This is a genomic window from Rothia endophytica, from assembly GCF_928381505.1.
Taxonomy (GTDB): domain Bacteria; phylum Actinomycetota; class Actinomycetes; order Actinomycetales; family Micrococcaceae; genus Rothia; species Rothia endophytica_A.
Genome location: NZ_CAKMSJ010000006.1, coordinates 57,672 through 115,342, shown reverse-complemented (window position 1 = coordinate 115,342; position 57,671 = coordinate 57,672). Strand labels below are relative to the sequence as shown.

At 55.2% G+C, this 57,671-nt stretch carries 56 protein-coding genes and 1 pseudogene (1 of these 57 only partly in view); 47 read left to right on the top strand and 10 right to left on the bottom strand.

The annotated features are described in order from the left end of the window. Positions 1 to 147: 147 nt before the first annotated feature. Positions 148 to 618, bottom strand: a complete 471-nt coding sequence (locus L6990_RS08585) for a DUF3817 domain-containing protein (protein ID WP_237203706.1) — start codon at positions 616 to 618, stop codon at positions 148 to 150. A 220-nt stretch (positions 619 to 838) separates the two neighbouring features. On the opposite strand from L6990_RS08585, the gene L6990_RS08580 reads away from it, so the two are divergent. After that, entirely contained in the window at positions 839 to 1,552 is a 714-nt protein-coding gene (locus tag L6990_RS08580) for a DsbA family oxidoreductase (protein ID WP_237203705.1), read from the top strand. A gap of 142 nt (positions 1,553 to 1,694) precedes the next feature. Here L6990_RS08580 and L6990_RS08575 read toward each other — a convergent pair whose 3' ends face one another. Further along, on the bottom strand, positions 1,695 to 2,897 hold the full coding sequence (locus tag L6990_RS08575; RefSeq protein ID WP_237203704.1) for an MFS transporter: 1,203 nt from the start codon (positions 2,895 to 2,897) through the stop codon (positions 1,695 to 1,697). 227 nt (positions 2,898 to 3,124) lie between these two features. Here L6990_RS08575 and L6990_RS08570 point away from each other — a divergent pair, with 227 nt between their 5' ends. From L6990_RS08570 to nrdF, 8 genes are all read left to right on the top strand, one after another. Continuing rightward, a complete protein-coding gene (locus tag L6990_RS08570) occupies positions 3,125 to 4,216 on the top strand; it encodes a 2,3-butanediol dehydrogenase (protein ID WP_237203703.1) in 1,092 nt (363 codons plus the stop codon). Between the two features lie 147 nt (positions 4,217 to 4,363). Beyond that, the gene (locus tag L6990_RS08565; RefSeq protein WP_237203702.1) at positions 4,364 to 4,789 is read left to right on the top strand and encodes a hypothetical protein; all 426 of its coding nucleotides are present in this window, start codon (positions 4,364 to 4,366) and stop codon (positions 4,787 to 4,789) included. 143 nt (positions 4,790 to 4,932) lie between these two features. Beyond that, positions 4,933 to 6,018, top strand: coding sequence for an App1 family protein (locus tag L6990_RS08560; protein ID WP_237203701.1), 1,086 nt, complete (start codon positions 4,933 to 4,935; stop codon positions 6,016 to 6,018). Between the two features lie 578 nt (positions 6,019 to 6,596). Continuing rightward, positions 6,597 to 6,830, top strand: a complete 234-nt coding sequence (gene nrdH / locus L6990_RS08555; protein WP_237203700.1) for a glutaredoxin-like protein NrdH — start codon at positions 6,597 to 6,599, stop codon at positions 6,828 to 6,830. A 115-nt stretch (positions 6,831 to 6,945) separates the two neighbouring features. Then, positions 6,946 to 7,407: a class Ib ribonucleoside-diphosphate reductase assembly flavoprotein NrdI gene (gene nrdI / locus L6990_RS08550; RefSeq protein ID WP_237203699.1), complete on the top strand. Its 462-nt coding sequence runs from the start codon at positions 6,946 to 6,948 to the stop codon at positions 7,405 to 7,407. Beyond that, entirely contained in the window at positions 7,371 to 9,551 is a 2,181-nt protein-coding gene (nrdE, locus tag L6990_RS08545; protein WP_440480495.1) for a class 1b ribonucleoside-diphosphate reductase subunit alpha, read from the top strand. Before nrdI ends, nrdE begins: the two co-directional genes overlap by 37 nt. Before the next feature lie 188 nt (positions 9,552 to 9,739). Then, the gene (locus L6990_RS08540) at positions 9,740 to 10,186 is read left to right on the top strand and encodes a MarR family winged helix-turn-helix transcriptional regulator (protein WP_237203698.1); all 447 of its coding nucleotides are present in this window, start codon (positions 9,740 to 9,742) and stop codon (positions 10,184 to 10,186) included. Between the two features lie 155 nt (positions 10,187 to 10,341). Continuing rightward, positions 10,342 to 11,316: a class 1b ribonucleoside-diphosphate reductase subunit beta gene (gene nrdF / locus L6990_RS08535; protein ID WP_237203697.1), complete on the top strand. Its 975-nt coding sequence runs from the start codon at positions 10,342 to 10,344 to the stop codon at positions 11,314 to 11,316. Between the two features lie 238 nt (positions 11,317 to 11,554). Here nrdF and L6990_RS08530 read toward each other — a convergent pair whose 3' ends face one another. Further along, on the bottom strand, positions 11,555 to 12,652 hold the full coding sequence (locus L6990_RS08530) for a type I restriction endonuclease (RefSeq protein ID WP_237203696.1): 1,098 nt from the start codon (positions 12,650 to 12,652) through the stop codon (positions 11,555 to 11,557). A 248-nt stretch (positions 12,653 to 12,900) separates the two neighbouring features. Here L6990_RS08530 and L6990_RS08525 point away from each other — a divergent pair, with 248 nt between their 5' ends. Together L6990_RS08525 and L6990_RS08520 are read left to right on the top strand one after the other, a co-directional pair. Next, a complete protein-coding gene (locus L6990_RS08525) occupies positions 12,901 to 13,182 on the top strand; it encodes a hypothetical protein (protein WP_237203695.1) in 282 nt (93 codons plus the stop codon). A gap of 9 nt (positions 13,183 to 13,191) precedes the next feature. Next, the gene (locus L6990_RS08520; protein ID WP_237203694.1) at positions 13,192 to 14,604 is read left to right on the top strand and encodes a DUF4041 domain-containing protein; all 1,413 of its coding nucleotides are present in this window, start codon (positions 13,192 to 13,194) and stop codon (positions 14,602 to 14,604) included. 75 nt (positions 14,605 to 14,679) lie between these two features. On the opposite strand, the gene L6990_RS08515 is transcribed toward L6990_RS08520, so the two are convergent. Then, entirely contained in the window at positions 14,680 to 15,177 is a 498-nt protein-coding gene (locus tag L6990_RS08515) for an AAA family ATPase (protein ID WP_237203693.1), read from the bottom strand. 90 nt (positions 15,178 to 15,267) lie between these two features. Here L6990_RS08515 and L6990_RS08510 point away from each other — a divergent pair, with 90 nt between their 5' ends. Genes L6990_RS08510 through L6990_RS08500 form a run of 3 tightly spaced genes read left to right on the top strand, consistent with a single transcriptional unit; the run spans position 15,268 to position 17,796 of the window. Further along, a complete protein-coding gene (locus tag L6990_RS08510; RefSeq protein ID WP_237203692.1) occupies positions 15,268 to 16,110 on the top strand; it encodes a GNAT family N-acetyltransferase in 843 nt (280 codons plus the stop codon). A 7-nt stretch (positions 16,111 to 16,117) separates the two neighbouring features. Next, complete coding sequence (locus L6990_RS08505; RefSeq protein ID WP_440480494.1) at positions 16,118 to 16,804, top strand: lipoate--protein ligase family protein; 687 nt, start codon at positions 16,118 to 16,120, stop codon at positions 16,802 to 16,804. Continuing rightward, on the top strand, positions 16,804 to 17,796 hold the full coding sequence (locus L6990_RS08500) for an SOS response-associated peptidase (RefSeq protein ID WP_237203691.1): 993 nt from the start codon (positions 16,804 to 16,806) through the stop codon (positions 17,794 to 17,796). The genes L6990_RS08505 and L6990_RS08500 overlap by 1 nt, the downstream gene beginning before the upstream one ends. 71 nt (positions 17,797 to 17,867) lie before the next feature. On the opposite strand, the gene L6990_RS08495 is transcribed toward L6990_RS08500, so the two are convergent. Further along, entirely contained in the window at positions 17,868 to 18,374 is a 507-nt protein-coding gene (locus tag L6990_RS08495) for a GNAT family N-acetyltransferase (RefSeq protein WP_237203690.1), read from the bottom strand. 190 nt (positions 18,375 to 18,564) lie between these two features. On the opposite strand from L6990_RS08495, the gene L6990_RS08490 reads away from it, so the two are divergent. The 8 genes and pseudogenes from L6990_RS08490 to L6990_RS08460 all read left to right on the top strand — a co-directional run bounded on the left by L6990_RS08490 (position 18,565) and on the right by L6990_RS08460 (position 26,372). Next, entirely contained in the window at positions 18,565 to 19,398 is an 834-nt protein-coding gene (locus tag L6990_RS08490; protein WP_237203689.1) for a fumarylacetoacetate hydrolase family protein, read from the top strand. 92 nt (positions 19,399 to 19,490) lie between these two features. Next, a complete protein-coding gene (locus L6990_RS08485; RefSeq protein ID WP_237203726.1) occupies positions 19,491 to 20,375 on the top strand; it encodes a DNA-methyltransferase in 885 nt (294 codons plus the stop codon). Between the two features lie 97 nt (positions 20,376 to 20,472). Then, a complete protein-coding gene (locus L6990_RS08480) occupies positions 20,473 to 20,871 on the top strand; it encodes a GntR family transcriptional regulator (RefSeq protein WP_237203688.1) in 399 nt (132 codons plus the stop codon). Next, a complete protein-coding gene (locus L6990_RS08475; protein ID WP_237203687.1) occupies positions 20,864 to 22,078 on the top strand; it encodes a DUF1648 domain-containing protein in 1,215 nt (404 codons plus the stop codon). The genes L6990_RS08480 and L6990_RS08475 overlap by 8 nt, the downstream gene beginning before the upstream one ends. Before the next feature lie 164 nt (positions 22,079 to 22,242). Next, positions 22,243 to 24,252, top strand: a complete 2,010-nt coding sequence (gene thrS, locus L6990_RS08470; protein WP_237203686.1) for a threonine--tRNA ligase — start codon at positions 22,243 to 22,245, stop codon at positions 24,250 to 24,252. 87 nt (positions 24,253 to 24,339) lie between these two features. Continuing rightward, positions 24,340 to 25,581: a hypothetical protein gene (locus L6990_RS08465; protein ID WP_237203685.1), complete on the top strand. Its 1,242-nt coding sequence runs from the start codon at positions 24,340 to 24,342 to the stop codon at positions 25,579 to 25,581. A 170-nt stretch (positions 25,582 to 25,751) separates the two neighbouring features. Further along, positions 25,752 to 25,949: pseudogene (locus tag L6990_RS12015) on the top strand (helix-turn-helix domain-containing protein); the annotation flags it as partial. A gap of 30 nt (positions 25,950 to 25,979) precedes the next feature. Next, positions 25,980 to 26,372, top strand: a complete 393-nt coding sequence (locus L6990_RS08460; protein ID WP_237203684.1) for a transposase family protein — start codon at positions 25,980 to 25,982, stop codon at positions 26,370 to 26,372. Positions 26,373 to 26,514: 142 nt separating this feature from the next. Here L6990_RS08460 and L6990_RS08455 read toward each other — a convergent pair whose 3' ends face one another. Together L6990_RS08455 and L6990_RS08450 are read right to left on the bottom strand one after the other, a co-directional pair. Then, entirely contained in the window at positions 26,515 to 27,543 is a 1,029-nt protein-coding gene (locus L6990_RS08455) for an NAD(P)H-dependent flavin oxidoreductase (protein ID WP_237203683.1), read from the bottom strand. An 18-nt stretch (positions 27,544 to 27,561) separates the two neighbouring features. Continuing rightward, entirely contained in the window at positions 27,562 to 28,053 is a 492-nt protein-coding gene (locus L6990_RS08450; RefSeq protein ID WP_237203682.1) for an FBP domain-containing protein, read from the bottom strand. Between the two features lie 145 nt (positions 28,054 to 28,198). Between L6990_RS08450 and L6990_RS08445 the strand changes: the two genes are divergently transcribed. From L6990_RS08445 to L6990_RS08425, 5 genes are all read left to right on the top strand, one after another. After that, entirely contained in the window at positions 28,199 to 29,284 is a 1,086-nt protein-coding gene (locus L6990_RS08445; protein ID WP_237203681.1) for an NADH:flavin oxidoreductase/NADH oxidase, read from the top strand. 112 nt (positions 29,285 to 29,396) lie between these two features. Then, on the top strand, positions 29,397 to 29,921 hold the full coding sequence (locus L6990_RS08440; RefSeq protein ID WP_237203680.1) for a hypothetical protein: 525 nt from the start codon (positions 29,397 to 29,399) through the stop codon (positions 29,919 to 29,921). Further along, positions 29,918 to 30,547 (top strand): RES family NAD+ phosphorylase, encoded by a 630-nt coding sequence (locus L6990_RS08435; RefSeq protein ID WP_237203679.1) that lies wholly within the window; start codon positions 29,918 to 29,920, stop codon positions 30,545 to 30,547. The genes L6990_RS08440 and L6990_RS08435 overlap by 4 nt, the downstream gene beginning before the upstream one ends. Positions 30,548 to 30,549: 2 nt before the next feature. After that, positions 30,550 to 31,125 carry an HIT family protein gene (locus L6990_RS08430; RefSeq protein ID WP_237203678.1) on the top strand — a complete coding sequence of 192 codons (576 nt, stop codon included), beginning with the start codon at positions 30,550 to 30,552 and terminating at the stop codon, positions 31,123 to 31,125. Positions 31,126 to 31,127: 2 nt separating this feature from the next. Next, entirely contained in the window at positions 31,128 to 31,583 is a 456-nt protein-coding gene (locus tag L6990_RS08425) for a 23S rRNA (pseudouridine(1915)-N(3))-methyltransferase RlmH (protein WP_237203677.1), read from the top strand. A 6-nt stretch (positions 31,584 to 31,589) separates the two neighbouring features. Here the strand turns inward: L6990_RS08425 and L6990_RS08420 are convergent, their stop codons facing one another. Next, positions 31,590 to 32,573, bottom strand: coding sequence for a hypothetical protein (locus L6990_RS08420; protein WP_237203676.1), 984 nt, complete (start codon positions 32,571 to 32,573; stop codon positions 31,590 to 31,592). A 69-nt stretch (positions 32,574 to 32,642) separates the two neighbouring features. Here L6990_RS08420 and L6990_RS08415 point away from each other — a divergent pair, with 69 nt between their 5' ends. From L6990_RS08415 to L6990_RS08370, 10 genes are all read left to right on the top strand, one after another. After that, on the top strand, positions 32,643 to 33,941 hold the full coding sequence (locus L6990_RS08415; RefSeq protein ID WP_237203675.1) for a Mur ligase family protein: 1,299 nt from the start codon (positions 32,643 to 32,645) through the stop codon (positions 33,939 to 33,941). Further along, positions 33,938 to 34,717: a type 1 glutamine amidotransferase gene (locus L6990_RS08410; protein ID WP_440480493.1), complete on the top strand. Its 780-nt coding sequence runs from the start codon at positions 33,938 to 33,940 to the stop codon at positions 34,715 to 34,717. Before L6990_RS08415 ends, L6990_RS08410 begins: the two co-directional genes overlap by 4 nt. An 84-nt stretch (positions 34,718 to 34,801) precedes the next feature. After that, entirely contained in the window at positions 34,802 to 35,560 is a 759-nt protein-coding gene (locus L6990_RS08405) for a YebC/PmpR family DNA-binding transcriptional regulator (protein WP_237203674.1), read from the top strand. Positions 35,561 to 35,590: 30 nt separating this feature from the next. After that, positions 35,591 to 36,250, top strand: a complete 660-nt coding sequence (ruvC, locus tag L6990_RS08400) for a crossover junction endodeoxyribonuclease RuvC (protein ID WP_237203673.1) — start codon at positions 35,591 to 35,593, stop codon at positions 36,248 to 36,250. Positions 36,251 to 36,286: 36 nt separating this feature from the next. Continuing rightward, positions 36,287 to 36,907, top strand: coding sequence for a Holliday junction branch migration protein RuvA (gene ruvA, locus L6990_RS08395; RefSeq protein WP_237203672.1), 621 nt, complete (start codon positions 36,287 to 36,289; stop codon positions 36,905 to 36,907). Positions 36,908 to 36,939: 32 nt separating this feature from the next. Then, positions 36,940 to 37,977 carry a Holliday junction branch migration DNA helicase RuvB gene (gene ruvB, locus L6990_RS08390; protein ID WP_237203671.1) on the top strand — a complete coding sequence of 346 codons (1,038 nt, stop codon included), beginning with the start codon at positions 36,940 to 36,942 and terminating at the stop codon, positions 37,975 to 37,977. A 294-nt stretch (positions 37,978 to 38,271) separates the two neighbouring features. Further along, positions 38,272 to 38,604 (top strand): preprotein translocase subunit YajC, encoded by a 333-nt coding sequence (locus L6990_RS08385; RefSeq protein ID WP_237203670.1) that lies wholly within the window; start codon positions 38,272 to 38,274, stop codon positions 38,602 to 38,604. An 80-nt stretch (positions 38,605 to 38,684) separates the two neighbouring features. Next, positions 38,685 to 40,388, top strand: coding sequence for a protein translocase subunit SecD (gene secD / locus L6990_RS08380; RefSeq protein ID WP_237203669.1), 1,704 nt, complete (start codon positions 38,685 to 38,687; stop codon positions 40,386 to 40,388). Then, complete coding sequence (secF, locus tag L6990_RS08375) at positions 40,378 to 41,454, top strand: protein translocase subunit SecF (RefSeq protein ID WP_237203668.1); 1,077 nt, start codon at positions 40,378 to 40,380, stop codon at positions 41,452 to 41,454. The genes secD and secF overlap by 11 nt, the downstream gene beginning before the upstream one ends. A 192-nt stretch (positions 41,455 to 41,646) precedes the next feature. Continuing rightward, positions 41,647 to 44,025: a RelA/SpoT family protein gene (locus L6990_RS08370; protein WP_237203667.1), complete on the top strand. Its 2,379-nt coding sequence runs from the start codon at positions 41,647 to 41,649 to the stop codon at positions 44,023 to 44,025. Between the two features lie 47 nt (positions 44,026 to 44,072). On the opposite strand, the gene L6990_RS08365 is transcribed toward L6990_RS08370, so the two are convergent. Both L6990_RS08365 and L6990_RS08360 read right to left on the bottom strand, forming a co-directional pair. Further along, complete coding sequence (locus tag L6990_RS08365; RefSeq protein WP_237203666.1) at positions 44,073 to 44,843, bottom strand: hypothetical protein; 771 nt, start codon at positions 44,841 to 44,843, stop codon at positions 44,073 to 44,075. Positions 44,844 to 45,034: 191 nt separating this feature from the next. Then, a complete protein-coding gene (locus L6990_RS08360) occupies positions 45,035 to 46,324 on the bottom strand; it encodes a DUF349 domain-containing protein (protein ID WP_237203665.1) in 1,290 nt (429 codons plus the stop codon). 332 nt (positions 46,325 to 46,656) lie between these two features. On the opposite strand from L6990_RS08360, the gene hisS reads away from it, so the two are divergent. The 10 genes from hisS to mltG all read left to right on the top strand — a co-directional run. After that, positions 46,657 to 48,018 (top strand): histidine--tRNA ligase, encoded by a 1,362-nt coding sequence (hisS, locus tag L6990_RS08355; RefSeq protein WP_237203664.1) that lies wholly within the window; start codon positions 46,657 to 46,659, stop codon positions 48,016 to 48,018. Positions 48,019 to 48,115: 97 nt separating this feature from the next. Continuing rightward, positions 48,116 to 49,900, top strand: a complete 1,785-nt coding sequence (gene aspS, locus L6990_RS08350) for an aspartate--tRNA ligase (protein WP_237203663.1) — start codon at positions 48,116 to 48,118, stop codon at positions 49,898 to 49,900. Between the two features lie 152 nt (positions 49,901 to 50,052). After that, positions 50,053 to 50,487: a D-aminoacyl-tRNA deacylase gene (gene dtd / locus L6990_RS08345; protein ID WP_237203662.1), complete on the top strand. Its 435-nt coding sequence runs from the start codon at positions 50,053 to 50,055 to the stop codon at positions 50,485 to 50,487. Positions 50,488 to 50,523: 36 nt separating this feature from the next. Continuing rightward, on the top strand, positions 50,524 to 51,930 hold the full coding sequence (locus tag L6990_RS08340) for a replication-associated recombination protein A (protein ID WP_440480492.1): 1,407 nt from the start codon (positions 50,524 to 50,526) through the stop codon (positions 51,928 to 51,930). Positions 51,931 to 52,202: 272 nt separating this feature from the next. Next, positions 52,203 to 52,835 carry a 30S ribosomal protein S4 gene (gene rpsD, locus L6990_RS08335; protein WP_237203661.1) on the top strand — a complete coding sequence of 211 codons (633 nt, stop codon included), beginning with the start codon at positions 52,203 to 52,205 and terminating at the stop codon, positions 52,833 to 52,835. A gap of 223 nt (positions 52,836 to 53,058) precedes the next feature. Continuing rightward, on the top strand, positions 53,059 to 53,439 hold the full coding sequence (locus L6990_RS08330; protein WP_237203660.1) for a DUF948 domain-containing protein: 381 nt from the start codon (positions 53,059 to 53,061) through the stop codon (positions 53,437 to 53,439). 2 nt (positions 53,440 to 53,441) lie between these two features. Next, positions 53,442 to 53,918, top strand: a complete 477-nt coding sequence (locus L6990_RS08325; protein ID WP_237203659.1) for a hypothetical protein — start codon at positions 53,442 to 53,444, stop codon at positions 53,916 to 53,918. 45 nt (positions 53,919 to 53,963) lie between these two features. After that, a complete protein-coding gene (alaS, locus tag L6990_RS08320; protein ID WP_237203658.1) occupies positions 53,964 to 56,651 on the top strand; it encodes an alanine--tRNA ligase in 2,688 nt (895 codons plus the stop codon). A gap of 28 nt (positions 56,652 to 56,679) precedes the next feature. Continuing rightward, complete coding sequence (gene ruvX / locus L6990_RS08315; RefSeq protein ID WP_237203657.1) at positions 56,680 to 57,198, top strand: Holliday junction resolvase RuvX; 519 nt, start codon at positions 56,680 to 56,682, stop codon at positions 57,196 to 57,198. Beyond that, on the top strand, positions 57,191 to 57,671 hold the 5' end (the start) of the coding sequence (gene mltG, locus L6990_RS08310) for an endolytic transglycosylase MltG (protein WP_237203656.1). The gene runs 746 nt beyond the window's last position; 481 of the gene's 1,227 nt are visible here — the first part of the coding sequence; the start codon lies at positions 57,191 to 57,193; its stop codon lies beyond the right edge, outside the window. Before ruvX ends, mltG begins: the two co-directional genes overlap by 8 nt.

Genomic DNA, 57,671 nt, shown 5'->3' with positions numbered 1-57,671 from the left:
AACAATCCTAGGGTTGGGGCTGCCGCAGCGGAAATATGCTGACCAGCTACTGAGAATACAGCTGGTGGTGCTTGCTCCCCGATAGCAATAACCCGGCACCACATTGGGCGCCGGGTTCTAACCATTGAGAGGAATGAGACACAGGGACTAGTTCTTGGGGATGGGCGGGCCCAACCACAGCAGAGTAAGGTAAAGAGCCACCACAAAAGCAAGCAACAAAATAATTGCCAGTAGGGGGTGACGAAGCACCCAAGCCTGAACCTTTTCTACCAGGGTGCGCGGTGACTGACCGCCGGGGGCAAGGCGCCACCCGCCGTCCAAAAGGCCGCGCTTCTTAAGAAAAATTTCATAGGGCACGGTTGCAAAAGGCACAATGGCTAGCAGTACGCCCATGATGCCTAGAGCAGGCTTCCACTTCTGATTAACCCAGACGAAGACCGTGACGGTGGCGTAACTCAGAAAAATGAAGCCGTGCAGACCGCCGGCAAGAGAAACGAAATCAGCAAGACCAATCGCCCTGCTGACAATAGCGGCGATCAGACCAGCCCAGGTAACCATCTCGGCAGCTGCGAAGAAACCAAAGAGCTGGTGCGGGGTGGGTGACGATGAAGGGGACATAGTTCCGTCCGGGGTAGAAAACCGTTGCACCACCACTGTACCGGCTCACCCTCAACACATACCAACCCCATCAGCGCTTACTTTGGTGCTCTGAGCCTGGAGCAGGGCACCACCATAGTTCTTACCCGGAAGGATACAGCGTGGTGTTCCTGCTGGAATAAAGTAGGGCCCTGACTAGTTATTCACCCTAGAAAATTTACCTAGAAAGAAAAGTGTTTCCATGAAGATTGAAATCTGGTCCGACATTGTTTGCCCCTTCTGCCTCATTGGCAAACGCCACCTCGAACTTGCCCTGGAGCAGTTTGAACACCGCGATGCTGTTGAGATTATCTGGCGTTCTTTTGAGCTAGACCCAACAGCGCCGGCAAGGGTCGAGGGGACGCTGGCTGAGGCTGTTGCCCGCAAATACGGTATTAGCCTGGAGCAGTCAGAAGCATCCCAACGAGACATCGCCGCCCGAGCCCAAGCCGTCGGACTAACCTTCAACTGGCAAAAAGCCCAGTACGGAAACACCTTTGACGCCCACCGCATGATCCATCTTGCGGCTGCGCACGGAAAAGCCGGTGAAGCCCAACAAGCCTTCAAGACCGCCTACTTTACCGACGGCAAATCGGTAGCTGACCCCGCCGTCATCCGCGAGATTGCCCTGGGTCTAGGTCTGCCTGCACCTGAGGTAGAAGAAGTGCTCACCACCGAACTCTACGCAGATGCCGTGCGCGCTGACGAAAACCAAGCCCGTAACTACGGCATCAGCGGTGTGCCCTTCTTCCTCATTGAAGGCAAGTGGGCCATCAACGGTGCCCAACCCGTTGACTTTATTCTCGGTGGCCTGCGCCAGGTCTGGGAGCAGCTACACCCTGCAGAACCCAAACCCATGCTGCTCACCGTCCCCGGAGCAGAAGGCGGAGCAAGCTGTGGCCCCGACGGCTGCTAACCTCCTCCCGCTAACACCCCCACCTGCACCCAACCGCCTCTCAACATAGACCACTGAACACCAAAGAACGGCTCACCCGCAGGCTCACTACAGCACACAGCCCCTGCTAACTGGCAGGGGCTATATGCTATGACAACCAAACTTAGCCTTTCACCATCGCCCGGCGGCTCACCACAAAACCCACCAAACCAAGCAACCACACCAACGGAACAGCCAACCAAGCCTGCCCAAAAGACACCAAAGAAAACTCCCCAGAACGCTCCAACCACACACCCATCAACTGCGCAGCCACCATACCCGCAGTAAAACCACCCATATTCGCCAACCCAGTACCAGCCGCCAAAACACCCGGCGATAAGCGCTCGCGCACGGTGTCAAAACCATAGTTGGATGCTGGGACGAACATACCCAGCAGAGCAACAGCTACCAGCAGCAGCCAGAAGGCTCCGCCTGCCTGGAAGAAGACCAAGAAGCTCAGCACGATCAAACCAGACATGGTAATTGCCGCGTACTCACGTTTGGCACCGAACCCGGGGGAGATGGCTCCCAGAAGCGGGCCAGAGAAAATATTGACCGCGGTGCAGAGCACCAGTGCCATACCTGCGGTCTGAGCCGATAGACCCAGCCCCAACGTCATCATGGGTACACCCCAAATAAGGGTGAAAACGATCAACGGCACCAAGCCCATCCAGTGCACGAAGAAAGCTTGCCAACAGACCGGTGACTTCAGCACCGACCCTAGACGCGCTGAAAAGGAGCCTAAGGGGATGGGCGTGGTGAGGGGCTGACGCGGTGAGTCCCGCAGCGCTACCCAGGCGACTAAACCGACGAGAATACCCACTGAGCCCAGCGATACGAAGGCCACCGTCCATCCCTGCACCTTAAGGAGTGAAAGAAAGGGAATAGCTGACAAAAATTGGCCCAGTTGCCCAATAGCTGCTGATGTTTGGGCAATAAGTGGAGCCCTTTTGAGGGAGAACCACTCGGGGATTAGCCTCATGAGGGAAAGAAAAGCGGTGGCATCGCCCACCCCAATAAGGGCTCTGGCGCCCAGAGCTACAGAGTAGGAGGTGGTGATGCCCAGAAGAATTTGCCCGCATGCCATGATGACGGCACCTATTGACATGAGCCGGCGGGGGCCGAAGCGGTCAATGAGAAGGCCCATCACAATCTGTGACAGCGCATAGACACCCACCTGCAAGGACGTGAAGACGGCAAGTTGCGAGGCACCTACATCAAAGCGTTCCAGCGCGAAAACGCCTGAGACACCAAAGGACGTTCGCCCGGTGATTGCCACCAGGTAAACGGAAACCGCCACCAACCACACTACAAACGCTCGACTCACCGGATCACAACCTTTCAACCCTTCCGATTATATGACCCGCCTAATCCGTAAATACTCATCACCCGCTTCTACCGTCGATATAGGTGCAAGAGCGGTTCGCAGTTAGAGAAAGGACGGGAAATAAACAGGGCGCGGTAGTACAGCTCACACTAAGAAGAAATAAACTTATATCAGCGGGTGAACAGCAATCGTGCACCCGCACCAAGAACTATCTAAGGTTAAAAATTATGAAGGCAGCACGTTTCTACGACCGTAACGACATCCGCATCGAAGAAATAGAAGAACCTACACCCGCCGAAGGAGAAGTGCTCATCAGCGTCGCTTGGTGTGGAATCTGCGGCACCGACCTTCACGAATATCTCGAAGGCCCCATCTTCTGCCCCACTCACACCACCCCACACCCCATCTCCGGAGAAACCGCTCCAGTTACTCTGGGGCACGAATTCTCGGGTGTCGTTGCAGCACTGGGTTCAGGCGTGACTGACCTCGAGGTTGGAGACCACGTAGTAGTCGAACCCTACATCATCGATGAGAGCGTTGATACCGGCCCCACCTCAAAGGATTACCACCTCTCAGAAAATATGAACTTCATCGGCCTCGCCGGGCACGGTGGCGGGCTTGCCGAAAAAATTGCTGTCAAACGTCGTTGGGTTCATAAGATCTCTAAAGACCTCCCGCTCGATGAAGCAGCCCTTATCGAACCTCTTTCTGTTGGCTACCACGCCGTGGAACGCGCTGGCGGAGTCAATGAAGGCGACGTTGCTCTTGTCGGTGGAGCCGGCCCTATCGGACTACTCACTGCTGCCGTCCTCAAGGCTCAGGGCGCAACAGTTATCATCAGTGAAATCTCAAGCCTGCGCCGCCAAAAAGCACTCGACTCAGGGGTAGCCGATTACGCGCTCTCACCGACTGAAGTAGTTGTCCCCGAAGAAGTTAAAAAGCTTACCGACGGCAAAGGTGCTGATCTCGCCTTTGAATGCACCTCCGTCAATGTCGTTCTTGATACCCTCTTCGATGCCATCAAGCCTCAGGGTGTCATTGTTGTGGTCTCTATCTGGGGCAAACCTGCCAGCTTGGACATGCAGAAACTTGTCCTCAAAGAAGTAGACCTACGCGGCACTATCGCCTACGTTAACAATCATCCTGAAACCATCAAGCTTGTGGAATCAGGCAAAATCAACCTCAAACCGTTTATCACCGGAAAAATTTTGGTCGACCATCTCGTGGACGAAGGGTTTGACACCCTCATCAACCGCAACGAGACGGCTGTCAAGATCCTGGTTACTACCGACCCCGAGCTTCTCGCTGGTCACCAGTAACTAAAAGGGGAGTCTTACTCTAAGCGCCACCGACCTTAGACGTCGGTGGCGCTTGTTTGCTCTATAGCTACAGTTTTACGCACAAACTGTCACAAACACCGGCGTAGCATTACCCCCAGAACCTGGGAGCACGCTATATTTTTATGTATGGCAAAGAAAAAAGTTACCCTCGCAACCGCCCTCGCGGCGTCCGCTCTTCTAGCAGGCTGCGCTCAGACCGTTGTTCCCGGCATGGGCATCGAAGAAATTAGCGACTGGGGTGGCCGTGACGACATCACCTTTGAGGTAATGGCATCGCTGGAGGGCAATGAAGCACCCGCCAAGGTCACTGTTTACCAGGATCAAATATCTTTTGACGGCAACACTGCTGAATTTACCGGCGAAGCTTTCTACAAGCTCACCGCAGATGACCTGACTGACCTCTCCGACTCTCAGATTCGTATCTCCGTTGAAGCAGAAGACCCCAACGCTGAGGTAGCCTGCGGTCTTAAGGGCACCGGTCTCACCCACCCACTGCACTCCACTGAAGCTGAAGGCACCGGCAGCGCATCCTGCGTGCTGAACGTCGACTAGCGAGCAAGCTCCACACCAAGACGCACCCCAGGGGTGGGCATCACCGGTAGATGCCCACCCCTTGTCTTAACTCAACCTCTATCTTGCGCCGCCACTGTTCTACCGTGGCGTGTTAGGGCGTAGAGTATGAAAAAATAAGGATTATGAGCACTTCAGGCGCACACGAATTCATGAACATAGCCCGAGAGGCAGCAGGCGAAGCTGTTAATATGGGTTTCCGTATCGGTAATAGAATCCACGCTCACCGTGAGCGCAGAGCGGAGCGGAACCAGCTTGAGCCGGTCATTGTGCCCAGCGTGGGCTACGGTAGCGATGGCTGGGTACGCGTGCTGGGGCGGGTGCTCTACAAAACCGATCTCTTTGAAGAATTTTTTGACTCCGTTGAAAAAGGCGATCCTGCCGTTGAGCCGGTGCGAGGCTGGCGCTCCTTCACTTCTGTGGCAATTTCATATGCAAAGATTACCGTTGAAATTGAAGGGGTTACCCACGAAGTTCAGGCGGACCGCGGCGGGGTCGTGGACGTCCGTCTCGAGCAGCAGCTCGAACCCGGTATGCACAATGTCACCATGCGTACTGATGGCGGACACCCAGCCCAAACCAGCGTTTATATTGTTCCAAAAGACCAGCAAATTGGAATTATCTGCGATGTCGATGATACCGTCATGAACACCGCACTTCCCCGGCCATTACTGGCAGCATGGAACTCCTTTGTGCTCAACGAGCATGCACGCAGCGCTACGCCCGGCATGGCAGTCATGATGGATCGCCTGCACTGCACCTACCCCTCAGCCCCCTTCATGTACCTTTCGACGGGTGCGTGGAATGTTGCGCCCACTCTGCGCCGTTTCCTGCACCGCAATGGCTACCCCAAGGGAACCTTCTTGCTCACTGACTGGGGCCCCACACCAGACCGCTGGTTTCGATCTGGCCAGCAACACAAGGTCAGCACCCTCAAGCGACTGGCGGCTGAATTTCCCCACATCACATGGATCCTTATTGGTGATGACGGTCAGCATGACCCCGAAATTTATAATGGGTTCGCGGTGCGCTACCCTCACAATGTTAAAGCGATTTTGATTCGCAACCTCACTTTTGGTGAATCGGTGCTTTCCTCTGGTCGTGTCTGGGGTGACAAACGCGCCCAGGAAATCACCAAGGGAGCGCTCTGGCTTGAAGGCAACGACGGCACTGCCCTCTACGAGCAGCTCAAAGAGCGCGGTCTAGTTTAGAGTCACACACCTCAGTCCTATCTCAGGACGCCGGCCCCAGAAGCAGCCCACAGCGGCTACCGCCCGGGCCGGCGTCCTTATCTATGCCTCGTTCTTGCCCACCAAAAAACTCGGCTTGTCAAGTGCCAGAGGCGCCAGGGACCCCGACACTCCGAGGCGAAAAAACTGCCCAAAATTTAAGGGGAGAGAGCGCTGATCTCAAGCCTAAAGTTCACGTTGAATCCTTGGCATCGGTTTAAACCGCGGAATCTTGCGGGTTAAAAAATCTATTCCCATCGGGGCATAAAACACCTGCTTTTAAGCTCACACCAACCAGCTTTCAGTCTCTCCCAAAAGAGCTTGATGTGGATAACTCTCAGAAACCGCGAGAACAAGCGGAACCAAGCTGTGGATAGTCGCATGTCTATAAAAAATTGGTAAGAGACCACACTATATTGGGGGTTGCGCTAGGAGGTGGCACTAGATGTAGTATTAAATCTCGGTTCGGGGCACAAGAGCTTTAGCCTTCAAAACCCCAACCAACAAACACGCCACTTCCCATATCCCCGCCTTAGGGATACCCCAAGGAGAGCCCCATCATGACCGTAACGGTGTACACCAAGCCCGCCTGCGTCCAGTGCAACATGACCTACCGTGCACTCGATAAGCTCGGCGTTAACTACAACACCGTGGACATCACCGAGGACGCCGATGCGCTGGCTCGCATCAAGGGTCTGGGATACCTGCAGGCACCGGTGGTTATCGCTGGTGATGACCACTGGTCCGGTTTCCAGCCCGATAAAATCAACGCTCTAGCAGCCGCCGCAGCCTAACGCTTTACGATAGCCCGGGCGAGAATTCCAGAGTGAATTGCCCGGGCTTCAGCGTGCGCTGGTGAACCGCCGGTATATCAACAGAGCAGAACACCCCTTGCGGAGATGATGAGCTATGGAGACTAAACCCCCAGAAGAAATGATGGCGACAGGTCAACCGACCATCGTTTACTTCTCGTCGGTCTCAGAAAATACTCATAAGTTCGTGCAAAAAACTGGCGTAGCGAATGTGCGAATCCCCCTTAAAACTGCGGAAGAGCCACCGATCATGCACGCACCCTATGTGCTCTGCGTGCCTAGTTACGGGCGTCCTGGGGGAGCCGGATCAATACCGCCACAGGCAGTTAAATTTCTCAACCAGCCCCAAAACCGTGAGCACCTGGTCGGTGTTATCGGTGCAGGCAATACAAACTTTGGTGCCCTCTACTGCATAGCAGCGGAGAAGGTTGCCACTAAATGTGGAGTTCCCCTGCTCTTTAAATTTGAGCTCATGGGAACCCAAGAAGACGTACAAAAAGTTCAAGAAGGATTGGAAGAATTTTGGAATCAAAACTCCCTGTACCCGGCCTCAGCGTAGAACCCGGTCACGAAGACCCCAGCACCCCCGAGAAATACCGCGGCATGGGCTACCATGAGCTCAATGCACTACTGAACCTCTATGATGAGAACGGCCAGATCCAGTTCGAGGCTGACCGCCAGGCAGCCCGCCAGTACTTCCTGCAACACGTCAATAACAACACCGTGTTCTTCCATGACCTGGAAGAGAAGATCGACTACCTGGTTAAGCACCAGTACTACGAGCCCGAGCTCTTTGAGGGCTACTCCTTCGACTTCATCAAGGCGCTCTCCAAGCGTGCCTACGCTCAGAAGTTCCGTTTCCCCACCTTCCTGGGCGCCTTCAAGTTCTACACCTCCTACGCGCTGAAAACCTTCGACGGCCAGCGCTACCTGGAACGTTTTGAAGACCGCGTGGTCATGACTGCGCTGTTGCTGGCAGAAGGCAATGAGCAGCTGGCAGAAAGCATTGTGGACGAGCTCATCTCGGGCCGTTTCCAGCCTGCTACTCCCACCTTCCTCAACGCAGGTAAGAAGCAGCGCGGCGAGCTGGTCTCCTGCTTCCTGCTCCGCATCGAAGACAACATGGAGTCCATCGGACGCTCCATCAACTCAGCTCTGCAGCTCTCTAAGCGCGGTGGCGGTGTGGCATTCGCCCTCACCAACCTGCGTGAAGCTGGCGCACCCATCAAGAAGATTGAGAACCAGTCCTCCGGCGTCATCCCCGTGATGAAGTTGCTTGAAGACTCCTTCTCCTACGCTAACCAGCTGGGCGCACGTCAGGGCGCCGGTGCAGTCTACCTGCACGCTCACCACCCCGACATCTACTCCTTCCTGGACACCAAGCGCGAGAACGCGGACGAAAAGATTCGCATCAAGACCCTCTCACTGGGCGTCGTCATCCCCGACATCACCTTTGAGCTGGCCAAGAAGAATGAGGACATGTACCTCTTCTCGCCCTACGACGTCGAGCGCATCTACGGCGTACCCTTCTCAGATATCAACGTCACCGAGAAGTACTACGAGATGGTCGATGATGCCCGCATCAAGAAGACGAAGATTAACGCTCGCGAGTTCTTCCAGACCCTGGCTGAAATTCAGTTTGAGTCTGGCTACCCCTACGTCATGTTCGAAGACACCGTGAACAAGGCAAACCCGATCGAGGGCAAGATTATTATGTCTAACCTCTGCTCGGAAATCCTTCAGGTCTCAGAGCCTTCCGTTTACAACGCTGACCTTAGCTACGCAACCGTAGGTAAAGATATCTCCTGTAACCTGGGTTCACTGAACATCGCCCTGGCGATGGACGGCGGCGACCTGGCCCAGACCGTTGGCACCTCTATTCGTGCACTCACCTCTGTCTCTGACCAGTCAGACATCACCTCCGTGCCCTCCATTGAGCGCGGTAACTCCATGAGCCACGCTGTGGGTCTGGGGCAGATGAACCTGCACGGCTACCTGGCTCGTGAGCACGTCTACTACGGTTCAGAAGAAGCACTGGACTTCACTAACATGTACTTCTACACGGTGACCTACCACGCCATCCGCGCGTCCATGGAAATCGCTAAGGAACGCAAGGAAACCTTTGTGGGCTTTGAGAAGTCAAAGTACGCGTCGGGGGAGTACTTCGAGAAGTACATCAACGGCACCTGGGATTTCGAAACCGAACGCGCCCGCGAACTCTTTGCAGGTCACTTTGTGCCCGGTGCTGAGGATTGGAAGCAGCTGGCAGCTGAGGTTGCTGAGCACGGTATGTATAACCAGAACCTGCAGGCTGTACCGCCCACCGGTTCTATCTCTTACATCAACGGCTCCACCTCATCGATTCACCCCATTGCATCGAAGATCGAGATCCGTAAGGAAGGCAAGCTGGGCCGTGTCTACTACCCGGCACCCTTCATGACTAACGAGAACCTGGACTACTATCAGGACTCCTACGAAATTGGTTACGAGAAGATTATTGATACCTATGCTGTAGCAACTCAGCACGTGGATCAGGGTCTGTCACTGACTCTCTTCTTCAAGGACACTGCGACCACCCGCGACGTCAACCGCGCCCAGATTTACGCTTGGCGTAAGGGCATCAAGACCATCTACTACTCACGTATTCGTCAGATGGCTCTTGAAGGCACCGAGATTGAGGGCTGCGTCAGCTGCATGCTCTAAAGCTCTGAGTTGCTAGCAAACCGCCGTTCCCCTGTGTGGGAGCGGCGGTTTGTTTTTGCCTTGCAGAGTGCTTAAATGAGGTTTATAGTCAATATAACTAATAAGTTAAACTGATTATTTTGGGGTGGCGCCTTTTGGAAAATTTTTTGGCTAAGCACGCGCGCAGCCTCCACCATTCGGTGTTCAGGATGCATCGACGCCTGAGGAATGAGTCTGCCAGTTCCTCACCCTTTACCTTCTCTGAAGAAACGGTGCTGGCTCAGTTGCTGACACAGCCTCGGCAGACGGGGGCGGAGCTGGCGCGTTTTCAGCAGATTACTCCGCAGTCCATGAACGTAATCGTCAAATCGTTACTGGCACGGGGCTATCTATCATCGGGCAAGAACCTGCTTGATAAACGCCGCAAGGAGCTCTATCTGACCGACCAGGGCACGCGAATTATCGCCTCCATTCAGGCTGAGCGTGAAGAGTGGCTGATGGGCAGAGTTACAGAGGCACTGACTGAAGAAGAAATTCAGGTGCTGGTCAAAGCATTGCCGGTGCTCCGAACCATGGTGGACCGCGCGTCACGCTTGGGTTCAGACGAGCATGAAAGTGAAGTTCCGGGTGAACCTGAGGAGGAGGCCGGCGAATAGCTCGCGGTAGGGAAGCAGGGGAGGAGGTGGTGACGTCCTCGACTGTGATTTTTACCCAGACCGGGCCAATAGCTTTAAGTAGTCTGTGATGGAAGAATAGTAGACGATGCGCATTTTTGCGCGAAAGAATTTTGAACGAGGAGTTTCCCACCGTTATGAGTGAAAAGGTCAAGCTGGTTCACCACGTTGAGGCAATCAACTGGAACCGTATTGAGGACGAAAAAGATCTTGAGGTTTGGGACCGTCTGACCTCTAACTTCTGGCTACCTGAGAAGGTGCCGCTGTCTAATGATGTGCAGTCCTGGAAGACACTGACCGATGAAGAGAAGCAGCTAACCATGCGCGTTTTCACCGGCCTGACCCTGCTTGATACCATTCAGGGCACTGTGGGCGCTGTGTCTCTGCTACCCGATGCTGTGACAGCTCACGAAGAAGCGGTGTACACCAACATTGCCTTCATGGAGTCGGTGCACGCTAAGAGCTACTCTTCTATCTTCTCCACTCTTTGCAGCACCAAGGAAATCGATGAGGTTTTCCGCTGGTCCACCGAGAATGAGCACCTTCAGAAGAAGGCCAACATCGTGATGGATTACTACCAGGGCGATGATCCGCTGAAGAAGAAGGTTGCCTCAACCCTGCTGGAGTCCTTCCTCTTCTACTCGGGCTTCTACCTGCCCATGTACTGGTCATCGCACGCCAAGCTGACCAACACTGCTGACTTGATCCGTCTTATCATTCGCGATGAGGCTGTGCACGGCTACTACATTGGTTACAAGTTCCAGCGCGCCCTGGAAAAGGAAAGCCCGGAGCGTCAGGCGGAGCTCAAAGAATATACCTTTGACCTGCTCTACGAACTGTACGAGAACGAAGTGGCTTACACCGCTTCACTTTACGATGGTGTTGGGCTGACTGAGGACGTCAAGAAGTTCTTGCATTACAACGCTAACAAGGCACTGATGAACCTGGGCTACGAGGCGATGTTCCCTGCCAGCGTCACCAATGTGTCCCCGGCAATTCTCTCAGCGCTTTCACCGAACGCGGATGAGAACCACGACTTCTTCTCAGGCTCTGGCTCTTCCTACGTGATTGGCAAGGCCGTGAACACCGAGGACGAGGACTGGGACTTCTAAACCATTCCTGACTTTGACCCCCGCCGTTTCATTCTCAGAACAGCAACTTAGCGTAGCTGTTGAGAGGGAAACTGCGGGGGTTTACTGTTGTGGTGCTTTATGCCTCCACCACTTGGATACGGACTTAACTGTCTAGGACGGCTTTGTCATGCTCATAGTGGCAGATAGGGATTGGTCGTAGCACTTCAATCTAAAATCCCGCCCCTGCATCTTGTGCTTGGGGCAAGATTGTTGTTGGTTAGGCCTCTAAGGAACGAACTGTAGCTCGGATTATATCTGCGAAAGCGTAGATGTCCTCTAAGTCATTAATGGGATGCCTAGTTTCCTTTTTATCAGCATCGAAGGTCCCGACATACCACTGAGACTTTGCATTGAAGTGTAAGCGTGCAATGGATTTACGGTTGTTGTCATCAAGGAGAATGGCAAAATATGACTTTGCATCTCGATGAGCAATACGCTGCGGCTTAACCTCGGAGCATGCGATAGCTTTCACAATCTGATAACCGGCGAGTTCTTCCTCAGTTGTCACGACACCGTTGTCGTCCTGTTGATTATTGTCTTCAGTGTCAACTGCAGCTGGGGCCGATTCAATGGTTATTGCTTCAGGGATAGAGAGATCTGAATCGCCCAGGGCTGTCTTTAGACGGTCATTGACCTGTTCCTTGAGAAATTGCTTTAGTGCTTTGTCAACCAGGTCACGGAAGAGGACAATATTATCCGCTGTTGCGCGCTTATCTGATACCGAAGTCATAAGCATTTTGACGAAATCTGCAGGAAGCTCTTTAAAGATAGAGACTACTTCGCGCTTCAAAGCCCCCACATATTTGAGTTCTTCAGCCGAAGAGATGATTGAGTCGAGGTCGAAGGTGTCCTTGGTTATTTTCTTGAGCTCAGGCAGGATCGTTTCATCAATATCCAGTAGGTCGAGGACGAGGAATGGACGCTTATCCATAATGTTGGGGGAGTCCAGGTCCGTGAAGAAATGGAATACTTGACCATTGGTGAGGATGGCGATGCGGGAATTGGTAACAGAGAAGTATCGGAAGAGCTGCGAGGCATGCTTTACATTGAGGTCGCTGCCAATTTTCTTACACTCGATGAGGATGCGCACTTCACCATCTTGCATGATGGCGTAATCCACTTTCTCACCTTTTTTGGTGCCATGGTCAGCGGTAAATTCGGGCATGACCTCAAGTGGGTTGAAGACATCATAGCCAAGTACCTGGGAGATAAATGGCATAATAAAAGCATTTTTGGTAGCTTCTTCGGTTTGAATGATGTCCTGCTGGCTTCGCATCTTTTTCGCAAGAGCGTTGATTCCGGCCTCAAATTCCATTGTGTGTCCTTATCCTTGTGGGCTGTATTGGTGTCTACTTTAAAAGATACAGTGACGCAAACCTCACGGGTGGAACTTCTCGCAGATTATGGAGTGTTTCTTGAGGCCGGTGATGAGAAGGTAATAAATCTTACCTTTCTGTACACATGAGGTTGGTCTTTCACTGAATCCAGAGAGATACTTATATTAGTCTTATGATTAATTTACTGTCCCCAATCTAGTGGACTGTTCGATATGGATGAGGTTTTATGAAATACGAACCAGAACTTTTTGAACCAGACCCTTCAAGGAGCCAACCTACCAACGTGAGTTCATACCTAGCTCATGCTGAAACCGTAGCTCTGAAAGCTAACAAAGTTCCCTCGGCAGGGTGGCTTATCGCTGCATGGGTTTTAGGGATTATCGGTGTCCTTGCATTTTTCCAAGGCGGTTTTCTGTACCTGCCAGTAGCTTGGTTTTGTTATTGGCATTACGACCATGGCAATGCAGTCTATAAAAAAGCTATCTCCCCTCTTACCTATACCCCCTAGGACACAAGCATGACTTCTAGCTACTATGAATCAGATCAAGTTTCACCGGCAATGGTCGCATCGCACTTCGCTTCACAGCACCGCGGCAAAAACAAGATTATCCTGGCGATGTCAGAAGAGATTATTAGTCTCAACCAAGAACTTGAGCGGCTGAGAGGGCACAACCAGCATCTCCAGATATTCATGGACTCACATGGAGGAGCTGAAGTCTGGGAACTAGACCAAGCGGCAGAACGCATTAAGAGGAAGAATGAAGCCGAAGGTGAGCGTATACGAACTGAAGCAAATCTGGAGGCTCATAAACTGAGGAGTTCTGCAGAAACAGCTGCAGCTGATGCGAGAGCTCAGGAGCTCGCAACAATACAACGGCTAAATGATTTACAGGCTGCATTCCCCGATGAAGAGAATAAATATGTAAAGCTCACCCTAGGACTTGAAGATTTCGCGCACCCGGCAAGTAGCTATGCACAACTCCAGACAGACCTCCGTCAACTGCGTCAGGAGATGAAAACCATGGCAGCCAGCGGAAGCGCAGTTGAAAGTAACGAGTATGAAGAATTTCCAGCTACTGCAGGGAAAATTAAACAACTTAGAAACAACATGGCCAGGTTGGCGTTGAGGTGCTTCAATGCTGAGGCTGAAAACATCATCAAAAACGTCACTGCTAAAAATGTCCAGTCCAGCGCAGATAAAATTGGCAAAGCAGCCAGTTCAATAGGTAAGTTGACGAAACCCCTTGATATTTCTATTAGTTATGAATACCAGGGCCTAAAAGGTAGAGAACTAGAAATTGCTGGTCAGGTTGAGCAGGCTCGTCAGATTGAAAGAGAAGAACAACGTGCCCGACGTGAGGCAATGCGGGAGCAAGCCCAGGCTGAAGCTGAGCTAGAAGCTAAGAAGCGAGCTTTGCTAAAGGAGCGTAAGCACTTCGAGAATGTACTTGTTCGCATCCAAGCGACCGGAGATACTGACCGTGCTGCAGAGATTCAGGCTGAGCTTGACCAGATTGATGCTGGTATTGCTGATGTGGACTATCGTAAGGCAAATACTCGAGCAGGATACGTCTACGTAATATCTAATATTGGGTCATTCGGTGAACGGATGGTCAAGATTGGTATGACACGCAGACTAGACCCGATGGACCGTGTACGAGAGCTTGGGGATGCTTCGGTGCCCTTTGGTTTCGATGTTCATGCTCTGTTCTTTACCGAGGATGCGTTAGATGTCGAACGGCAGTTACACGATGCTTTCGCTCAGCAGCGAGTGAACCGTGTAAACTTGCGTCGAGAATTTTTCTACGCTACTCCAGCTGAGGTTCATACCGCGCTCGATAGTATCGCCGGTGATGTACTTGAATTCAATGAAGAGGCAGAAGCTAACCAGTACTATGCCAGCTTGCAGATAGCTAAAGAAGTGGCTTAGAGAGAAACCTACACAGCCCGGTGTTCAGAGCGGGACGCCGGGCTAACTGCGTAAATTGACCGAGGGGGCGGGGGTTTATTGTTGTGGTGCTTTATGCCTCCACCACTTATAAATCTTGGTCTTATGCGGGTAACGCTTCTGCACGTCCCGCAGGGCAGCTAGCTTCTTGGGGCTGGTTCCTTTCCAGAGAATCCACTTCACGAACTCCACGTCGATTTTTTCGGGACAACCTTCAGTCATATCGGGGCGGGTAGCGCCGCGAAAACGCAACCACCGGCGTCCAACCCGCCACAACCGCACCAAACGCGGAGCCAACAAAATAAAAATCTGGTCTGCCTCCTCCAGGCGCCGCTCAAACTCCACGTTAGAGTACCCGCCCTCAATCACCCAGGCATCATGCGAGTCCATGAAGTCCCGTACAAGAGCGCGTTCATCCTGAAGAGTTCGCTCGCCCCACCCCGGCAGCCAATGAACCTTATCCAGGTGCAGAAGCGGCATCTGGTGCCTATCAGCCAAGGTACGTGCCCAGGTTGATTTTCCTGCACCGCTCAAACCAAGAACCACAATCTTCATGCTCTCAGTTTAACCGCGGCACAAAATCTGACCCCGGGCAAGCAGGCAGAGTACCCTAGATAGGTATACCTGCACCCCAGAAAGTGAGCTATGCCCACACCAATCGTCAGCTATGAGGACGCCCTGGCTCTGCTTAACCGGCAGCTGTCGGTGGATATGTGCCTGCCACCAGCGTCATTTGACCTTGCCTTCCAGCACGGCTCCACGCTACTCACCAGTCAGCGTCTACCTCTTGAAGAGATGGACGCTGACCGCCGCCGCTATCGTGACCACTGGGAGCTCCGCCTCATTAACTACCGCGGGCTGGCCGCTGTCTCAGCAGCCCACGCGCGCGTCCTGGATGCCGCCCAAGCACTGCTGGCTGGGGACAACGGCAACTGGGTGGGCGACTACTCCGAGCTGCGCAAGCTCAACGACTACCTCACCCCCTTTGCCCTGCAGGTCTCGGGTACATCGCTTTTTTACACCCCCAGTCGCAGTTTCTGGCAGAACCAACCGGCGGCGTGTGCGCAGGATGTCGCACTGCCGCAGATAGAGGGGTATGAGCTGCGCTGGTTAGAACCGCAGGAGCTTGAAGCTTTCCGTGACGATGAGCGTTTCAGCAATGCCCTGGGTTTCAAAGAACTACGCCCAGATGTGCAGGTGCTAGCCGCACTTGCCGACGGTGAAACCGTAGCCCTTGCCGGAGCTAGCGAGGACTCCAATCTCATGCGGCAGATCGGCATCGATGTGCTACCCGGGCACCGCGGCGCAGGGTTAGCCAGCACCCTGGTTAGGACGTTAGCAGAGGCAATTATTGCTGAGGGCTTTCTACCTTTCTACGGCAGCAGCCCCTCGCACATTATTTCGCAGCGAGTAGCGCTCAACGCCGGTCTGCAGCCCACCTGGTGGGAGTTTGTCTCTACCAGTCTCAACGATATTTCTGTGGACTAGGTGTACCGTGCAGCTTGAACGATTCGGCAGTGATCATACCGCCACCATGACCGAGATGATCGATAGTGCCATGCAGACGGTGCGCGCTGTCGGCAGGGGCGAGCAACCCTCAACCCTGCGGCTCTACCGCTCGGCACCCACGGTTGCTTTTGGCCGCCGGGACGAGCTCAACCCGCAATTCCCCGCCGCGCGCCAGGCCTGTCTCGACCAGGGTTTCGAACCCCTGGTGCGCACCGTTGGCGGCCATGCTGCTGCCTACCACCGAGGGTGCCTGGTGGTAGATCATTTTCAGTACGCCCTGGATGCCGTCAGCGGTAACCACGAGCGTTACGGCATTTTTGGCAACATGTTTGCAGAAGCCCTGGAAAGCCTCGGTATTCAAGCCGGTGTGGGGGAGCTACCCGGCGAATACTGCCCCGGCGAATACTCGGTTTGGGGCCAGATTCCCGGCGGCCACCGGGTAAAAATTATTGGTACCGCGCAGCGCGTGGTTTCGGGTGCCTGGTGGTTTTCCAGCGGCATCGTCGTGGAGAACCCTGAGCCGCTACGCGCAGTGACCGAAGATGTCTATCGTGCCCTTGGCCTGCCCTTAGACCCTGCAACGGTAGGGGCTCTGACCGATATTGAACCGCTCATGACCGTTGACGATATTGAAGACGCTGTTATCGAGGCCTATGAAAGTGAGGGTTTCTAATGTGCGGCCGTTACGCTCTTGAACTAGCTTTAGAGCATACCCAGTACCTAGCAGGGGTCCAGCTCACAGAACCAATAGCCAATTACAACGTGGCACCCACCCATACGGTGCCCATTCTGGTGGATAGGCTGTTTGGGGACGAAACCCTGGAAGTTATGCCAGGTAGCACCGCATCGTTTGCTCCGCACGCTAGCCCGGACGCCGCGCCGTCCGCACCGGCGCAGGGCAGGTTTGTACGTGAGATGCACGCAGCCCGCTGGGGCCTGTTGCCGGGCTGGGCTAAAGACCCCTCTTTTGCATCTCGTGCCTTCAACGCGCGCAGTGAGACGATCTTTACCAAACCCACCTTCCGCGAAGCGGCGGTGGCGGGGCACTGCGCTATACCGGTTAGCGGTTACTACGAGTGGAAAACCGAGACAACAGCTGCCGGCAAAACAGCTAAGACTCCCTATTTTGTGCACCGAACGGACGGCCGGCCCATCTATTTCGCTGGGCTCTACGAGTGGTGGAAGATACCCGAAGAGTTTGCTGGCCCGGGTGCGGCTTTTGAAGGGCGGGGCGGCCAATGGCTGCTGAGTTGCTCCATCATCACCATGGACTCACCGGGAAACGGTGAGTTTGATAGCGGTATTCTGGCTGATTTGGGCGGTGAAGCGCCCTATGCCAATCAGGTTGAAGAGCAGTTGGGGCAGCTCCACAACCGTCTGCCAATTCCCCTGGGTGTAGCAGATGATCGAGAAGTAAATGAAAGCGACAGTCTCACCCTCTGGCTACGGTCGGGCAGAGCTGCTGGCAGCCGTAAACCAGCCGATACCGCGTCCAAACTAAGTCAACGGAAAAGTGCAGAAGCTGCACTGGCAAGCCTCCGTGAGCAGGCATTTGCTCAGACTGCCAGCTGGGCGATGCACCCGGTCAATAAGGACGTCGGGAACGTGAGTAACAACGCACCCTACCTGGTTGAACCCGCTGAAGACCTGCTGACAGGGCTTTAAAGACACAGGAGGCAGAGAAAAAGGGGCTAACCGCAAATGGCGGTTAGCCCCTTAGCGTCTTGTCTTAGACCTTAGAGGATGTCCTCGTCCTCAGGGTACCAACGGTTGAAATCGAGGGTGAGGTAGAGGGCTAGCGCTGCAGAGTTATCGTCCTGGATGCGTACAGTGACCTGCTCGTAGCCGTCCTCGAACATCTGGTCGATAGACCTGCGAATCAGCTGCTCAGCAAGGCCCTCACGGCGGCGGGATGCTGCGGTGAAAAGCTCATAGATGGTCGGTAAATCTTTGGGGTCTGTCACGATGCGGTGCTTGAGGCAGAGGGACGCGGCAATAATGCGGTCGTGTTCGTCAACCACTACGGGGGATGCATCGGTGTAGAACTCACCGTGTTCACCGCGCAAAATCTTTTCCATCTCGGTGGCTGCTTCAGCCTGGGAGGTGAACCGGTCGTCTTCGTAGGAGGCGAAGTAGAGGCGGGCTAGAGCCTCAGCGTCTTCAACCTGCGCAGGGCGAGTGCTGACGGTGATGGGCTTCGTTGCTTTGGATGTCTGGGAAACGAGGGTGATCAAGCCGCTCATCGCGAGCCTCCTTAGTATCTGAAATAAATTACACTGTGAGGTACAGAGTACTCTGTTTGCTAATAGTTAGCTAAGGTATTTGCTATAAATTCATCTGCTTTTCTTTGTATTTCTGATCAATTAAAGAGCGTTTGACCTGCAGATTCGTTGGTGATACTAAAAGAACTATAGCTTTTAAAGGAGTAGAAATATGAAGTTCGCTCAGATACTTTTACGAGGAAAACCTGTTGCTGTTATCGAGCAGGGGTCACGCTGGTATCAGCTGGATAAACCCTTGGCTGACTATCTGGCGACCAGCGAGGTTCAGTCCATTTCTGCTGAGCAGCTGGGTGCTAAACCGTTAGATTTGAGTGAGGACGACTTCATTCGCCCCCTGAGCAAGGTCTCCCGGGTGCTGTGTGTGGGTCTTAACTTCACCGACCACGCCAAAGAAGTCGGTGCTGAAGCTCCTTCCCATCCCACTATTTTCACCAAGTTCGGCAATGCGCTCATTGGTCCTGGTGAGCAAATTCAGATGCCCGCTGAGAGCAATAAAATTGACTGGGAAGTTGAACTCTGCGCCGTGATTGGAAAGGAGGGGCGCCGCATCCCGGTTGAAGAAGCTGAGGAATACCTACTGGGCTACACCGTCCTCAATGACGTATCGGCGCGGGACTGGCAGGGGCGCACCAGCGAGTGGTTCCAGGGTAAGAACTGGGATTCAATGACCCCCTTCGGCCCGGTCATCGTCAGCCCCGACGAGTTGGATATTGCCGGCGGGTTGGCAATGACCTGCACCGTGGACGGTGAGGTGCGGCAGCAAGGTAGCACCGCCAACTTCATTTTTAGCCCGGCTGAAGTGATTTCATATATTTCAACCTTTATGACCTTGCAGCCCGGGGATCTTATTGCGCTAGGCACACCGGCAGGGGTTGGCCTTTCCCTGCGTCCGCGTAAGTGGCTGGCACCGGGGCAAACCGTGGTGACAGAGATTGAGGGCATTGGCCGCCTCACCAACGTCTGTTCCAGCGAGGGCGTGGCTTAACCCTCACTGGTGGGGAGCAACGCACCGGGGGAGCGTGGGGTATTCTGGACGATGTGTCGAAACGTTCTATTTGGTCAGCAAGTGGCGCCAGCATGGTGGTCCACGGAGATAACCTTGCCGTGCTTAAAAACCTGCCCGATGAGTCGTTTCAGCTCATTTACATTGACCCGCCCTTTAACACCGGTAAGGTGCAGCGCCGTCAAAGCATCAAGACCGTGCGCACCGACGGTGGCTCACGGGTGGGCTACAAGGGGCACACCTACGAGACCATTAAGGGCGATGTTTACGGCTACAACGACTCCTTTGAGGATTATTGGGAGTTCTTAGAGCCTCGCCTGATTCAGGCGTGGCGCCTGCTTAAGCCCAGCGGCACCCTCTATCTTCACCTTGATTACCGCGAAGTGCACTATGCCAAAGTGGTGCTGGACGCCCTCTTTGGCCGTGAATGCTTCCTCAATGAACTCATTTGGGCTTACGATTATGGCGCTAAGTCGAAGAAGAAGTGGCCGGCTAAGCACGACAACATCCTGGTCTACGTCAAAGACCCCCATAACTACTACTTCAACTCTGAGGCGGTAGACCGCGAGCCCTACATGGCACCCGGTCTGGTCACCGAAGAGAAGGCACTGGCTGGCAAACTACCCACGGACGTCTGGTGGCATACCATCGTTTCGCCCAGCGGCAAAGAGAAAACCGGTTACGCCACCCAGAAACCCCTTGGTATTCTGCGCCGTATCCTCCAGGCATCTAGTGCTGAAGGGGATTGGGTGCTGGACTTCTTTGGTGGCTCCGGCACCACCGGCCACGCCGCTGCCCAGCTTGACCGCAAGTTCCTGCTCATCGATCAGAACCCCGAGGCTATCAAGGTCATGCGCAAACGCCTGCGCGGTATTGACGGTCTGGACGTTGATTTCAAGAAGTCCCGCGCCAAGGCACCGGCTGCACCTTCGGCGGAGGTCGTACCCAAAGCCTCGTAAGGGCCAGATGCACGCGCCGCGGCGTCCTCATTCTTGACACCCCTTGTAAAATCCCTCTTAATCTGTATTGTTAAAAGTAATACAGATAGGAGGGGTTATGAAGATAACTCTTAAAGACAGTTCACCGCTGCCGGTCTACCAGCAGATTCACGACGCTGTGGTGCGCGGCATTGCCACCGGCCAGCTAGCGCCCGGCAGCAAGCTACTTTCCGTGCGGGCAATTGCCAAAGAGCTGGGCATCAACCCTGCAACCGTGGTCAAAGCCTATGATCTCCTCAAAGAAGAGGGCTTGATTGAAAGTAAGCAGCGGGGGCAAACCACGGTTGCCTATACTCCTGAGTCATTTGAGCCAGCCCCTGCGTCCGCATGGGACGAAGCCCTGATGCAGGTGCTGGCTTTAGGAAAAGCGCAGGGCAGAAGCAATCAAGAGATAGTTGACGCGGTTCAAGGTCAGCTCATCTGGCTAGAAACTCAGCGGGAGGCGAGCCGTGTCTGAATCGCTCTTCCTTTCGCTCTTTGTTTTACTCATCGGCGGCTTCATGCTGGTCATGCTACTGATGACTCCGGTGCTGTCTTCGGTGAACCGACGCTATGGAGAATCCATACCGCTGAGCTATGCCCATGCACCCCAACTCAAAGACGCTGACCGCACGTTCACCACTAACCTGCTGGCTGTGTCCCTACCACTCATTGCCCTGGCTACCTACCTGGCGAGTGTTAACGAAACGACGGGCCTGGTTCTTCTAGGCGTTTTGCCCTTTGTTCAATTAGGTGCAGGAGCTTGGGCAATTACCCGTGCCCGCCGTGTCGTCCGGAAGCTGAAAACGAGTGAAAACTGGTACTCAGGCATCGAGACTGGGCGAACCTTTGACATTCAAGCGCAGCGCGCACAACCACTGACCCTGCCCAGGGGCTGGTTTCTGGCTTCTGCACTGATTGTTCTTCTGTGGGCAGTGGTACTTGCAATTAAGTACCCAGCTTTGCCTGACCCTTACCCCGTTCATTTCAACGCGGTGGGTGAGGCAGACGGCTGGGGAGAGAAGTCTGTTGGCGCAGTCTTCATGCCGTGGTTGGTTGGCCTGGGAACGCTGGTCTTGATGTGGGGCTGTGCTGTCTTCATGAGTAAGCAGCTCACAGCAAGCAATGGTGGGGGAACAGCTCTGATGTCGGTATCCAAGAAACTACCCCTAGATTCTGAGGTGTTCACATCTGCTCTCGGTATTAGCGCCGCAGATTACCTGAAGATGCGGAACATAGTGGTGACACAAAAATCACTCCACCTGCTGTGCATCTTCACCTTTCTAATGACCGCGCTGTTAGCCTTTATGGATCTTGGTAGCCTTGTCGCTCTTCCCGGGTGGCTCCGCGCTTCCCAACTTTGGATTTTCATGGCGGTTATTCTCAGCTTCTGCCTGCTCATGACACTATCAGCAGCTCGTGCGGGCAAAAGCTTGGACGCCGCCGTCCTGCAGATTGCTCAGGTAGGTGCCGTTGACCCGGCAGAACTAGAACTTCCTGACGAGAGCAACCACATTAAATTCGGCATTTTCTACTACAACCCTGATAACCCCAACATGATGGTTCCTAAACATATAGGTGTTGGGGTATCGCCTAACTGGGCCCACCCGGGTAGCTGGGTTTTCGGTGGGGTAGTGGTGCTGTCAGTGCTGGCGGCTATCGTGCTGCCGCTCGTAGCTTCCTGATGGGCAGTTTGCTCGCTGAACGTGTGAAAGTTGCCTCCCGGCGTCCTATCGCCAGCTTCAGCCCCAGCGGGTAAACTTATGCTTAGCCTGCGCCCCTGTATCGCGCAGGTGTAAGCCCGGCCCACCCATCGTAGGGGTGAGCACCAAACTTTAGGAGACACTCTTTGTCTACCCTCAACATTACCGTTGCTGGCGAAAACGTCACCGTAGAAGCTGGCAGCAAAGCCGCTGACCTGTTCGCTGAGAAGAGCGATATCGTTGTTGCTCGCATCAACGGCACCCTGGTCGATCTCTCCACCGAACTGGCAGCAGGCGACACCGTAGAGCCCGTGAGCGTTCACGACCAAGAAGGTCTTGAAGTGTTGCGCCACTCGGTTGCACACGTCATGGCACAGGCGGTGCAGGAATACCGCAAGGACGCCAAGCTGGGCATCGGCCCCTACATCACCGACGGCTTCTACTTTGACTTTGATGTTGAGGAGCCCTTCACCCCTGAGGACCTCAAGAAGATTGAGAAGTCCATGGTGAAGATTATTAAAAGCGGCCAGACCTTCCAGCGCCGCGTAGTCACCCACGAGCAGGCCTGCGCTGAAATGGCAAACGAGCCCTACAAGCTGGAACTGCTAGAACTCGCTCAGGGCCCCGGCTCAGGTGCGGATGCCGCTGAAGGTGCATCCGTTGAGGTGGGCGCTGGCGAAATCACCATTTACGACAACGTCAATCGCAAGGGCGAGACCGTCTGGAAGGATCTCTGCCGCGGCCCGCACGTGCCCTCCACCAAGATTCTTGCCAACGGCTACGCACTGATGCGCACCGGTGGCGCTTACTGGCGCGGTTCAGAAAAGAACCCCATGCTGCAGCGTATCTACGGCACCGCCTGGCCTTCCAAGGAAGAGCTGGTTGCTTACAAGGACCGCATCGCTGAGGCTGAGCGTCGTGACCACCGCCGTCTAGGCGAAGAGCTGGATCTCTTCAGCTTCCCCAAGACTATCGGCCCCGGGCTGCCTGTCTTCCACCCCAAGGGCGGCATCATCCTGCGCGAGATGGAAAACTACGTGCGCGAACGCCACATCGCTGAGGGCTTCCAGTACGTCAAGACCCCGCATATCTCGAAGGAAGATCTCTTCTACACCTCCGGGCACCTGCCGTACTACTCAGACGGCATGTTCCCCCCGATGGAGGACGAGGGCCAGGCTTACCGCCTCAAGGCAATGAACTGCCCCATGCACAACGAGATTTTCCGTTCACGCGGCCGTTCTTACCGCGAGCTGCCCCTGCGTCTCTTTGAGTTCGGCACCGTCTACCGCGATGAAAAGTCCGGGGTGCTGCAGGGCCTGACCCGCGTGCGCATGATTACCCAGGACGACTCCCACAGCTACGTCACTAAGGAGCAGGCACCGGACGAGGTGCGTCACCTGCTGAAGTTCATGCTGAGCCTGCTTGAGGACTTCGGTATGACCGACTTCTACCTGGAGCTCTCCACCCGCGACACCGAGGGTGATAAGAAGGATAAGTTCATTGGCACCGACGAGCAGTGGGAAGAAGCAACCGCTGTTCTGGAGAAGGTCGCTGCTGAGACCGGCATTGAGCTTGTTGCTGACCCAGGTGGAGCTGCCTTCTACGGCCCCAAGATTTCTGTTCAGGCTAAGGACGCCATTGGTCGCACCTGGCAGATGTCTACCGTTCAGTATGACTTCAACCAGCCTGCCCGCTTTGGTCTGGAATACCAGGCAGCTGATGGTTCACGCCAGCAGCCTGTGATGATTCACTGCGCCAAGTTCGGTGCTCTGGAGCGCTTCTTTGGTGTGCTGACCGAGCACTACGCAGGTATGTTCCCGGCATGGTTGGCTCCGGTTCAGGTAGTGGGTGTTCCCGTTGCTGAGGCCTTCAACGACTACATGGGCGAGGTTGCCGCTAAGCTGGCTGCCCAGGGTGTGCGCGTTGAGCTGGATTACGGCACCGACCGCTTCCCCAAGAAGATCCGCACCGCGTCCAAGGAGAAGGTGCCCTTCATCTTGATTGCCGGTGGCGAGGACGCCGAGAACGGTGCTGTTAGCTTCCGCTTCCGCGACGGCTCCCAGGAAAACGGCGTGCCCGTGGACGAGGCCGTGACGCGTATTGTGGAGCACATCAAGTCACGCAATAATGAGGATCCGAAAAATATAGCTGGTTAAATTATTTTTATAAACCCTGAGGCTGTTTAAATCAGCCTCAGGGTTTTTTAAATTGAAATATAAATTTCAATTAATATTTGAGGGATTATGAATTTAGGCGAACATTTTACTACTTACTGGTTGCAAGATGGCGAATCAATACGGGCAATCTTCGTTGCTTTCTTATCAGCATTGGGGACTTTCTTTGTAGCTTGGTACGCAACTAAAGGCGTAAAGGAGACTATAAAGAATCAAAATCAGGCAACCCCTCCTGAGATGCTGAAGCTTGAGAAAATACTTGAAATTTCAGCGAAATATAAAGAAGTGACTGGTGAAATGGACTCAGAGCTGGCTAAAGAAATAGATTTAGCAAAAAGGCGCACAGTACTTGAATCAAAAATAAAAAATTTTACATCAAATTACCAAATTCAAAAACTTCTGGAAAGAGTTAAAATTGAATCCCAAAGCAACAAGGAATTAAGATTCCCGGAGCCAATGATTTTTGCCAGTAAATTCTCTTGGTTTATAACCTTCATCTTCGGGGGAATGATTTTACTACTGATTTTATTGATATTTGTTCAAGCTGTTGAGTTGTTTTATGCGATAAATCACTGGATGATCCATAAAGAATACGACATATCAGGTCAAATTTTCAGTGGTATCGCTGTCCTGGCTCTATCAATCATTTGTATTTTCATGATTTTCCAATTTATGAGTTTTACTTTGGGTCGAAAGTCTTTAATCGAGGTTGAATATGACTTGATCCTTAGAAATATTATTCAACACAATTCCGAATATTTTTTTGGTGAGGCAAATAAAGACAAGATTATAAAGGAGAATGTCGTTGAAGCTCGTAATCGCTTACGTTTTGAAGCGAGTAAAAAATTTAAGGAATGGTCCAACAAGAATCCATATCTTGACTCTTGGTTTTACGGCATGGAGGATGAGCGTATTCGTTCTATAGCTACTGAATTTAATTCCTATAAATCTCTACCCAAGGGATATATGATTTGTTACCGCAAACGCTACATCGCAAAGTTTCTGCTCAAAGGTGAGGGGTGGGTATTGGTAAAATCATCTGAGTTTAAGGATTCCGAACTTGCATTGAAAGATAATCTTAATAAACTTGCATTGAAAGATAATTTTAATAAAAAGGAGAACTTTACCGCATTATTGAGTCGATTGAAATACCGTTTTGGAAATCCTGCCTCTATTGATAGTGAATTTATTGTATTTAATCTCAACAAACTTCCAGGGACTAGTATGAATCTTAAGTTGGACAGTAGGGGTCTATTGTCGAGGGATCAATGGTCTAATGTGAAAGAAAAAAGTTGTCAAATGGGTATATAGAGGCTTATTCAAAAGTAGGCACACACCCCACACCCACCAACTAGACAACGGCCCCACCATAGCGGCAACCTTGAGGATAAATAACCACAAATATTCTCAAACCGCACCAGGAAGAACGGTTGCACCACTAGCGTACAACCGGCCTTACCGCCACGCAATTTGCCGCTCTACTGACAGCCCTGACCAACCAACTCATCTGGGGTAAACCAGGAGGAAGACCACCAGCCCTCACTCCAGCTCATGCACTCAAAACCACTCTGCTCTACCACCGACACAATCTCACCGAAGAGCTACTTGCTGAAATCTTCACCATCTCGCAACCTACCATCTCACGGACCATCAACACTATCGAAAAGGCGCTTGCAAAGGTCCTCAAACCTCTAGAACAGCCTTTGAAAATGAGCCTGGATGTACCAGATTCTTTGGTTGTCGATGGAACTCTTGTACCCACCTGGAACTGGCGTTCACTAGGAAAAACAAATTTTTCGGGCAAACATAAACGAACCGGTTTCAACCACCATGTCATCTGCACCCTCAATGGCAGGCTCCTAGTCATCACTGACCCGCTACCCGGGGCAAGGCATGATGCTCATGCTTTCAGAGCTCACGGGCTAGATCAGCTACTGGATTCCTCGACTCTGGCCGATAAGGGCTATATTGGCCTGGGGCTAGCAACCCCGACCAGGCGTAAGCCTGGTGTGAAAGTGCCTCAGGGTGTCAAGGATAATAATCGCATTATCAATAGATTACGGGCTGTGGTGGAGCGGGTGATTGCTCAGATGAAAAGCTGACGGGTTCTGCATACTGGGTTCAGGCGGCCGTTGAGCTCGTATGGGCAGGTGTTTTCGGTGGTGCGGGGGTTGCTGTTTTTGGTGGCTGGTGGGACCTTATGAATAACCCTCATAGTCTCCCAGTAGGAATTGGGTCTATCGACTAATCCTTGAATAAGCTTGAAATGATTTCTACCGGTGGTCTGGTCTGTGCCTGGCTGAACCCTGTGCCTGCCCAAGCATTGACGTGCTGCCAGGCTCCAGCGTCCTTGGCTTTAGCGCGTAGGGGAGCCGTGAAGTAATGCACGTGTGGGTAGACCGCCGGAGCGAGCGCATCAAACTCAGCCACAAAATCATTGACAATGGCTCGGGCGGGACGTCCCGTAAAAGCCCGAGTGAGACAGGTTTCTGTGACACCTGATTGCAGGGCATCTCGATGCGCCTGGCTGGTGCCAGCTTCATTGCTGAGAAGCAATAGGGTGCCTATCTGAACTGTCTCAACGCCTAGAGTGAGAAGCGACCACACATCCTTACTGCCACCAATGCCGCCACCAGCTACCAGAGGTAAGTCAGTGACAGCCTGAACAGTAGGAACAAGCTGCGACAAGGGTAGCTGGTTGACCTCGTCCTGCACCCTAAACGTTGATTGATGACCGCCGGCGTCCGGCCCCTGAACACATAGAAAATCAACACCAGCCTGGGCGGCGAGAGTGGCGTCCTGAGGATTGGTGACAGTTACCCCCACATAGGTGCCAACCGCCTGCAGTCGCTCGACATCCTCGGCACTAGGGCAACCGAAGGTAAAGGTCACCACGGGTACGGGGTTGGCAAGCAGCCAGTCCAGCAAAGAGTAAAAATGGTCGGGTAGAACTAGCTCATCATTGAGAAGGTCCAGGCCGTACTCCTTGCCTAAAGGTGCAAGTGTCTGACGGTAGTCTTGCAGAAGCGCTTCGGCATTAACAGGATTGTCATTGGGGTCAGCCGGGCAAAATAGGTTTACCCCAAAAGGCCGTTCAGTAAGCTCCCGAGTTTGCTGCACCTGTTCTGACAGCTGGTCAGCATTGAGATAGCCGGCTGCCAGCATGCCCAACCCACCGGCATTAGACACCGCAGCAGCAAGCTGGGGCGTGCTCGGCCCGCCCGCCATAGGGGCGCCCACCAGAGGGATTTCAAGGTCAGCAAAATTAAACATCCTAGTGAACCTCCAGGATCAGCTTTCGTTCTTCAAGCGCTCAATAAAACCCAGGGCATTATTCTTGGTGCGCAACAGTCTATCCTCAACGCTGAGCGTCTCATCCATCTGGCGGATGCCCACCGGCTTTTTCTTACCCAGCACATAGTCGGTGCAGGCCAGGTTGGCACAAAGATAGGTGCCGATGGTGTTACCGCGCCTGCCGGACTCACCGGGGCGGGCGGCTGTGTAGAGCGAAATACCCGAGCCGGCGTGCAGCGTCAGACAAAACTGACACATCTGGGCAGCCTTGCTCTGCGCCTTGGATTTCTGCAATAGAACGCCCTGAACTACACCGTCCTGCTCCACGACCAGGCAGCCCTTCAACGGGCTTTTAGAGTCTAGCCACGATAGGAAAACCTGGTTCTCCCATGCGACTTCATTGAGGTTGGGCAGGTTCAGGCGTTTAGCTTCGCCCTTCGAACAGTTAACAAAGCTAGAGCGAATGGTCGGCTCAGAAAGTTCTTGCATACCTGCAATTCTACTAACCCTCTCATCGAGCAAAGAACCCTAGAAAGCCGCTTCTCTAACTCGGGCTAAGGGCTCATACGGAATAAGAGGCCAGGTGGACGCTGTTACGAGGGGGAGAAGCAACCCTAACCCTGGAAGCAATATTATGACATCCCCCATCTTTGAGCCCTTTACCGTTCGCTCTATGACCACCCGCAACCGTCTCTGGGTTCCACCCATGTGCCAGTACTCGGTCGACGAAAGAAACGGTATTCCCACCAACTACCATGAACATCACTACAACGCCCTGTCACGCGGTGGCGCCGGTGCGGTTATCGTCGAGATGACTAGCGTCCTGCCCGAAGGTCGTATTAGCCCCCTCTGCCTGGGGCTCTGGTCGGATGAACACACCGCAGCTCATGCCCGCATCGTTCAGGCTATCCATGACGGCGGCGCGAAAGCTGGTGTGCAGATTGCCCACGCTGGTCGAAAGGCATCAAGCGTTGCTGAGCGCGTCTCCCGCGACGGTGGTTCCCTCAGCATTGAAGAGGGCGGCTGGGAAACCTTCGCCCCCTCAGCTATCGCCTACCCCGGCCTCAAAGAAACCACCGCGCTCACTGAAGAACGCATTGGCGAAATCGTTGACGCTTTCGGAGCTGCCGCCCAGCGCGCGGTAAAGGCTGGCTACGACTTCCTCGAAATCCACGGCGCCCACGGCTACCTCATCACCCAGTTCCTCTCACCGCTATCCAACCAGCGCACCGACGAGTACGGAGGTTCGCTCGAAAACCGCGCCCGCCTCGTCCGCCGGGTTGCCCGCACCATGCGCGCCAAGATGCCCGCAGACATGCCCCTGCTGGTGCGCCTCTCCGCCACCGAGTTCGTGGAGGGCGGCATCACCGTTGAAGAAACTGCCCAGGTAGCTGCCTGGCTGAAAGAAGACGGTGTGGATATGGCTGATATTTCGACCAGCGGCAACTACCCCGCACCCATCAAGGTCTACGCGGGGTACCAGACCCCGATGGCGGCACAGGTCAAGCGTGAAGCTGACATTCCCGTTGCGGCCGTCGGCATGATTAACTCACCCCGCCTTGCTGAATACATAGTGGGATCAGAGCAGGCGGATGTGGTGCTGGTCGGCCGCGAAGCTCTACGCAATAACTCCTTTGCTCTGAGCTGGGCTAAGGAACTCAAGGTGGATGTGGATTACGTGCCCTCCCAATACCTGCGCGCTTGGAACACCCGCCGCTAGTTTCTTGCGCTCGGCCTTGCGCCGCGGCATCCTTGCGGAACAACCAAATGGTTGACGCAGTTGACGCCGGGGTTTAGGATGGGAGAAACAGGGCGTAGCTAAGGAGGCTCCCATGTCGCAGTCCCTTACCCAGCAGGACGCCGGCACTCAGGCGGTGATTGACCAGCTGATTGCTGAGTTCACCAGAGACCTGAAGAGTTTGCCACCAGAATTCCTTGCTTCTATTGACGATCTCGAAGACGTTAAAAGCCGTATGCGGTCAGTTCTTGCCCGCGCCAGCGTGCGCGGCTACGGCGATCTCATCGGCCCGGTCTACGACCTTGAAAACACCATGAAACTGCTCAAGGTCACCACCCGCGCGGCCATCAGTAAGCAGGTCAAACAGCACAAACTACTGCGGTTAACTATAGAGAACGGCGAATCAATTTTCCCCGCCTTTCAGTTTGCTGGACGGGCCGTGTGCGAAGACGTTCAGCAGGTGCTCCTTGCCTTTGGCGCTGCTGACCCCTTCGCCGTGGCGCAGTGGTTCAATACACCGCTCGATGGCACCACCCCGCTTGACCTCCTTGACCGGGGCCAGCTTGCCCGTGTGCTGGCAGAAGCGCGCTCTCTTGCCCCCGGGTGGCAGACTGCATGAGCCGTCAAAGAATGGTGCAACACGGCCCTACTCCGGGTGCCCACCTGGCCCTAGCGCCGGTTGCCGAATACGAGCAGGGGCACGAATTTTTTAGAGCCCACAGCCAGCAATTTGGCCCCTGGTTCTATTCATCATCAATGCAAGGCAGGTTTGATTTGCCAGCACCCAAAGGCACCTGCTATTTAGCCAGCAACCCGGGCGCCGCCGCCCGTGAGGTGCTGGGGGACAGGCTCAGCCAGGGCCAGCGCATCCCCATCAGTCTCACCGAGGGCCGGGTTATTTCCCGCATGCCGCTACCCGCCCCCGTGAGGTCAGCCAACGTTTCCCACGATGACGCCTTCACCCTGGGCATCACCGGCGAACTCACCAGCATGCCTCACTACGACGTACCCCAAGCCTGGGCCAGCGCCTTCTGCGCAGCGGGTTTCGACGCCCTGACCTACCGGCCGCGCTTCTCGCCCGGCGACTCTCTAGCCCTGGCCCTCTTTGGCGAGGCAGCGGAACATCAAGACCCCAGCGGCTTTGAATGCACACTCGCCCAGGCAGCCACAGACCTGGGGCTAGAACTCTTTGCCACGGACTCACGTGGCCTCTACACCTTCGCCACCTTTACCGAGAGCGACTAACCATGCAGCTACCTGACTACACCAGCGATGACTTCGAACTGCCGGGTGTACCCGATGCCTTCCAGCGCCTCTGGACGCCCCACCGCCGCGCCTACGTCAGAGGCGGCCAGCAGGATTACAGCGAGAACTCCTGCCCCTTCTGCGTAGCACCCCAGCGCCAGGACGCTGACTCGCTGATTGTCCACCGTGGTGAGTATGCTTTTGTGATTCTTAACCTCTACCCGTATAACCCCGGGCATCTGCTGATCTGCCCCTACCGGCACATCCCTAACTATGACGACGCCTCAGCGGATGAAGCCGCAGAAATCGCTGCACTCACCCAGCGGGCTATGAAGATTCTGCGCAAGGTTAGCCGTGCTGCTGGTTTCAACATCGGCATGAACCAGGGCAAAATTGGTGGCGCCGGAGTAGCAGATCACTTGCATCAGCACATCGTGCCCCGCTGGGGTGGTGACACCAACTTCCTGCCTATCATCGCGGGCACTAAAACCGTCACCCAAACTTTAGGGGACATTAGAACTCTCATTGCTGAAGCCTGGGATGTAACTGCAGAAAGCACAGAAAGTAGCGACGACTAGCTATGACCATCAAAATCATTGCTGTGGGTAAGAAGCACGAAAAATGGGTCACCCAGGGTATTGACCGCTACGAAAGCAGGCTCCGCAAGCCGTGGGACGTCAGCTGGGTCTACCTGCCCCACTCTTCACTGGCTGAGGAGCAGGCACGAGCCGAGGAATCCAAGCGGATTCTCGACAAGGTATCTTCCGATGACTACCTAATTCTGCTGGACGAGCGCGGCAAAAACCTAACCTCACCAGAACTGTCAGCCCTGCTGAACTCGAACCTGGGCTTCAAGCAGGTAGTGCTGGTGATTGGCGGCGCCTATGGCGTGGACGAGAGCGTCCGCTCACGAGCCAACACCGTGTGGAGCTTATCTAAGCTGGTCTTCCCTCACCAGCTGGTGCGCCTGATTCTGACCGAGCAGATTTACCGGGCAGGCGAAATTGCCAACAACCGCCCCTACCACCACGTTTAGCAGGCGCTAGAAGAGCGAGGTCTGAAAGGACGCCGGGGGAGTCAGCCCGTCAAAGAGGGTGCAGGCACGGTTGGCTAGATCAGCGGTGTTCACTAAAAAGCTAGCTTCTGGGTCACCGCAGTGAGCCGTGAGAAACTTCCCCGCCCCGCCGGTGACATAAAAGCCGTGCGAGCCAGTAGCTAGAGACTCGTACCTGGCCAGTGGCAGGCGGTCATCAGCACGTAAGGACGCGTAGGCGCGGGACATGGCGGCAGAAGGCTGCCACCTATCTTGCAGAAGTTCAAAACCGTCTAGGTCTGCGTCCTCTAGGGTCCAGGTGGCAGCTTCAACCGCCATATAGTGCTCAGATTTCAGCTGTTCAGCGGGTAGGGGGTCTACCCAGGCGCGGTACTTGGTGGATGCCCGCTTGAGCTGGGTAAGGTTGCCTTCCCGCGATACCAGGTCTTCTAACACCCTGACGATGCGCCCATCGTCCGCGCGGGCAACAAAGGTGGCGAACGCTACGGCCTGTTCGTCAAGACGCCGCGGGTTGGAGTGTGCCGAAGCGGTACCGACTTTAGAAGTTCCATCCGGAAAAGTTGCAATGTAAAGGTAATGTTCAAGGCTGACGTAGGCGAGCGCTGCCTCCGTCATGCGTGCGCCCATGTGAACTCGGTGGATTGGGGCGAATTCATCGCGCGCTAGGCAGCGATCGCATTGCTTACCCTTAGCTATAGGTTGAGAGGTGGGGCAGGGAAGGTGCCTAAACCCCGCGGAATCGGTGCGCGCAAGGGCAAAGCCGCTACAGTATCGGCCGCCGCGGGCAGAGCCCTCGGGGATAACCGATACCCCCAAGAAGCTATCGGGGGTCAGCGGAACCGATAGCACAGTACCACCTGGCTTGCCCTCTACCAAAGGCTCTATTTGAACCTCGGGTGCTCTATTGACCCACTTGAGGTCCCTCCATATGAAGGAGCCATGCGGCGCTACCGGTTGAAAAATGTTCTGCATGCTCACCGCTCAAATTATGCCAGACACCCTAAAGCCTCGTGGTCACATCGGGTGAGCTGAGCACGTAAGATGGGGTGTATGTCAAGACCCATAACCCGCCTTGTCGGCCAAGGCATTCGATACGCAACCAAACTGCGCGGTGGAGGTTCGGCCTTCCCCGGTTTGGTGATGGAAAAATTGCACCCCCAGTTTGTCGCGGAGGAGCTGGCAAAGCTACCTCAGGGCGTCGTGGTGGTCTCAGGCACCAACGGTAAGACCACCACCACCAAAATGGTGGTTCAGCTCCTGGAATCCCAGGGCTTGCGCGTCTTTACCAACCGCACCGGTTCTAACTTCGTGCGTGGCGTCGCTGCGGCCCTACTAGGTGAAATGTCACTGACCGGCAAGCTCGAAGCTGATATTGCCGTGCTAGAACTCGACGAGGCTCACGCTGTGCACTTTGTGAAGATGGTTAAGCCCCGCTACTCTCTGCTGCTCAACGTCCTGCGCGATCAGCTGGACCGCTTCGGTGAAATCGACACCACCCGCCGTATGCTCTCTAGCGTTGCCGGTGCTACCAGCGGCACCATTGTGCTTAACCGCGAAGACCCGCGTATTCGTTCCTTAGCCAGCAACGCCCAGCCCGGCACCAAGGTCAGCTACTTCGGGCTGTCAGATAAGCTCCGCTCCCTCTTCCCCTCGGATGACGAGATGCGCGGCTCCACTGATGTCGATGAAGCAGTCACCGCACCGGCATTGCCTGCAGCTTCCGTCGTGCTCAGTGACTTTGCCGGCACCCAGGCAACTTTCGGTCTAGAATGCCGCGAGGTGACCGGCACCGTTAACCTCTACGGCATCTACAACATCTTCAACGCCGCAGCCGCTATCGCCCTGACCCAGGAGGTTCTAGGGGAGAAGCTTAACGAAACTGCCTTGCTTGCCGAGCTTGAAAAGATTGCTCCCGCGTTTGGCCGTGGCGAAACCCTGACCGTCAACGGGCAGACTCTGCAGCTGCTTCTGGTGAAGAACCCCAGCGGTTTCCGCCTGTCACTGGCATCTGCTGATGCCAAAGACTATGCCACCATGATCGCCATCAACGACCAGTACGCCGACGGCCGTGACGTTTCCTGGCTCTGGGATGTGGACTTTCACTCGCTCATCCAGGGCGGGGTGACGATGGTCTCGGGCGTCCGTGCTTACGACATGGCACTGCGCCTGGCCCACGATGATGTCTACGTAGAGACCGTTAACGAAGACCTAGAAGAAGCCTTGGCCGAGTTCATCAGAAAATCCCACGGCAAGCCCATGCGTATTTTCTGCACCTACACCGCCATGCTGGCGATCCGTAAAGAACTGTCAAAGATTACCGATGTGGAGGACGTATCGTGAGCCAGGCCCAGAACCTCACCGAAGAACTGGGTGAGGAAATCATCACCCAGACCGGTAACAACAAGAGCCTGAAAATTGTGCAGCTCTACCCCCGTGATATGAACATTTACGGGGACTGGGGCAACACCCTCTCTCTGTCCCGCCGTGCCCAGGCCCACGGTTTCACCACCGAAATTGTTGACTACAACCCCGGGGAAGAGTTCCCCCTGGACGGCGATATTTTCATCGGTGGCGGCGGTCAGGATTCAGGCCAGTCAGTAGTTCAGGATGACCTGCTGGCGAACGCCGAAACTTTGCGCATGCTGGCCCAGGACGGCACCCCCATGCTGGTAATCTGCGGTCTTTACCAGCTCTTCGGCAAAGAATTCAAGACCGTGGGCGGGGAGACCCTTAACGGCGTGCGCATCTTTGACGCTAAAACCGTGGGCGGCGAAGAACGCTTGATTGGCAACATTGTTGAAGAATCAGAAGAGTTTGGCACTCTAGTTGGCTTTGAAAACCACTCGGGGCTCACCTACCTCTCGGGCGACACCAAGCCCCTGGCGCGCGTCACCAAGGGCGAAGGCAACAACACTGAGGACGACGGGGAAGGTGCGCACGTCCATCACGTGATTGGCACCTACCTGCACGGCTCACTGTTGCCCAAGAACCCAGCAGTCTCGGACTACCTGATTAAGCACGCAGCAATCAAAAAATACGGTGAATTCACCCCCGTGGTGATTGACGATTCACTGGTAGAAAAGGCGCGTGCCTCTGCCGCGGCTCGCCCCCGCTAACCCCATGTTGCTAGAACCGCTAGAATAGAAGGCGGTAAAACGTGCCACCTGCCGGTGAGCACCAGAATTTTTAGAAGGAGACTCATGTCAGGTCACTCCAAATGGGCAACCACCAAGCACAAGAAAGCTGCCCTGGACGCCAAGCGCGCCAAGGCATTTGCCAAGTACATCAAGGGCATTGAAGTAGCTGCTCGTATGGGCGGCGCGGATATCTCGGGTAACCCTGCCCTTGATCTTGCGGTATCCAAGGCTAAGAAGAACTCGGTGCCCAACGACAACATTGACCGCGCAATCAAGCGTGGCGCCGGTCTGACCGGTGAAACCATCGACTACACCGAAATCATGTACGAGGCACGCGGCCCCCAGGGCACCGCTCTCTACATCGAGTGTCTGACCGATAACCGCAACCGTGCAGCGGCTGAAGTTCGCACCGCGGTGACCCGTAACGGCGGCACCATGGCAGACTCCGGCTCAGTAGCCTTCCTCTTCGAGCGCAAGGGTGTTGCCGAAGTGACCAAGACCGACAGCCTCACTGAAGATGATGTCCTGATGGCCGTTCTGGACGCCGGTGCTGATGAGGTTATTGACGACGGTGAGGTCTTCACCGTGGTATCAGAGGCAACCGACCTGCCTGCCATTCGTAAGGCGCTGGACGAAGCCGAGCTGGACTACAACAACGATGAGCCCGTATTCCGCCCCACCATGCAAGTTGAAATTGACGCTGAAGGGGCTCGCAAGTTCCTCAAGCTGGCTGATGCCATTGAAGAGCTGGACGACGTTCAGAACGTCTACTCCAACGCTGATATCAACGAATCCGTCATGGCGGAACTTGAAGCTGAATAAATAAAACCACAAGGGAAGGGGCACATCACAGTGACCTCATTACCGCGCCCGGAACACGCCACGCCGCGAGTCCCGGGCGCTGCCCGTATCTTGGGCGTTGACCCGGGGCTGACCCGTTGCGGCTTCGGCATGATTGACATGAGCCCCAACCGCAAGGCTGCCCTAGTGCAGGTTGGAATTGCCGGCACCGCCGCAGCTGAAAGCTTGGACCAGCGCATCCTCAAAATTCTTCGAGCCGCCGAAAGCTGGTTGGATGTCTACCAGCCAGATGCTCTGGCAATTGAGCGTGTTTTTGCTCAGGAGCAGGTCAATACCGTTATTGGTACCGCCCACGCTTCGGGGGTGGTGATCGCTGCCGCGGCTGCCCGCGGCGTCCCGGTCTACTTTCACACACCCTCTGAGGTGAAGGCTGCCGTGACCGGCTCGGGGCGGGCAGATAAGGCATCGGTGGGCCGTATGGTGACGCGTATTTTGGGGCTCACCGCTATGCCTAAACCTGCGGACGCTGCTGACGCACTGGCTATTGCTATTTGCCACGGTTGGCGCGGAGGTACCGTTTCAGGTGGTCTCGATATGTCAGCTCATACTCAAACCCACCAGGGCTCTAACCCCGCAGCTGCGGCACGCACCAGGACGCTGACCCCGGCGCAGCGTGCCTGGGCAGAAGCCGAAGCAAAAGCCCGCCACTAATTGTATTAGTACATACGTTCGATTAGACTATGCTTTATGATTAGCTCTCTCACCGGAACAGTGACCCACCTCGGCCTCGATAACGCCGTGATCGATGTGAACGGCTTTGGCATGCTGGTGCACCTCAATGCGCGTACCGCTTCAAAGCTCAGGTTGGGGGAGAGCGCCACCATCACCACCACTCTGATTGTGCGTGAGGATTCCATGACGCTCTACGGCTTCGCAGACGCCGCCGAACGTGAAGTCTTTGACATTATGCTTTCGGTCTCGGGCATCGGCCCTCGTATTGCCCTGGCTGTGCTCAGCGTCCATACTGCCGCTGAAGTAGAGCGGGCCGTTGCGACCGGAGACGATAAGGCCTTTACCAAGGTTCCCGGTATTGGCCCTAAGGGTGCCCGCCGCATCGTCCTTGAACTTGCCGGTAAGCTGATTCTTGCCGACAACGAGAGCAGCGACCAGCTACCCATCAACCAGGGCATCGTCTGGAAACCGCAGGTGCTGGACGCCCTGACCAGCCTGGGGTGGAGCGAGAAGGACGCCGAGGCTGCTATCAACGCTTTCATTGAGCACAACCCCCGCGCAGAAACTATGGGCGTGGCAGAAGCACTGCGCTCAGTGCTCGCCTCCCTGGGTAACCAGAACACCGTTAGCCGCTAGAAGAACCGCCACCGAAGGTAGAATCACTCCCTATGAGCCAGTTGCCTAACGCTGACGGTCAGATCCCCGGTCAGCGCCTCGTGTCTATGGACGAAGAGCCCGAAGAAAAAATGATTGAGGCGGCGCTACGCCCCAAATCTCTCGATGATTTTGTGGGTCAGCACCGCGTTCGTCAGCAGCTTTCCCTGGTGCTTGAGGCCTCCCGCATGCGCGGCCGTAGCGCCGACCACGTGCTGCTTTCTGGCCCTCCGGGGCTAGGCAAAACCACCCTTGCCATGATTATTGCTGCCGAGATGGACGCACCCCTGCGCATCACCTCCGGCCCAGCCATCCAGCACTCGGGTGACCTGGCCGCCATTCTCTCTTCCCTAACACCCGGTGAAGTGCTCTTCCTCGATGAAATTCACCGCATGAGCCGCCCGGCTGAGGAAATGCTGTACATGGCAATGGAGGACTTCCGCGTTGATATCGTGGTGGGCAAGGGCGCCGGTGCTACCTCTATCCCCTTAGAACTCCCGCCCTTCACCCTGGTCGGGGCCACCACCCGTGCAGGGCTTCTACCAGGGCCCCTGCGCGACCGCTTCGGCTTTACCGGCCACCTAGAGTTCTACTCCGTGACCGAACTTGAAAGCGTCATCCGCCGCTCGGCAGGTCTCATGGAACTATCCATCAGCCCCGAAGGCTTCACCGAAATCGCCGGACGTTCCCGCGGCACACCCCGTATCGCCAACCGACTACTCCGCCGCGTCCGAGACTGGGCCCTGGTCAACGGCATCGACCGCATCGACGCCACCAGCGCCGCCACCGCCCTCGACATGTACGAAGTGGACGAACGCGGGCTCGACCGCCTCGACCGCGCCGTCCTTGAAGCCCTCATCAACAAGTTTGGAGGAGGCCCCGTAGGTCTCTCCACCCTAGCCATAGCCGTGGGCGAAGAAACCGAAACCGTCGAAACCGTCGCAGAACCCTACCTCGTCCGCGAAGGCCTCATCGGCCGGACGCCGAGGGGGCGCGTGGCGCTTCCGGCAGCCTGGCAGCATTTAGGGCTAGAAGCCCCAGAGCTGCCGTAAGCGCCCTGCGCTGACGCGCAGATATTCACCGCGATTTTTGTGTCCTCGCGCGCTCGGAAAATACGCGGTTCATCCGGCAGCCTGGCAGCATTTAGGGCTAGAAGCCCCAGAGCTGCCGTAAGCGCCCTGCGCTGACGCGCAGATATTCACCTTTGCCCCCTCACACGCAGTGAAAGTAGTTCACCGGAGAAACTAACCACCACATTCACAGCCTTATCGCGTAAACTGGGGCAGAAGATTGTCGCCAACACCTGATTTGAGGGATTATTCGTGAACAGTGGTTCGCCCCTATTCATGCTCGCACTACTAGGCATCATGATGATTGTGCTCATCGTCCTGCCTGCTCGCCGCGCTAAAAAGGCTCAGGCTCAGCTCAAAGAACGCCAAGACCAGATGGTCCCCGGCACTCCTGTCATGACCAACTTTGGCCTTTACGGTACCGTGGCTAGCATCGACAAAGAAAGCAACACCGCTCAGCTTGAAATTGCTCCAGACACGGTGGTCAAGGTTCACCTCATGACCGTCACTCAAATTGAGGAAACCGGCGCCGCCAGCGGGTCAGTTGCCTCAGCCGGGGAACGTCAGCCCACCATCAACGGTGAAATCGCAGACGAACCCACCAAATAAACTTTCTCCTACGAAATAGGTGCGCAGCCTGAGGGCCGCGCGCCTTTTCACGTTTGACACAAAACCGAAAAGGGGCGTTGATGGCTACAAAAGGCCACAGTGCAAAAGCACGCGGAGCGCTAGTCTCCATGGTGCTCTTACTGCTCTTACTCGCCGGGGGCATCTTCGGCACAACCTTAGCTGGGGGCTCCTGGTCGCCCAAGCTCGCACTTGATCTCTCAGGCGGTAGCCAGCTCATTCTTTCACCCCAGGTGAATGACGCCGACGGCGGTGAAATTACTGATGAACAGCTAGAGCAGGCGGTAGAAATTATCCGCCAGCGCGTGGACGGTTCTGGCGTAGCCGAAGCTGAAGTCAGCACTCAATCCGGGCAGAACGTAGTGGTATCAGTGCCCGGTGTGCTGAGCCCTGAAACCCGTGATCTCATTCAAACATCGGCGCAGATGTCCTTCCGCGCCGTCCTTAACTCTGGTGCCCCCACCCCTGTGCCCGGTGATGCGGTAGCAGCTGAGGAGTCGCTACCTGCCCCCACGGCTGAACCTGCTGATGGCTCTGACTACAACTGGGTCACTCCCGAGCTCTGGCGAGAGTATGAAGCTCTTGACTGCAGTGTGCCGACTAACGTAGACGAAGCTGAGCAGGACCCTAACGCAGCAATCGTTGCGTGTTCAACCGACGGGCAAGAAAAGTACATCCTTGGCCCCATCGAAATTCATGGTACCGAGATTGAAAATGCTAGCTTTTCACAGGTCACCGGCGGTACCGGCTATTCAACGGGCCAATGGGGTGTCAACATTGACTTCAACGACCCCGGAACAGCAACTTTCAAGGACGTCACCACCCGCCTGAACTCTATCCGCGGTGCTAACCCCTCTGACCCACGTGCACGTTTCGCCATTATGCTGGACGGCGCTGTGCTTTCATCACCGGTAACTCAGGCTGTGATTACCAACGGTCAACCTCAGATCACCGGTAACTTCACCGAGCAGGAGGCCTCCCAGCTTGCAGAGCAGCTCAAATACGGTGCTCTGCCCATTAGCTTTACCATCCAGTCGGAACAGCAGATTTCGGCAACTTTGGGTGCTGATCAGCTGAGGATGGGTCTGCTGGCTGGCCTTATCGGTCTGGTCTTGGTCTTCGTCTACTCCCTGTTCCAGTACCGCCTGGTGGGTCTGGTCAATATCAGCTCCATCATTGTTGCTGCAGGCTTCTCCTACGGTGTGATTATTCTGCTGGGCCACCTCATGAACTATCGACTTTCATTGGCTGGCGTTGCGGGCCTCATCGTGTCGATTGGTCTGATGGCTGACTCTTTCATCGTTTACTTTGAACGTATTAGGGACGAGATTAGGGCTGGACGAACCATACCTGCCGCTATCGACCACGGTTGGAACCGTGCAAAGCGAACCATTATGGCATCTAAGGCCGTCAACCTCCTGGCTGCTGTAGTGCTCTACTTCGCTTCGGTCGGTAACGTGAGAGGTTTCGCTTTCACTCTGGGTCTAACAGCTATTGCTGACCTGATTATCACCTTCCTCTTCATTCACCCGCTGATGGTTCTGCTGGGGCAGCGAGATTATTTTAGAAACGGCGGCAAGTGGTCCGGTATGGACCCCGCGGCGCTGGGTGCCACACCGCTCTACCGGGGTGCCGGGCGCGTCCGTAGTGCTGAAGAAACCGAAGCTCGCCTCTCTCTTGCTGAGCGTAAGCGCCGTGAGCGTTTAGCTGCTGCTGAAGAAGAGATGGCTGCAACCGATATTAAGGAGCAAGGCCGTGGCGAATAAGCTTGCGCAGTTCGGTAATGATCTGCATTCAGGTAAAAAATCCTATGGGTTCGTGCCTCATCGTAAACGTTGGCTCAGCCTTGCTCTGGTCATCGTGATTCTTGCCGCGCTCGTTCCGGTACTTAAAGGTGGCTACAATCTGGGCATTGAATTCCGTGGGGGTTCAGAATTTACCGTCTCATCTGTTGCCAACGAAGATGTGACGATCGGCCAGGACGCTATTAGTGCAGCAGCACCTGAGGCGACCGACGTGCGAGTCACCAACATTTCATCGAACACCGTGCGTGCTCAGATGAGCGAGCTGGGCGACGACGAAACCCTAGCAGTCGGCGACGCTCTGCGTGCTGCCTACGGTGTTGAGAGGGACGATGTCACGTCATCCTTCGTTGGCCCTACTTGGGGCGCCGGCGTCACGAAGCAGGCCCTTATCGGTCTGGCGTGGTTCGTAGTTCTAGTGATGATTGGCATGGCACTCTATTTCCGAACCTGGAAAATGTCGCTATCAGCAATTGCCGGTCTGGTTTTCACCATTGTCACTACTGTGGGCCTATATGCTCTCGTCGGTTTTGAGATTACTCCTAGCGCTATCATCGGCTTCCTCACTGTGCTCAGCTACTCGCTGTATGACACTGTGGTGGTCTTTGACAAGATTCGAGAGAATACTGAGGGTATTGAGGGCAGACGTGATGTCACCTTCAGTGAGCAAGTAAACCTAGCGGTTAACCAGACCCTGGTCCGATCCATCAATACTTCTGTTGTTGGTATTCTGCCCGTGGGTTCCATTCTCTTTATCGGAGCTCTGCTGCTGGGAGCCGGCGCCCTCAAGGATCTTTCGCTGGCCTTGTTCGTGGGTATCATCGTGGGCACCATTGGCACCCTCTTTGTGGCTGCCCCCGCCTATGCTGTGCTGCGCTTAGGAGAGCAAAGCGTCAAGGAACAGGAACGCAGGGTTGAGGGTATACGTGCAGGTATTGTCCCCGAAGAAGAAACTTCTGAAACCGGGCAGTCTCCGAGTCTTCCTGCTATTACCGTCCGAGAGTTTAACTTCCCGACCAACAACCAGTAGGGGCGCCCAGAACCAAGTACTGCCTCAACAACGGTAGGTAAATTACGATGCCGCCGGGTAAAACCCGGCGGCATCTTCTTGTTAAAGTGGGCTGGCTTGGTCATGCCCGGTCACTGTGTTCTACCTATCAGCTATTTTGAACTATGATAGAGCAACATATAGCACACGCACGAGGCAAGGGGGAGTGCAGGTATGAGCGCTTCAGAAAAAAACACTCACAGCGCCCAGCAGAAGAAGCGGCCCCTGCGTGGTTCACACCGTGTGATGTCGGCGTCAGGACGTGTTCCGGCTCGCCAGGTTTTTGGCCGTGAAGTGGGGCCAAGCCCACGATTCTCGCCAGTTCTTGCCCCGGTTATCCGCACCGTTACCAAGTTTCACCCTGATGAAGACCTTGATGTGTTGCAGAGGGCCTTTAAGGTAGCCAGCCATTATCACCGCGGGCAAAAGCGTAAGAGTGGTGACCCCTACATCACCCACCCGGTAGCCGTGACCACTATCCTGGCAGAGATTGGAGCTACAGGCCCCGTTCTTGTTGCTGGCCTTCTGCATGACACCGTTGAAGATACTGACTACACCATGGAGCAGCTGATTGCCGATTTCGGTGAAGAAGTTGCCTACCTGGTGGACGGGGTGACCAAGCTCGATAAGGTCAGTTACGGCGCTAACGCTCCGATTGAGACCATTCGTAAACTGGTGCTGTCTATGAGCAAGGACATCCGCGTTCTTCTCATTAAGCTCGCAGACCGCCTGCATAACGCACGGACCTGGCGTTTTGTCTCGGGTGCTTCAGCGGCCAAGAAAGCTGAAGAGACCCTCCAAATCTATGCCCCGCTGGCACACCGCCTCGGTCTTAACACCATTAAATGGGAGCTTGAGGATCTTTCGTTTGCGGCAATGAGCCCCGACATCTACCGGGAAATCGTGCGCCTGGTAGGCGAGCGTACCCCCAAACTCGAAAATTATTTGGCTGAAGCTCGGGTGACGATCGAAGATCGCTTGAAGCAGGTTGGTATTGAGGGTACGGTAACTGGCCGCCCCAAGCACTACTATTCCATTCATCAAAAGATGAAGACCAAGGGTAAGAGCTTTGATGAGATCAACGACATCTTGGCTGTACGCATCATGGTTGAGAACGTTGATGACTGCTATGCCGCTTTAGGTCACGTGCTGTCTCTGTGGCCGTCCATGGCTGGGCGCTTTAAGGACTACATCAAGTCGCCCAAGAATAATCACTACCAGTCCCTTCACATGACGGTGCACGGGCCAGGTGGGCTACCGCTTGAAATCCAGATTCGCACCTATAAGATGCACGAAGAGGCTGAGTACGGTGTGGCTGCGCACTGGCGGTATAAGGCAGCTTCTCGGGGTGAGAAGGTTGAGACTGCGGTCAAGGATCCCAGCACTCACACTGCTGCCTTTAGTATCGGGATTTTGCAGTCAATTTCTGAGATCTCTAGTTCAAACCCCGAATCGAGTAAGTTCTATGAAGAACTCGCTGAGACCTTAGAGTCAGATGAGATTGTCGTGCTTACCCCGCAGGGTAAGCCCATCAGCTTGCCTGCCGGTTCGACGCCCGTTGACTTTGCCTACGCCATTCACTCTGAGGTGGGTGACCGCACGATTGGTGCCAAGGTCAACGGCAAGCTCGTGCCTCTGCATACAGAGCTAGAGACCGCGTCCAGAGTGGAAATTATGACCACTAAGGACGAGAACCATGAGCCCAGCGAGGACTGGCTTAAGTTTGTGCGTACCTCAAAGGCTCGCACCAAAATTAGGCAGCATTTTGCCAAGGGACGCAGGCTTGAGGCGCTGAGCCGTGGCAAGGAACGCTTGGTGAAGGCAATGCGGCAGCATGAACTGCCGCTCACCAAGATGCTAACTCCTGAGCTCATGCTTCAGGTGGCGCACGTTCACCATAAAAACGATGTGGCAAGTCTCTACCATGCGGTCGGCGAGAACGATCTTGAACCACAAGATGTTATCTCTACTCTGGTTGATCTCTACTACGGGGACAGCGACGATCAAGCACCGGCAGAGGTCAATAGTTTTGATACCTCACTTTTCAATACCCGCCCAGCTACGGGCGATGATAACGGTGTGGTAGTGCCTGGTGCTGAGGGCATTCTGACTAAGATTGCTCGCTGCTGCACTCCTGTTCCGCCGGACGAAATTGTTGGTATCGTGACCCGCTTGCAGGGTATTTCGGTCCACCGCACCGATTGCCCCAACGTGCTGAATGCTCAGCACGACCCCCGCCAGACCACTGTTGAGTGGGCTAACAGCACCAAGAATAACTTCAGGGTGAGCATCCAGGTGGAGGGTATTGACCGCAAGCTGCTGCTGGTGGACGTCATTCGCGTCATCTCTGAATCCGGTAGCAACATCGTCGATGCGAAGGTTCATACCAGTGACGATCGTTTTGCCGTCAACCGCTACACGGTTGAGGTCAGCGACCGCTTTATGCTCGACCATCTTCTCAACCAGATTATGAACGTACCCGGTATCTTTAGCGCTTACAGGCTAACCGGTGCTAAACCCCTCTCACAAAGAGACCTACCCCGATACGAATAGTGGTAGTGGCATAAATCGTTAGGCTCAGACTGATCAGCCACCGGGCTCTACCATAGCCCCTGTTTCCGCAGGGTTACCTCCGTGCACACATCTTTTGCTCGCGCAAGAACTGCTTGACGCTGACGTACAAAAGGTGCTTCCTGCACATGAGACATCAGTAGGTGCGGTGAGAGGTTGTTATCCGGGCTGAGGAGAATCTGACGCACGAGGTCTACAGCGTCGTGCTCTTCATCAAAGATAAGAAGGTCTAGCGCTGTCCGTAGATGACTGGTAACCAACAGACCGCCAATGCTCAGTGCTTCATACGCTTTAAAGGTAGATTGATGCGGTGAGCACAACTGCAAAGCCCTGGGCGGCAGATGAACCCGGTTATTTCGGTCATAATCAACGTCAATACTGCCCTGCGGTGCCTGCCCGAACCCCAGAACCCAGGCTGCTGCGCGGCGAGAAATGCGTAAGCGGTGATGGTAACCATCAGGGATAAGCATGCCGCAACTGACAGCTCTCAGAAGGGCGGTATCTTTCACATGGGGTGGAGAGTAAATTCCGTGGTGCAGGTGAACTAAAGCTTCGAACTCAACGACTTCTCTAAACTCAGCAGCGCTGACTCCCTCTGACTCAGCGGTGAAGAGTAGCCTTCTCACTTCTTCAGCAGCCCGGGGTTCAAGATGGCGTAGCCCTGGATCGGTGAATGCTGTGGACTGGAAGCCCTCTTGTGCCTGAGCTATATATTCAAGGGTTGAGGGGCTTTTCTGCTCCGGCGGGAGTAGTGGGAAGGGGAGAGCACTGAGTTTCTGGGTGATACTGTGAGCTGACATACCTAAGTTTTACCAAACCAAAGCGTGACGCAGGTAGAAATTTTTACATATGTGGATAACTTCAGTCTCGAACAGCAAAATCCCCACAGAAACTGTGGTCTCTGCGGGGATTCGAGCTGAAGAGAAGAAATAATCACTTCACATAGACGGTTTATCCACACATTCGCTGCACGGCTAAATCGTCAAAGCTGCTAGGCACCAAACTCAGCTGATGAAGCCTTCAGGGTTTCCAGCCACTGCTTGCGAGCTGCCAGTGCTTCTTCTGCCTTCTTGATTTTCTGTGCGTTGCCGCCAGCCTGAGCCTTTTCAAGATCAGCTTCGAGATCGGCAATGGCTTCTTCCAGCTGGGTCAGCATGGAGTTAGCACGAGCCTGCTTCTCAGGGTCAGTCTTCTGCCACTTAGCGTTTTCTGCCTGATGGATTTCATCCTGAACCTTCTTCAGATCCTGCTCCACACGACGAACAGCGGCGCGGGGGACGCGTCCGATAGCGTCCCAACGATCAAGAATGCCCTCGAGCTGTGCCTTAGCGGCCTTGATATCGGTGACGGGCAGGATGCCGCGAGCTTCTTCAAGCAGCGCTTCTTTTGCTACCAGGTTAGCTTCGAATTCTTTGTCGAGCTCAGCGTTAATAGCGGTACGGGCGTCAAAGAAGACGTCCTGTGCTGCACGGAAACGAGCCCAGAGCGCGTCGTCTTCCTTGCGTCCGCCGCGAGGAGCTGCCTTCCACTGATCCATCAGAGTGCGGTACTTGGCAGCAGTCTCTGCCCAGTCAGTGGAGGTGCTTAGCGCTTCAGCCTCGGCAATGAGAGCTTCTTTGACGCGCTTAGCCTTGGCGTTCTTTTCATCAAGCTGAGAGAAATGAGCGCGGCGGCGGCGGTCAAAAGTGGTGCGGGCAGCGCGGAAACGCTTCCAGAGGTCGTCCTCTACGCTCTTGGGCAGGTGATGCTCGCGCTGGGTTTTCTTCCACTCATCGAACAGCTCGTTCATGCGAGAGTGGGAGTTCTTCCAGTGAATCTTGGTTTCATCCTGGTCAGCTACGGTCTCAGCTTCGGCAACGATTGCCTCACGGGCTGCCAGCGCAGCTTCACGTGATTCCGCTGATTCTGCCTTTTCGGCTTCTTCGCGTTCATTGATCTTGGCAACCAGAGCTACCAGTCGCTCCTGAAGCGCAGCGTAATCGCCCACCATATTGCGAACTGCTACCTGTTGGCCCAGATGCGCTGCGGCCTTTTGCAGGTCGGCTGCCTTAGCTTTACGAGCTACGCGTTCTTCGAGCAGAGCGACCTGCGCTTCTACATTTTCAAACTTACGGGCGAAGTAGGCGAGGGCTTCATCAGCTGAGGCGCCGGGCACCTGGCCTACTGCATATTCTTCACCGTCTACTAGTACAAAGACGTGGCCTTCAGCATCAACCTTGCCGAATTTGCGAGCCTTTTCGAGGTCTACGGTTGCGAGGGTGTCGTCGGGTTGGGTAGTCACCGCTATAACTCTTTCACGTTGAGGCGCGTTAGCGCAGGTGTAAAACAAAGCGCACCAGCCACGTGCAATCAGACGATAGGGCTGGTTAGCTGTCATCAGTCAACAACTAATAATCTATCGAGCACGGTTGGTGCACTTACCAGCATATCGTTCTTAGGGGGTTTTAGCATCTGAAGGACACCAGGGTATTCCGTGGGCAGTAATGTGGTGTATCTCAGTAGCAGACCCCGCCTATAATTACCGGTGCCCCGTGCTCACCGTTTAGTATTAAGAAGACTGTGCGGTAAAAGCCGCGCACCAAGTACCTTATTTTGTTGACGTGAGGGGAGCTAATGGCTCGCAAGCAATCGCTTTCTGGATTCCCAGAGCACCTACCTGAAGAACGTTTGGTGGAGAATTACGTTCTCGATACTCTGCGCGAAACCTTTGAGCTGCACGGCTTCTCTTCCATCGAAACCCGCTCGGTTGAGACCATCGACCAGTTGCTGCGCAAGGGTGACATCGACAAAGAGGTTTACGCGGTTTCTCGTCTGCTCGATGATGGGGACGATGCCCGTAGCGCGGCCAAAAAAGAGAAGCTGGCACTGCACTTCGACCTCACCGTGCCTTTCGCGCGCTACGTAGTTGAGAATGCCGGCTACCTGAATTTCCCCTTCATGCGCTACCAGATTCAGAAGGTATGGCGTGGTGAGCGTCCTCAGGAAGGCCGTGCCCGCGAGTTCACTCAGGCCGATATCGATGTAGTGGGGGATGGTGCTCTGCCTTTCCGCTATGACGTTGAACTGGCTCTCATCATTGTGGAGTCCCTTTCAAAGCTGCCCATCCCTGACTTCAAGCTACGCGTCAATAACCGCAAGCTCTCAGAGGGCTTCTACCGCGGCATCGGGCTCAGCGATACCCCGGGAGTGCTACGCAATATCGACAAGCTAGAAAAGATTGGCCCGGACGCCGTGGCCCAGCTCCTCAAAGATGAGCTGGGTGCTACAGACGAGCAGGCCCAGGCTGCGCTGTCTTTGGCGTCCATCAGGGCAGAAGATACTTCCTTCGCTGATCAGGTTCGCGCTTTGGGCGTCACAGATGACCTTCTCGAAGAAGGCTTAGCTGAACTGACTGAAGTAATCGGTGAAGCTTCACGTCGTGCCCCCGGCAAGGTCATCGCTGATCTCTCCATCGCCCGCGGCTTGGACTACTACACCGGTACCGTCTACGAAACGGTGCTGGTAGGTCACGAGCAGCTTGGCTCCATCTGCTCCGGTGGTCGCTACGAATCGCTGGCGTCCAACGGAAAGAAAACCTACCCCGGTGTTGGCCTCTCTATTGGTGTCACCCGCGTGGTAGCCCGCATCCTGTCCCAGGGCTTCGCAGCTCCCACCCGTAAGGTGCCCTCGGCAGTTCTGATCGCCCTGACCAACGACGAGATGTGGTCAGGTGCTCAGGACGTCGCTGACCAGCTGCGCGCCCGCGGAATCGCCTGTGAGGTCTCAGCAACCGCAGCGAAGTTCGGCAAGCAGATTAAGTACGCCGAAAAGCGCGGCATTCCCTTCGTATGGTTTACCTCAACCAACGAAGACGGCAGCCTCAAGCACGAGGTCAAAGACATCCGCACCGGTGAGCAGGTTGAAGCTTCACTCGAAAACTGGATGCCTCCGGCAGAAGACCTGCAGGTGCGTATCGTCCCTGCGGATTCCCACTAAACCCACCGGTGCTGTCGCACAGTCCACGGTGCAACCTATACTTAGACATAAAATTCTTTTCACAGAAAAAACAACTGTGATGATGGAAAGGAAGAGCGTGCTACGCACTCACACCCTTGGCGAGCTAACCGCTGAGAACATCGGAGAAACCGTTACCCTATCTGGTTGGGTTTCAAGGCGCCGCGATCACGGTGGTGTTGCCTTCGTAGACCTGCGAGACCGTGAAGGCGTTACTCAGGTGGTCTTCCACAACGAAGCTGACTTTGAACACCTGCGCAACGAATACGTGCTGAAGGTCGTGGGCGAAGTTACCCGCCGCCCCGAGGGGAACGAGAACCCCAACCTGGTCACCGGTGACATCGAGGTTATGGTCAAGGAAACCGAGGTGCTCAACACCGCAGCGCCCCTGCCCTTCCAGATTGATGAGCACGTAGAAGTAGGCGAAGAAGCACGCCTCAAGTACCGCTATCTTGACCTGCGCCGCCCCGAACCTGCCCGCCTGATGCGCCTGCGTTCAGAAGCTAACCGCGCGGCTCGCGAGGTTCTGCACGGTCAGAAGTTCACCGAGGTGGAAACCCCCACCCTGACCCGCTCCACCCCCGAAGGTGCTCGTGACTTCCTGGTCCCGGCACGTCTGGCACCCGGCTCCTGGTATGCCCTGCCCCAGTCCCCCCAGCTCTTCAAGCAGCTGCTGCAGGTAGGCGGCATTGAAAAGTACTACCAGATTGCCCGTTGCTACCGTGACGAGGACTTCCGTGCTGACCGTCAGCCCGAGTTCACCCAACTGGATATCGAGGCATCCTTCGTAGACCAGGAAGACATTATCGATCTAGGCGAGCGTATCGTTGAGGGTGTCTGGAACCTGATTGACGTCAAGGTTCCCCGCCCCATTGAGCGTATCACCTACCAGGACGCCATGGAGAAGTACGGCTCAGACAAGCCTGACCTTCGATTCGGCCTCGAGCTGACCGAGCTGACCGACTACTTCAAGGACACCACCTTCCGCGTCTTCAAGGCACCCTACGTGGGCGCTGTGGTGATGCCCGGGGGCGCTTCACAGGCACGCCGCACCCTGGACGCCTGGCAGGAATGGGCCAAGCAGCGCGGCGCTAAGGGCCTTGCCTATGTTCTGATTCAGGAAGATGGCGAGCTGACCGGCCCCGTAGCTAAGAACATTACTGAAGAAGAGCGTGCCGGTCTGGCAGCAGCAACCGGTGCTCAGCCCGGCGACTGCATTTTCTTTGCTGCAGGTGACGCCAAGTCATCCCGAGCTCTGCTCGGTGCCGCCCGCGTTGAAATCGGTCACCGCACCGGCCTGATCAAGGACGGCGACTGGTCCTTCGTCTGGGTTGTTGACGCACCCCTCTTCGAGTCAGCAGCAGACGCTACCGCCTCCGGCGATGTGGCACTGGGCTCCTCAAAGTGGACCGCCGTGCACCACGCCTTCACCTCACCCAAGCCCGAGTGCCTTGACACCTTTGACCAGGAAGAGGTCACCGGCGAGGCTCTCGCCTACGCCTATGACATCGTCTGCAACGGTAACGAAATTGGCGGCGGCTCCATTCGTATCCACCAGAAGGACGTTCAGGAACGTGTCTTTAAGGTGATGGGCATCAGCGAAGAAGAAGCTGCAGAGAAGTTCGGCTTCCTGCTTGAGGCTTTCTCCTTCGGCGCTCCTCCCATGGGCGGTATCGCCTTTGGCTGGGACCGCGTTCTGCAGCTCATCGGCGGCACCGACTCAATCCGCGACGTCATCGCCTTCCCCAAGACCGGTGGCGGCTTCGACCCCCTCACCGCAGCTCCTGCGCCCATCACCGCGCAGCAGCGCAAGGAAGCTGGCGTGGACTTCAAGCCTGAGGCTAAGAAGGCTGAAGCTAAGTAGCATCTAGGCTTCGAACCTAATTGATAGACGCCGCCCCTGCTCTTTCTCACAAGATGCAGGGGCGGCGCTCTTCTCTTTAAGCCCATGAGAAGACCGAGATGCCAGAACATGACAAAATAGGGGAGTAAGGTACCGTCAAAGGCAGGGGAATAATGCGAGTAGTTCTGCAACGAGTCACTTCAGCAGCGGTTACCGTTGATGGGCAAACGGTAGGTTCCATTGACCGGCCGGGCTTACTAGCGCTAGTGGGTATCACCCACGATGACGGCGAGGCGCAGGTGCAGAAACTCGCCGAGAAAACTGCCCAGCTCAGGCTTCTAGAGGGCGAAATCTCTTGCCTGGACGCTGGTGCCCCGGTGCTGGCTGTCAGTCAGTTTACTCTCTACGCCGATGCCAAGAAGGGGCGCCGACCTTCCTGGTCTAAAGCTGCCCCAGGCCCGCTATCTGAGCCCCTGTTCAACCGCTATGTTGAGGCTTTGCGCGCTCTGGGGCTCGAAGTCGAAACGGGTGTCTTCGGTGCCCAGATGCAGGTGAGTCTCACCAACGACGGGCCTGTAACCCTAATTCTTGATACCGATCAGCTTTAGCCGCACCGGCAGCCCACCAGCAGATACGAGGACGCCGTGGATAGCTCACTTTTTACCTTCAATGATCAGCCAGACGACGGCAACGACTCCCAGGATAACCTGACCCGCCGCGAACGAGCCCCGCTGGCTGTGCGCATGCGCCCACGAACTCTGGACGAGGTGGTGGGGCAGAAGCACCTACTCAAGCCAGGCTCACCGTTGCGGGTGCTAGCGGGGGAGTCCGCAGGGCCAGGCGGGCCGTCGTCCGTCATTCTGTGGGGTCCACCCGGTACCGGTAAAACAACCCTAGCCAACGTCATAGCTCGTGGTGTTGGCCGAAAGTTCGTTGAGCTCTCTGCCATCACAGCAGGGGTGAAGGACGTCCGCGCTGTCATGGAACAGGCGCTAGAAGACAGGGACTACCGCGGCATCACCACCGTTTTGTTCTTAGACGAGATTCACCGCTTTACCAAGGCCCAACAGGACGCCCTGCTACCGGGGGTAGAAAACCGCTGGGTGGTTCTGGTTGCAGCCACTACTGAGAACCCTTCTTTCAGCGTCATATCACCTCTGCTATCCCGCTCCATCCTGTTGACCCTACAGGGCTTGACTGATGAGGATATCGCTGACCTACTGGATAGGGCTTTGGGCGACCCGCGGGGTTTCAGCGGAACCCTCACTCTCGAAGCTGAAGCTAAAGATCACCTGGTGAAGTTGGCTATGGGCGATGCCCGCAAGGCTCTGACCAGTCTTGAAGCTGCCGCAGCCCAGGCTTTTGGGCAGGCTGAGGCCGAGAACCGTGACTACAGCGTCCAGAAACCACTAAAACTCACCATCGAGCACGCCGAGCAGGCACTCAACCAGAGCGCGCTACGCTATGACCGGAACGGGGATCAGCACTACGACGTTACCAGTGCCTTCATCAAATCAATCCGCGGCTCAGACCCTGATGCGGCTCTGCACTACCTAGCGCGCATGATCGTGGCTGGTGAGGACCCCCGCTTCATTGCGCGGCGGCTCATCGTTCATGCCAGTGAAGATATTGGTATGGCTGATCCGAGCGCCCTGACCGCTGCTGTCAACGCGGCTCAAGCTGTTCAACTGGTGGGTTTGCCAGAAGCGAGAATTAACCTGGCTCAGGCAACTATTCACCTTGCTACAGCTCCGAAATCGAATGCGGTCATATCGGCGATTGACTCGGCGATAGCTGACGTTAAAAACGGTAATGCTGGTGTAGTTCCCCTTCACCTGCGAGATGCCCACTACCCGGGTGCTGGCCAGCTGGGCCACGGGCGGGGTTATATTTACCCCCACAATGAACCGAACGGGGTCGCCGCCCAGTCCTACCTACCTGAAACTCTCGGTGGCACTCGGTACTACGCTCCCACGTCCTTTGGGCACGAACGTGCGCTCAAAGACCGCCTGGAAGCCATCCATCAAATTCTGGGCAAGAATCAGCGGTAGGGACGCCGGGGTCAGCAAGAACACAACAACACAGGTAAAGACCATCTAGCAGAGGGTACAGGCTTGGGGTACAGTTAGTACGGTCTGGCAGGCTACCCAAAACGCGGGCTTCTGAAATGAAACCTGATCACCGGGTTGATCGTAGTTGTTTGAGTGCGGCTGCTCGCAACTCTCCACCATCCAAACCGTGGGTGGTTACCGGAGGCCAAGACAACAGAACAAATGGTTCCTTCCACGCAGGGGGAACCAACCGCTAATGAAAGGTAACAGCTGTGGCAAACCACAACCGTACCCGCCGTACCGTGCGTCAGTCACGTGCACTCGGCATTGCACTGACCCCCAAGGCAGAAAAGTACTTCGAGCGTCGCCCTTACGGCCCCGGCCAGCACGGTCGCGCCCGCAAGAAGGCTGACTCGAACTACGCAGTACAGCTGAAGGAAAAGCAGCGTCTGCGCGCACAGTACAACATCCGTGAAGCTCAGATGCGTCGCGCTTACCTCGAAGCTAAGCGCATTGAGGGTCAGACCGGTAAGAACCTGGTTGAGATTCTCGAAACCCGCCTCGACGCACTTGTCCTGCGCTCAGGTTTCACCCGTACCATCGCTCAGGCTCGCCAGGCAGTCGTTCACCGTCACATCATGGTTGATGGCGTTCGTGTTGACCGCCCCTCATTCCGCGTCAAGCCCGGCCAGCTGATCCACGTTCACCCCAAGAGCGAGAAGATGGCACCCTTCCAGGTTGCAGCCACCGGCGCACACCAGGATGTTCTGCCCAATACTCCTCCTTACCTGAACGTTGAGATCGAGAAGCTCCACGCCAAGCTTGAGCGTGCACCCAAGCGCGAAGAAATTCCTGTCATCTGCGAAGAGCAGCTGGTTGTTGAATACTACTCACGCCTTGCATAAGCAATAGCTTCTTAAGGTCCGTACCACTTAGCTGTGGTGCGGGCCTTTTTTGTGAGGTTTACCAGTGGTTGGTTTGCAGAAGTGAATCTAAACCTTGGGTGATGTGATGGGGACTTACCTTTTCGGGACACCAAAGAATAACGCTTCTCGCCACAGGTCAAGTAGTATTGTTATCAATTCGTGTTCTTTTAAGAGCAGTTAGCCAGTCGAGAAAGAGGTGCCCGTGAGTGGTGCAGACATAGCAGGTCTCATAGCAGCAGGTGTTTTTGCTGTACTGGTTGCCTTGCTGGCATTACCTATCCTGAAACTGGGTAAGGTTTTTGACGAACTCACGCTCACCATCAGAAGCCTGAATAACGAAACCACACCCCTCATTGGTGAGGTAACTAAGACGGTTGCTAGCACTAATGCTCAGCTGGATAAGGTAGATAGCATTACAAGCAATGTTTCTGACGCCTCGGCCAACGTCTCAGCGCTGTCATCCTTGGTAACCTCAACCGTAGGTCAGCCGCTGATTAAGGTGGCCTCCTTCTCACACGGGTTACGTAAAGCTGTTAAGGGCGATGGGCCTGCTAGCCGGCCACGCCACCCGGAGGCTGAGTAAAAGTGTCCTTGTGGAAGAACGCTCTGCTCATTGCCGGTGGCGCTGCTGCTGGCTATTTAGCTTCTCGCTCCCAGGACAAGGTGTCTGGTCAATCAACAGAGTTAACGCTGCGCTCTGAGCGTGCTCTGCAAAAGTTTGTCGGTAAGGATGCAGCTGTGGCTCAATTCTTTGACTCAAAATATGGGGCTCCCTTCAAGGCCTCGGCGCTGAGCCTTGTACGCTTCGCCGCTAACGTCAAAGCTGGCATGGATGAAAAAGAAGCCGAGCTCAAGCAGCGTTTTGAAGAACAAAAACAAGAAACACGTCCGGGCTCAATCGATACCTGGGAACAGGGTCAAGGCTCCAACCGAAGCATTGAGACCTATGGCAGCGACGATGTTTTGGAGGGTTCGCTAAGCCACGCACCAGAACCTGAAGCTGATGCCCGTAAGAGGCGTTTGGCGCGGGACGCTGATCTCGGCACAGACTTTTTCTCATAAACTTATTCATCATTTTAGGTAACGAACGTTAGGAAAACAGCTTCGATGCTTTCACAGGAAATCTCAAAGCGCTGGATCGAATTTTTCGAGAAGCGCGGGCACACCGTAGTTCCCTCAGCTTCGCTGGTATCAAACGAGCCCGGTGCAATGTTTACCATCGCCGGTATGGTGCCCTTTATTCCTTACTTCCTGGGGCGCGAAACTCCCAGCTTCTCCCGCGCAACCAGCGTCCAGAAGTGTATCCGCACCCTGGATATTGAAGAGGTCGGTAAGACCGCCCGTCACGGAACCTTCTTCCAGATGGCCGGCAACTTCTCTTTTGGTGACTACTTCAAGAAAGAGGTTATTCCCTGGGCCTACGAACTGCTGACTTCTTCAGTTGAAGACGGTGGCTACGGTCTAGATGCTGACCGCCTCTGGGTCACTGTTTACGAGGGTGACGACGAAGCCTACGATATCTGGGTTAATGATGTGAAGTTCCCCGCCGAGCGTATCCAGAAGATGGGTATGGCTGAGAACTATTGGTCTACCGGTCAGCCCGGCCCCGCTGGCCCTGACTCCGAAATCTTCTACGACCGCGGCCCCGAATACGGTAAAGAAGGCGGCCCCGCAGCTGATGATGACCGCTACATTGAAATCTGGAACCTGGTTTTCATGCAGTACCAGCGCGGTGAAGGTACCGGCAAGGACAGCTTCGAAATTTTGGGCGACCTTCCCAAGAAGAACATAGATACCGGTCTGGGTGTAGAGCGTCTGGCGATGCTGCTGCAGGGTGTAGAAAACTTCTACGAAACTGACCAGGTGCGCCCCGTGCTGGACGCAGCCTCCAAGCTTTCAGGTAAGAAGTACCACGGCTCAGAAAACGCTGAAGATGAGGGTTATATCGAGGACGTACGTATGCGCGTGGTTGCTGACCACATCCGCTCGTCCCTCATGCTCATCGCTGACGGTGTAACCCCCTCCAACGAAGGCCGCGGTTACATCCTGCGCCGCCTCATGCGTCGCGCCATCCGCGCAATGCGCCTGCTGGGTGTTACCGAGCCCTGCCTGCCCGTGCTTTTCCCCGCTTCTCGCGATGCCATGGCTGGTGCTTACCCCGTGGTTGCTGAAGACTTTGATCGTATTTCCCGCATCGCCTATGCAGAGGAAAAGGCCTTCCTGAAAACTATCGAGTCAGGCACTGAGCGCCTTGAAGAAGCTGTTAAGGCTGCTAAGAGCGCCGGCAAGGGCGAGGTTTCTGGTGCAGACGCTTTTGCCCTGCACGATACCTACGGTTTCCCCATTGACCTGACCCTGGAAATGGCTGAAGAGGCCGGCGTCAAGGTTGACGAGGCACAGTTCCGCTCTTTGATGGAGGAACAGCGCCACCGTGCTCAGGCAGACGCCAAAGCAAAGAAGGGTTCCTTCGCTGATCTTTCGGCCTTGCGTGAGCTAGTCGATGAGCGTCCCTCAATCTTTACCGGTTATAACGAACTGCGCACCGAAACCACCCTGCGAGCTATCCTCGTAGACGGCGTCAGCGTCCCTGCGGCTAGCGCAGGGGACCAGGTTGAGATTGTTCTCGACGAAACCCCCTTCTACGCTGAAGCTGGTGGCCAGGCTGCCGATACCGGCGTTATTACTGGCAATGGTTTTGTTGTGGATGTTTCTGATGTTCAGCAGCCGGTCAAGGGGCTCTCAGTCCACCGCGCCACCGTGCGTGAGGGCGAGGTAGTCGCTGGCACCGCTGTTGTGGCGCAGGTCGATGTGCAGCGCCGTGCTGATGGCGAAAAAGCTCACTCCGGCACTCACATTATCCACGCAGCTCTGCACCAGGTACTCGGTAATGAGGCAACCCAGCGCGGCTCCTTTAACAAGGAGGGCTACCTGCGTTTTGACTTTGCCTGGGGCGAAGGCCTATCAGATGCCGCTAAGCATGAGGTAGAAGAGGTTGCCAACACTGCTATCCGCGATAACTTTGAGACCATCACCCGCGAAATGTCACTGGATGAAGCCAAGAACCTGGGCGCAACCATGCTCTTCGGTGAAAAGTACGGCGATTCCGTGCGTGTGGTTGAAATGGGCGGGGAGTTCTCCCGCGAACTGTGCGGTGGTACCCACGTCGGTTCGACCGCTCAGATTGGCTCACTGACCCTGCTCACCGAGCAGTCTGTTGGTTCGGGCAACCGCCGCGTTGAGGCTCTCGTCGGTCTGGACTCTTTCAATCACCTGGCAGCTGAACGCACCCTGGTCAACCAGTTGACCGGCATGATGAAGGTCCAGTCCTCAGCAGACCTCCCCGAAAAGTTGAGCCAGACACTGGCTAAGCTGAAAGAAGCTGAGAAGGAGCTGACCAAGCTTCGCAAGGAAAAGTTGCAGGCAGAGGCCGGCAAGCTCACCGAATCCGCAGAAATGCTGGGCGGTGTGCGTACTCTCTTGCACAATGCCGGTGAACTTGATGCTAACGGTGTTCGTGACCTAGCCCTTGACCTCCGCTCTCGCCTCGGTGAAGATGCCGCAACTGTTGCGGTGACCGGCGTCAATAACGGCCGTCCCGTGATCCTGGTTGCTACTAACCAGGCAGCCCGTGATGCCGGTGTTAAGGCCGGTGCGCTGGTCCGTATCGCTGCCGGTGTACTCGGTGGCGGCGGCGGCGGTAAGGACGATGTCGCTCAGGGTGGCGGTCAGGATGCCTCCAAGATTGATGCCGCCTTCACCGCAATTCGCTCAGCCATCACAGAGCTCGGGGCTTAACCTCGTGAGTTTCACTAGGGGCCGTCGTATGGGAGTCGACGTGGGCAATGCCCGCGTCGGCTTAGCCCTGTGCGATCCAGATGGGATTCTTGCGACGCCCCTAAAAACTCTGCGTCGGGATCTTAAGAAGGATTCCGACCGCAGAGTACTCAGGAAACTTATTGAGGTTCACGAAATAACCGAGGTTTTCGTTGGCCTGCCGCGCACCATGAAAGGTGGGGAAAGCCCATCGACTGTGATGGCACGCGACTATGCAGAGCAACTCGTCTCTGAGATGAATGGTGAAGGCCGATCAGTCCCTGTATGGCTCATCGATGAAAGACTGACTACGGTGAGCGCTCATCGATCCCTGCACGAGGCCGGGGTATCATCTCGGGACTTCAAGACGATGGTTGATCAAGTAGCTGCGGTCAACATCCTGCAGTCGGCCTTAGATACCATCAAAGCCGGTCAACAACTAGCTGGCTACCGGGTGGTTCCACAGGAACTTCTCAACTCACAAGACTCAACCGTACACAACGACGAAACGGAGAACCCGAATGTCTGAGAACTCGAGTTCTAACCGCCCGCCGCGTCCCTCACGACCTACCCGAGATCAGCAAACCGATTTAGGAGGTATCCTTGGGGGATCCTCCGAAACTGCCCACGATGGTTTCATGGGGATTGAGGTTGAGCAGGATGAAGTTACTTCAGAAGAACGTCAGCGCGTAAAACGCCGTAGCCGCAATGCTTTTATTTCGGCTGTACTTGTCTTTGCCGTCGCCCTGGTGATGGTCGTTGCCATTATTTCTCCTCGCCTGGGATGGTTTGAAAGAAAAGATTATAGCGGCGATGGTAACGGGACCACCGTGACGTTTACTATTGCTGAAGGCTCTTCAAATATTGGTATCGCTAACTCTCTGGAAGAACAGGGAATTATTGCTGATGCCGGCAGGTTCCTGGAAGTATACTCCGAGACAACTTCTGACCAGTTTTTCCAGCCGGGGGAGTACGAGCTCCAAAAGGAGATGAGTAGCTCTG

Excerpts from the sequence above, each read along its gene's own strand:
- dtd (WP_237203662.1), top strand. The coding sequence starts at position 50,053 with ATGCGAGTAGTTCTGCAACGAGTCACTTCAGCAGCGGTTACCGTTGAT.
- L6990_RS08495 (WP_237203690.1), bottom strand. The coding sequence starts at position 18,374 with ATGAGCGGCTTGATCACCCTCGTTTCCCAGACATCCAAAGCAACGAAG.
- L6990_RS08365 (WP_237203666.1), bottom strand. The coding sequence starts at position 44,843 with ATGTCAGCTCACAGTATCACCCAGAAACTCAGTGCTCTCCCCTTCCCA.
- L6990_RS08490 (WP_237203689.1), top strand. The coding sequence starts at position 18,565 with ATGAAGTTCGCTCAGATACTTTTACGAGGAAAACCTGTTGCTGTTATC.
- L6990_RS08570 (WP_237203703.1), top strand. The coding sequence starts at position 3,125 with ATGAAGGCAGCACGTTTCTACGACCGTAACGACATCCGCATCGAAGAA.
- L6990_RS08520 (WP_237203694.1), top strand. The coding sequence starts at position 13,192 with ATGACTTCTAGCTACTATGAATCAGATCAAGTTTCACCGGCAATGGTC.
- L6990_RS08525 (WP_237203695.1), top strand. The coding sequence starts at position 12,901 with ATGAAATACGAACCAGAACTTTTTGAACCAGACCCTTCAAGGAGCCAA.
- alaS (WP_237203658.1), top strand. The coding sequence starts at position 53,964 with ATGCTTTCACAGGAAATCTCAAAGCGCTGGATCGAATTTTTCGAGAAG.
- L6990_RS08480 (WP_237203688.1), top strand. The coding sequence starts at position 20,473 with ATGAAGATAACTCTTAAAGACAGTTCACCGCTGCCGGTCTACCAGCAG.
- L6990_RS08415 (WP_237203675.1), top strand. The coding sequence starts at position 32,643 with ATGGGGTGTATGTCAAGACCCATAACCCGCCTTGTCGGCCAAGGCATT.
- L6990_RS08500 (WP_237203691.1), top strand. The coding sequence starts at position 16,804 with ATGTGCGGCCGTTACGCTCTTGAACTAGCTTTAGAGCATACCCAGTAC.
- L6990_RS08445 (WP_237203681.1), top strand. The coding sequence starts at position 28,199 with ATGACATCCCCCATCTTTGAGCCCTTTACCGTTCGCTCTATGACCACC.
- L6990_RS08580 (WP_237203705.1), top strand. The coding sequence starts at position 839 with ATGAAGATTGAAATCTGGTCCGACATTGTTTGCCCCTTCTGCCTCATT.
- L6990_RS08510 (WP_237203692.1), top strand. The coding sequence starts at position 15,268 with ATGCCCACACCAATCGTCAGCTATGAGGACGCCCTGGCTCTGCTTAAC.
- L6990_RS08405 (WP_237203674.1), top strand. The coding sequence starts at position 34,802 with ATGTCAGGTCACTCCAAATGGGCAACCACCAAGCACAAGAAAGCTGCC.
- L6990_RS08585 (WP_237203706.1), bottom strand. The coding sequence starts at position 618 with ATGTCCCCTTCATCGTCACCCACCCCGCACCAGCTCTTTGGTTTCTTC.
- L6990_RS08465 (WP_237203685.1), top strand. The coding sequence starts at position 24,340 with ATGAATTTAGGCGAACATTTTACTACTTACTGGTTGCAAGATGGCGAA.
- L6990_RS08420 (WP_237203676.1), bottom strand. The coding sequence starts at position 32,573 with ATGCAGAACATTTTTCAACCGGTAGCGCCGCATGGCTCCTTCATATGG.
- ruvB (WP_237203671.1), top strand. The coding sequence starts at position 36,940 with ATGAGCCAGTTGCCTAACGCTGACGGTCAGATCCCCGGTCAGCGCCTC.
- L6990_RS08460 (WP_237203684.1), top strand. The coding sequence starts at position 25,980 with ATGAGCCTGGATGTACCAGATTCTTTGGTTGTCGATGGAACTCTTGTA.
- L6990_RS08385 (WP_237203670.1), top strand. The coding sequence starts at position 38,272 with ATGCTCGCACTACTAGGCATCATGATGATTGTGCTCATCGTCCTGCCT.
- L6990_RS08565 (WP_237203702.1), top strand. The coding sequence starts at position 4,364 with ATGGCAAAGAAAAAAGTTACCCTCGCAACCGCCCTCGCGGCGTCCGCT.
- L6990_RS08560 (WP_237203701.1), top strand. The coding sequence starts at position 4,933 with ATGAGCACTTCAGGCGCACACGAATTCATGAACATAGCCCGAGAGGCA.
- L6990_RS08370 (WP_237203667.1), top strand. The coding sequence starts at position 41,647 with ATGAGCGCTTCAGAAAAAAACACTCACAGCGCCCAGCAGAAGAAGCGG.
- L6990_RS08485 (WP_237203726.1), top strand. The coding sequence starts at position 19,491 with ATGGTGGTCCACGGAGATAACCTTGCCGTGCTTAAAAACCTGCCCGAT.
- ruvX (WP_237203657.1), top strand. The coding sequence starts at position 56,680 with ATGGGAGTCGACGTGGGCAATGCCCGCGTCGGCTTAGCCCTGTGCGAT.
- L6990_RS08440 (WP_237203680.1), top strand. The coding sequence starts at position 29,397 with ATGTCGCAGTCCCTTACCCAGCAGGACGCCGGCACTCAGGCGGTGATT.
- nrdI (WP_237203699.1), top strand. The coding sequence starts at position 6,946 with ATGGAGACTAAACCCCCAGAAGAAATGATGGCGACAGGTCAACCGACC.
- L6990_RS08455 (WP_237203683.1), bottom strand. The coding sequence starts at position 27,543 with ATGTTTAATTTTGCTGACCTTGAAATCCCTCTGGTGGGCGCCCCTATG.
- ruvA (WP_237203672.1), top strand. The coding sequence starts at position 36,287 with ATGATTAGCTCTCTCACCGGAACAGTGACCCACCTCGGCCTCGATAAC.
- L6990_RS08540 (WP_237203698.1), top strand. The coding sequence starts at position 9,740 with ATGCATCGACGCCTGAGGAATGAGTCTGCCAGTTCCTCACCCTTTACC.
- nrdH (WP_237203700.1), top strand. The coding sequence starts at position 6,597 with ATGACCGTAACGGTGTACACCAAGCCCGCCTGCGTCCAGTGCAACATG.
- hisS (WP_237203664.1), top strand. The coding sequence starts at position 46,657 with ATGGCTCGCAAGCAATCGCTTTCTGGATTCCCAGAGCACCTACCTGAA.
- L6990_RS08425 (WP_237203677.1), top strand. The coding sequence starts at position 31,128 with ATGACCATCAAAATCATTGCTGTGGGTAAGAAGCACGAAAAATGGGTC.
- L6990_RS08450 (WP_237203682.1), bottom strand. The coding sequence starts at position 28,053 with ATGCAAGAACTTTCTGAGCCGACCATTCGCTCTAGCTTTGTTAACTGT.
- L6990_RS08530 (WP_237203696.1), bottom strand. The coding sequence starts at position 12,652 with ATGGAATTTGAGGCCGGAATCAACGCTCTTGCGAAAAAGATGCGAAGC.
- L6990_RS08435 (WP_237203679.1), top strand. The coding sequence starts at position 29,918 with ATGAGCCGTCAAAGAATGGTGCAACACGGCCCTACTCCGGGTGCCCAC.
- secD (WP_237203669.1), top strand. The coding sequence starts at position 38,685 with ATGGCTACAAAAGGCCACAGTGCAAAAGCACGCGGAGCGCTAGTCTCC.
- L6990_RS08430 (WP_237203678.1), top strand. The coding sequence starts at position 30,550 with ATGCAGCTACCTGACTACACCAGCGATGACTTCGAACTGCCGGGTGTA.
- L6990_RS08515 (WP_237203693.1), bottom strand. The coding sequence starts at position 15,177 with ATGAAGATTGTGGTTCTTGGTTTGAGCGGTGCAGGAAAATCAACCTGG.
- nrdF (WP_237203697.1), top strand. The coding sequence starts at position 10,342 with ATGAGTGAAAAGGTCAAGCTGGTTCACCACGTTGAGGCAATCAACTGG.